This is a genomic window from Adlercreutzia sp. ZJ154, assembly GCF_011039055.1.
Taxonomy (GTDB): domain Bacteria; phylum Actinomycetota; class Coriobacteriia; order Coriobacteriales; family Eggerthellaceae; genus Adlercreutzia_A.
Window position 1 is genome coordinate 1 of the sequence record NZ_JAAKEF010000006.1, and the last position, 56673, is coordinate 56673.

The window sequence follows — 56673 nt, forward strand, 5'->3', positions numbered from 1 at the left end:
CATCAACCCGACCGTGATCCATGTGACCGTTCCGAAAAAAAGGCGCGTTCAGAAGCAAGGGTGCAGGAACGTGGTTCTCCATAGAGACGATGTTTCTGCGGGCGATCTCAAATGGTGGGACGGGATGAGGGTAGCCTCTCCTTCCCTTGCCGTCCGACAATCAATCGAAAGGGGTGTCTCCTCCCACATCATCGTGCAGGCAATCGAACAAGGACGTGTGCGCGGACTGATAGATAAGGATCATGCAGCTGAACTCGAAACGGAATTGGAGGCGCGTAGAGATGTCGGAAAATGATTTTTCAAAGAGACTTGATAGCCTCAAGCCAAAGGATAAAGAGCCAAGAAGCCGTAGCGTTCTCGAATCGTGGATAGCAAAAGCGGAACAAGAGATAGATCCAGCGAGATCGGGCAGGCTCACCTGGCTGATTTCCACCACCATATGCTCCGCCAAGCTGCAAAGCGTGCTAGACGCACAGGGCAAGAGCCGCTTCGCCCTGAAGGGTGGAACGCTCATGCAGCACAGGCTCGGCCTCGCCGCTCGCGCCACCAAGGACCTTGACGGAATGATAAGAGGTGACATCGATGACTTCTTGGATGCCTTCGACTCCTCGCTCGGCGAGGACTGGGGCCCTATCAGCTTCCAGAGATCAGAGGTCGAGATCATCCGAACTCCCGCCAAGGCGGTGAAGCCGCGAAGGTTCGATCTGCACCTCGTCATCAGGGGCCAGACTTGGAGAAAGGTGCAGATCGAGATATCGCCATCGGAAGGTCGTGCCGGTGAGTCTTTCGATCTGTTGCCTGCGCCAAATCTCGATGCCTTCGGCATACCGACGCCGGACCATCTGGTCGGACTCGCCCTGAGCTATCAGATCGCCCAGAAGGTGCACGGCGCGACGGACCCCCACGACCCGCCGATGTTCGTGAACAGACGTGCGAGAGACGTTGTTGACTTGCTCCTTCTCAAAGAGCTTGCCGAGAGCGCTGGCGATCCCGGCAGCGATGAAATCAGAGCTGCCATAGTGGACGTCTTCGAGTCGCGCGCCGAGGAGGCGAAGCTGCTCGGGCGGTCTGTGAGGACGCTTCCCGCGAAGGTCGTTGCCTACCCTCATTGGGGAGCTGACTATGCCGAGGCTGCAAACGGCGCCTCCGTCGAGATGCCGATGGAGGAGGCGATCGGCAAGATCAACGGCTGGCTACGTGAGCTGGGCGTCGGCGAGGACTGATGGTGCTTTTCGAGAGTGGCGGATTCGCTGAGGGTGTCTTACAATTGGGGATGCTGGTTGTCCTTGCTATCAAAGAAGCCATGTGCGTCGAGGCGATATGCATTGCAAGCCACCTTGTTTCTGGGGACTGACGCGCACTTGCAAACCCCCTGCTACTATTGGTGCTGGGGAAACAGGGAGTAAATCAAGGGAGTAGTCGTGCTTTTCGGGTTAAAATGGCTTGCAAAGCGGATTTGTAATCACCCTAGTGATTACAAAGTGATTCGGATTCGACGGTAAGGAACGTACCACGATGAACTACACAACACTCAATGGCACGTATTTGAAAAACTCCACCATCGAGTGGGAATAATCGCGCACATTATCGTGAGGTTTGGATTGGGTGTGTTTTTGGGCGTTTTGATGTGCTGATGGCACTCGCAGTTGCCTCCAAGCCAGTTGAATAACAAATTACGAAAATGCTCTTTTGACGGTTGTTGAGGGAGCATTTCTTATGATTGAACTGCATAGCGATCTCCGTCAAGACCCGACTCCAAGAATTCAGCATCACGATAATGTGAGCCTACGCTTGCATTTTGAGTCTATTGTCAAGACTGTACTCACGTGCATAAAAGTAAATAAAGGATTCCGTCGAATTTGCACTCATCTTACACTCAAGATTTTTAGATAGAAAGCGTCCTATTTTGTTAACTGCTTCTGTGGTGTGTGTGATAAAAGTATTTTTCCGAATAACATCCTTTCTCTAAATCGAGACTCAATATAAAATATTGAAATTATGTCTACATGGAGTGATTTATGAATTCTTATCTCGAGACACTTAATAATATGCAGCTTGAAGAAAACCCCTCCAATCCTACCGTTGTGTCTTTTTTCTCAGGAGGCGGCGGGCTCGACCTTGGACTGGCTTTGGCAGGATTCAACACCGTTTTTGCTTCAGATTTAGAGAGGCAGCATTGCGAGACGCTAAGTAATAATTTTCCAAATGCTGTAGTTGAGGTCGAAGATATTAACAATTCTACTGGGCGCCATATTCGCGAAGTAACAGATATCCAAGAATTCGATCTAATGGCGGGTGGCCCTCCCTGCCAGGCCTTTAGTATTCTTGGTCAAAGAAAGTCGTACACTGACCCACGTGGGAAACTAGTCTATGAATACGTAAGGATGCTCAATGAGCTAAGTCCCAAAGCGTTTGTCTTTGAAAACGTACCCGGGTTATTAACTGTTCATGGAGGAACAGACTGGGAAGAATTCTTGAGCTATCTTAAGGAAAACACTGATTATCATTTCTTTTATCAAGTATTAAATGCTGCAGATTATGGAGCTCCTCAAATTCGAAAGAGGGTAATCATTGTAGGCTTTAAAGATGATGTTGGTTTCGTCTTTCCTGAGCCTACTCATTTTGAGCATCCGGCAGATACTCAGGTCTCCTGGGTAAAATCAAAGTATGCTTTTGAGAATTTAGAAGATGCACCCAATCATGTTATTCGCGAACACTGCGAAAGGGTGCGCACACGATACAGTAATGTTTTGCCTGGCGAAAGGGATAAAACTGACCACACCGATCGTATTGATCCAGAAAGACCTTCAGGAACGGTTCTTGTAGGTTCTAGAGGGGGAGGCGGTCGACCGTTTATTCATCCATATGAACCAAGACATATTTCGGTTCGAGAGGCTGCAAGATTGCAATCATTTCCAGATTGGTATGAGTTTGCAAATACAACCACATGGCAATATCGAGCCGTTGGAAACGCGGTTCCTGTTTTGATGGCGAAGGCCATTGGAGAAGCCATTTTAAATACGCTTGGATATTCCAATGACTAATCTTGAAGTCCCTTATCCAGGTTACAACTGGAACATTACTCAGCATATGGGGATGGCTAACCAAGAAAGTATCACTGAATTATTACGTGCGGCTGACTTATTTAAAGGTCAAACCAATTTCTCCGAATTAGTTTCATCTTACATGCTAAATCTAGGTATATTTACCGAAAATGTTCGGTCGGATACGGGACAATCCGACACTTGGAGAGATTATCAACAAGTCCTTTCTGAGCTAGGTCTTATAGTTTCAACGTCCTTAACAAGGTCATCAAACCTAAGTATTACGCCTATCGGTCTTCTGTTTTTGGATAAAGAATTGAGTTATCAGGAAATGATGGCAACTCAAGCCATGCGATACCAATATCCGAATGGCTACAAAGGGTTGGCGAATATATCGCGCGCTTATGCTTCTGATAGAGGAATACCGAATAGATGGATGCTTGATACCCTCCACGGCGTGAAGGTTAAGCCAGCAATACTGATTTTACGCGCACTAATTGATTTATATCTTGATAGTCCCGAGAAAGCGAGACTGACAGCTAGCGAGTGTGCAACTGGCCTAATTCCCATCATTACGCATGATAATCCCAAACAAGCATATGAAAATATTATCTATGTGCGAAAGAACAACGTTTCAACCAGAGATTCTGTTTTGAAAAGGAATGCCGCTGAATGGTTCTCTCTTTTGCTGCAAACAGAATTGGTGGTTGGAAATAGAAGAGAAATACACCTTAGTCCTTATGCCATTGAGAACCTTCAAGATCTTCAGAGGCTATGTGAAATGCATGAAACATTTCAATCTGAGTTCTGGATTCCAACTGGAAGCGATTCTGATGCCTTTGACTGGTTCTCATATTATGGTCTACCTAGCACGGAAACAATGAGTCAACGATTTGAAGGGTTTGATCCATTCGATGCAGCTGGTTTCAGAATTGATGACATGGACCAAATAACAGGAAATACGAATTTAACCCTCGAATTAGTTGATTTTGTAAATCCACCTGAATATTCATCTAGTTCGGATTCATATACTGAAAGATCTTACAGTGAAGAAGCAATAAGAGAAGGAATAAAGAAGAGGACAGAAGCTGGTAGAAGGCATGAAGACCTGGTTGGTATCGCTAGACAAAGAATGCTAGATGCCGGATTTAGTGTTTACAGGTCAGCTGCCGTTGATTTGCTTGGAACCCGAGACGACCAGTGTTTAATTGTAGAAGTTAAGACGATTACAAGAAAGAACCTGATTTCGCAAACTCGCAAAGGCCTCATGCAGCTTGGAGAATATCGCTACCGCTATCAAGACGAATATCGTAGTTCTAATAAGCCGGAGACCTTACTTCTTTTAAGCTCAAAAGCTCAATATGAGCAATGGCGTATTGGCTTTATGGATAGTCTCGATATCGGTTGCGCAAACATTAATGCAGATTCATCTTTTAGTTCTTGCGTGAAGCGGAGTATTGCTAATTCAGTATTTTCGTATGCGAGTTAGGCGCGCGGGGTATCCCCCGCAAACTGGTTGGCGGATGATGCGGTCATCATCGCCGATCAGTTTCCCGAGTTCTGGTAAGTTGCTATGGCGGGTGGAGGAATACGTAATACGCCAATAGGCTACTTGCTAGAATTCGCCATAGCGACCCGCATAGGTAATACGCTATGGGCTACTTGCAAATAAAGACTTCTAAGGTCTTAGAACAGCTCTGAATGAGTCAGTCTCCGATTGAAGATCAAACGAGCCTTCTGAAAGCCTCTGAGAGGCTTCACCGATGAAAGCCGTGAAAGCAGTGAAAGCTGGATGCTATATCTCGGCATAACCTTTATCGCCTTCACTCCCTTCACGCTCAATCCTTTCTAGGGTGACAACTTGTCCGGCGCTTGTATGTTTCTTGCTGTAAGCGACTCCTCGCAAGCGCATGAAGACGCTATGTTGCGCGAGAAACTTGCCGTAGTCAGCCGCATAGATGCTGTCGCCCGATGGGCTTCGAACCTTCTGGAACGTATCGATGAAGACGAGCTTCAGGTTGGGATACGTTATGACGAAGTACTCGATCTGCTCTGCCAGACTATCCTTTATAGTCGCTGCAGAGTTGGCAAGATAGAAGCTGTTGTTGGTTACGTCTGCGAGCTTCCAGAGTCTCTTCTTCACACGCGCATAGGTGTCTTCCAGGCAAAGGTAGAGAACCGCACCCTGACACACAGCACAGTCCCAGAAGGGCTGTCCCATGCTCACGGCAAGCCCCATCGCAAGCACCATCCACGACTTGCCAATCTTGGGAGCGCCAGCAAGTATGTGCGCTCCCACAGGCAACAAGTCCTCTATCACCCAATCGGCTTCGGTGATGGGTCCTTCCAAAAGCTCTTGCGCTGTCCTGGCGGAAAGAGTGCGCATCAGAGGTCTCTTTCCAGGTCGATGATGACGCTCTCGTCGCTCGGGAGCCTCTCTGCCATTTCCTCTTCGGTGAGATCAGCGAAGATGCATCCGATCTTTTCTGTCAGTACTGCAAGCTCAGGGCTGACGTTATCCGCGTCGGTGATGCGGAGCAGCTCACGGTAAATCAGCAGCATCGCATCCTTCATGCCTTTTTGCATGCGGCTTGAGGGGACTACCTTCACGGTCGTATCGGACAGCTTGCTGATGATGTAGTCCTGTTTGGTCATGCCGCTTATGGCGACAAGTTGGTCGAGCAGGTCCGCTTCTTCCGGTGACATACGAAACGCGATGGTCTTGCTGCGTAGTCTTCTGTGTTCGTCTAAATTCTTCTCGCTCATTTCATTCGCTCCTTGTCTTTGATCTAGTTCATGGGTTTGGTAGCGTCCAGCAAGGACATGCCTGTTCCTCGCTGGATCTCTAGGTATCCGCCATGTCTTCCTGCTTGTTGGGAAAGAGGTGTGCATAGCGCATGGTCACCTCAGTGCTCTCGTGACCGAGCCGGTCTGTGATGGCAAGGGGCGAGTATCCGAGCTCGATGAGAAGGGACACGTGGCTGTGGCGCAAATTGTGGATACGTATGCGCTTGACACCTGCGACCTTCTAGCCGCGGTCCATTTCGTGATGCAGGAACGACTTGGTTGCAGGAACGAGCCTGTCGAAGTCGCGCAGATCCGGGATGCATTTTATGAAGTCGATGACCTCATCGACAAGGAATCCAGGCATTACGATGGTTCTTACCGACCTTCGTCATGGGGTTCGATTCGGGTCCGTAGTAGCGAACGGCATGGTTTAGCATGGCGGAGAGCTGGTTGCAGATCGCATGCAGATAGGTCTGCGAGTATTCGAGCCCGTTGCTCGTGCGCATGGTCATGAGCTCGTTCTCCCAATTGAGGATGTCGAGCGCCGTGATCTCGTTTACACGCTTATGCCCCAGGAAGGGAAGGATCTTCGACTAGATAATGTTCGCCTTTGTCTCGCGGGTGGTACGACGAAGGCGCATCTTCGTGTCCTCGGTGTAGACCTCATAGAACTCGGAGAACAGCATGGTGGGGGCGCCTTCCATGCGTTTGAGGAATTCGTATTCCCACTGGCGCACTTCCTTCTCGGTCTTGAACCCGCGCTTGGTCTTCTTCTTGGGTTCGCCCGTCCAGTCCTTGTAGCGGCACTGCACGTAGAAAGTTCCTCGTTGTGAGTCCTTGCTAACTGACATTGCTACCACCTCGCGTTGCTGCTCTCATAGGCTCTCCGGCGAAGAAGCGCTCCTCGAAGTACGCGCGGCTCACCCTACCCTGCACGATGAGACATCCGCCCTTAGCAAGCTTCGCGTTCAACTTGCGGATGACTCTGTACGCATAGGCCTTGGACGTACCTAGTTGCTCTGCTACCTCGGTTGCGCTCATGAGTCTTGTTTCCATCTCTTGTTCCTTTTGTATTGATTAGCAACATCACGTTTTTGTGATGTCTTGATTTGACTATAACCTCACGTATTTGTGATGCAATGGATTTTGGAGAAATTTGCTCACATTTACGTGAGGTGGTACCCTGTACCTCTGACAACTTGTCAGAGGTCTATGCGATGAGAAGGGTCTTATCCATGAAGAAGAAGGAAGTTCCCAGCCTTGCGAAGAAGCTGAAGAAGCTCAGAGACGAGCTACACCTCACCCAGAAAGAGGTTGCTGACAAGGCTCATATAACTGAGTCCGCCTATCGCGCCTATGAGCTTGGCGACCGTAATCCTAAGCCAGAGATTCTGGATAGGATCGCTAAGGCGTTAGGGGTGAGACCTGAATATTTGAGCGCACCAACGTTTAGGAATCGCCGCGAGTTCGCTTACGCGATCTTGGAGAACGAGGATTCTTTCGGTTACACCGTGCGCGATATAGATGGGGTTCCTGCCATCGTGAAGGGCTATGGCTCTGCAATGGATTTCTTCGCCGAGTTCGTCCGCGACTGGGAAGAGATGCGCAAGAAGCTCGATAATCATGAGATCACTCAAGAGGAATATGAGAACTGGAAGCGCACCTGGGATAACGGCACATGGGTAAAAACCGATGACGGCAAGAGTCCTTTTACAGGGAAGTAGCTCAGCATCGAAATATGAAAGTTAATACCGAAGATATTAGTGATTGCATATTCGCATTTGTCCGAACCATGGATGCGTATGACTATATTGTTAAGGAATTGCCTCTTTGCGAAGAGCTGTGGGACTATTCTAAAGGGAACATTAATTCTTTGAACCTTTCAGAAGTGACAAAGGCAGATTCAGCCTATATTGATATAAGACTGATGCTTCAAAGAAAATACTTTAGCCATGGCGGAAATGTATATCTTCCAGATTTGTTGCGAGTTAGCAGAGAGAATCAAGGGTTTGATACAAAAGAGATAGATGATCTTTTAGATGAGCTCGATACTCTCAACAATAGACCAATGGAACTTGTCTCGCCTAATGGATGCGTTATTGAAAGTAATTACAAGATAGCGGAGACAATGATTTACGGTCATTGTCTACATGCCGATGCAGATAAGTTAAACGCGCTTCTCCATCTTCCAGCTCAAACATTAACAATGCTCATTGCGCCCTTTGTGCTGGGGCGAGAAAACATTTTGCGTAGAGCGCGAAATCTCTTTTCGACCCACAGCTTTGAAACTGCTATCACCAACGGTGAGGCTTCGGGCTTTATTTGTCTTGATAACGACAAGAATGAAGAACGAGATATTCTGACCTCACCATTCTGGAAGAACGCATATGGGCATGATGCTTCTTATGATGAAATATGTTCTTCTGCTGAATCTAATTCGCTTGATGACAATATTGCGGTTCTCCTTGCTGCAGTGTTTTTCGAAGAATTGTCGAAACCTGATTATGATATTGGTGTTTTGCGAGAGCTCGTTTGGGATGATTATTGGGAAGATTGGGGTGATTTTTCCGAGGATCATCAATTTGCGTCCTCGTTTGAACATCCTAGTTTCTCATCATCTGTATTACATGAAGGTGGAGAAAACTATGCTCAAGTTAAGTTTCTCCCGCATGTCGATAATCCTTGGATTACTAAAACCCAACAGTATCCTTTATGCGAAACCTGTTTAGTTCTTTTATCGAAGCGCAAGAACGAATGGAAGATTAATGGACTCATGAGGTCAACTTTGGATGAAAGCTAGAGCTGATATTACTGCGGCGGATGCAATCTGTCTTGAATTACTGATCGAAGAGGGTATTTTTGTCCAAAGAATTATGCATCAACATAATAATTACCCTGATTCTTCTAGCATACTCGTATTAACCGTGATGCCATTTTTGGCGCTCATCGAACACGACTCTATTCCTTATCTTGAGAGAAGGTTCGGATTTCAACTACCGAGAGAAAGTCAAGATCTAGCTAGGATCCGACATAAAACAAAGTCAATCGACTCACGCTATCTTAATTATCGGAAATACTCAAAAGAAGCTGCAGGAATAATCAAAGCGAACAGAGAGAACTTCCGAAAAAAGGGTATTGCGCGGCTGATGCCCTCCTTTTAGTCAAGGATATAGGTATATCGTACTTTGATGGTGAGCCAATTTATAGCACATTTTCTGTTGCCAATTACCTTAACGACCAGCGCGAATCATTGTGGAACAACAGTAAGGAGTATTGCGGATCAGTTGGTTATAGCGCGGGGTCAATTTGCGCATTTCATTACTGTCTTGCGGAACAGCTAATTAATGATGAACGCGTTTTCGAGTCACCTGAGTTTATTGTCACCGCTAATGACCATACTTATACCTCTTTGATTGACAATGGAATGAAAGGGCAGACCAACGACGAGATTGCTTTCTTCTTTTTGTCTGATCAGCTATTTCGCTTGTCATCGATAGAAGCACTTCAAAAGGGAGGATTCCTTGAGAAAACTCTATTGTTAAAACTAGCAACTGTTTATTTATTTCATGCCTATAGAGCTATCGAGAGCTTTGTAGGATTCGCACATCAACCCTCTTCTATTCAAGCGATTTCTTAGCTCGTTGCTGCAGCATCTTTTCGCGTGCTGAAAAAAAGAAGCTAAAGAAGATGAAAAAGCTACGCAACGCTTTTGTTCACTATGACTTTGAAGGTCTTATCGATACTTCCATATTGGATTCCCGAGATTACACTTTTCTTCTGAATGCATTACTAGAGTCGAGAATAGAAATGTCGCTTATTCAATACGAATCATTTCTTTCAACTTTAATTAGCAAGGCGATCAGTGCCTTAAAGAAAATTACAGGATTTCCACCCTACAATCCAAGTCGCAATGTATTTAAGAGTTGATGCTGGTGCTGAGTCAAGTGAGTACAGTATGAGTGGCGGGGATTCGGTAATGTAGAGAATAAGGTGAACAAGAGGATAACAGAACATGCGTTAGTATTTATAAAGTCGAATTAATTCAGTCGAGTAGGAATAGGCGAAATTTGGGAATGGAATTCCCAAATTTGACCATCGACTAAGTACCTGCGATAATGGTCCCTATAGAAAGGGGTCATTTCCATGTACATAGCCAGAGAGATCGAGAAAACCATCGACCGCATGCTCACCCAGGGAAAGGTCGTACTGGTCACAGGAGCAAGGCAGGTCGGAAAAACCACCGTGCTTAAAGAGCATCTGGGCGACAGGTTCGACTATGTGACCATGGACGACCCCCTCCTTCGCATGCAAGCGGAGGAAGATGCCGCATTGTTCTTCGACATGCGATCCATGCCCCTCATCATCGACGAGGTCCAGCGTGTGCCCGGGCTGTTTCTCTCGGTCAAATTAATCGTGGACCAATCCGATCAGAAGGGGCTCATCGTCCTCACGGGCTCGCAGACCTACCAGCTTATGAACGGCGTAAGCGAGTCGCTTGCGGGCCGCATCAGAATCCTCGAGATGTCCGCCCTCTCTCTGCGCGAGCTGGTCGGCTGCGTCGATGCGCCACACAGGTACCTTCCTAAGAAGGTTTGCGCGGGCGATATCGACGCGCCCGACGCCTTCGACCTATGGACTCACATTCACAGAGGATCGATGCCCGAACTGCAGGACCCCTCGATCGAGTGGGACGGCTTCTGGACCGACTACGTGAGGTCATACCTCGAAAGAGACGTCCGCGAGCTAATCAACGTCAAGGACGAGACTAAGTTCTACAGCTTCATGGTGGCATGCGCGGCGCGCACCGCCCAGCTGTTCAACGCGTCGGATATAGCGAACGCTCTCGACATCGACCACAAGACCGCCAAAGCATGGCTCTCCGTTCTCCAAGCTTCTGGAATCGTTCGCGTCATAGAGCCCTTCTTTCCCAATGTCGATAAACGGCTGACCAAGACCCCGAAGATGTTCTTCATGGACACCGGCCTTGTTTGCCATCTCACCCGCTGGACCACCCCTGACCAGCTGCGCAACGGCGCTGTGGCCGGTCACGTCTTCGAGACCTTCGTTGTGTCGGAAGTCCTGAAAAGCCATATGAATGCAGGCGCAAACATGCGCGACGTCTGGTTCTACCGCGATGCCAAGAAGAGGGAGATCGATCTGGTCATCCAGGACGGTCGCGTGCTTCACCCCGTAGAGATCAAGATGGGCGCGCTGGTAAAGAAGGATGCAGCCAAGAACTTCTCCTGCCTCGAGGGTATGGCAGATTACGAGATAGGGTTCGGACACGTTGTCTGCCAAGCGCAAGAGCCCTATCTGCTCACTCCGAATGTTGAGGCAGTTCCCGTTTGGGCGATCTAGAGGCTACCATCGCCATTAGGCGGCTCGCGGGCGGCTATCGCGCGGGCGCAGCTGAGCATGCGGTAGTCGTGCTCACTCAGAGCTGTGAGCTCCGCCGCCTCAACCGCACGGCGACAGACCTGCAGGAAGGCGTCGGCGGACTTCTGAAAAAGTTTGCGGGCGTAGTCGCCGGTGCCGCTTGCGACCAGAGAGCCGTCGGCATAGAGCTGCCAAGCGGTGGGATTCCGCCAGTCCTCGCCTCGCCACTGGAGGTTGAGCTGGAGAACGTGTGGGTTGTTGTCCTTTGCGAGGTCGTCCTCGAGAACATCGATGCTGCACTGCATCTGATAGCCCAGATTGTCCATGGCGAGAGAGCTGACATATCCTGAGGGCTTGCGTAGAAGCTTGATTCGAACCTTGTCGGCTTGAAGGTCGAAGAAGCCCTCAGCAGTAGTGGCTTTTGCGTTCGTTGTTTCGATGGTTGTGTTCATGACGATTCCTTTCATCGATGTTGGCATTACCACCTTGCATGCCTGCAGGTTGGTGCCGGGATCTTCGAGCCAACTCTCTTCCCCGACTCTGGATAAAAGCAGCGCACGGTTCGTGCAGTGCATAATCCTAACATAGTCGCGACATCTTCGAAATACTGTTTCCACAGAACTACCAACCATATAACCACGGTTGGTTCCAGGGTTGGTTCCAGCTTGCTGGCTCCGTCATACGGGCATTGCCAACTTGCATAGTAAAATGCGAAGCAGTTAGCCCCGGGACGACCGCTGATTCAAGTCGCCGGGGCTCAATTCTTATTTCGGAAGGATTTGGTGACGGGGTCTCCAAAGATAGGTCGCGTGAGCATAGAGTCCTGGCTGTCAGCACCAAGGTGCAAGAGGTGTCTTGAAGCTGCGATTGTCATTATTCCATCATGGCTTTGCCCTTTAGTCATCAATGCGCTCATTGACGGCATGTTCGGGAGAAGAAACTAATGCCTTGTGCGAAAATAGGCGGGCATCAATTTCAGAGCGCTGATGTTTTAGGTTGGTTGGTTTGGCAGACATAAGGTGCAAGGCATTCTCGGATATTCTGAAGGCGAAGAAGGATCACTACCCCTATTCAGATAGGTATATCTCTCAAGTTCACGACTCTCTGGAGAAGACAGGAAGGACAGAGCGCGAGCATATGGTCGCATGGTTTCGTTCGAACGAGACCAAAGGTGGCGGTCACTATTCTCGGCTACAGCCTAACCGAAGCGCGATGCGTTGCTATAACAGCCTCATGAATGCAGACTCGCTCCTTTGGATTGCCGAAGCTGTAGGCATCGATGAGCCTACTGTTAAACAGGCGTACGAAGCTGCCATTGCTGCCGGCGATTATAGACGTGCATGCGGTGCCATCCGCAAGATTATCACCTGGGATATGATTTATGCGCTTACGTGAGATAACATCTAATGCGAAAGCCACCATCGACTCAGTTGCCAAGGAAGATAAATGTACTGACTTGGCAGTGAGGGATAAAGGTGTTGCTGCTCGCTCTCGTTTCAAAGAATTTGGCGAATGTGTTATCAAGGCATTAGTAGTAGTCGTGTTTCTATCGTTTGCTAGAAATTGTTCGCCCATTCTTCCAGCATGGGTTCTACCCGTCATTTTTCTGATTTATGCAGTTCCAGCTACCATGGGATCGATGTATGACGTCGTAACTACTCGGCTCCATAAGCAAGATTTATATAACGAATCTGGAAAGCTATCTCGTTACAACAGAAGATGGTTCATCTGGTCTGGCAGTTTCTTTACCGTTTATCTCGTTTCTTCTGTTTTGTTCGTTTTGCAGTCTCCCAGCTGGAATCCGAAAGAGTGGCTGCTCCTTTATGCGGCACCTTTAATTTTCTACGGTATCTTCTTGGTTCTGCAACGGTTCTTCAAAAAGGAATACTCAGCCAAATACTACAAAGCGCGAGCGATTCGATGGAGCGTGATCGTCTCTGCATTGTTGCTCACCGTAATCTACATGTTGATTGCTGCTCAACCTCCGACAAATATACAGATTGATTTGAATGAAATCATCCAAGAAAGGTATCTCCCATACAAGGATTCCCCAGCTGCTTTTCTCGGGGAGTTGGACAAGCTGACTACATATGCGAACTGTCTCACTGAATACGGAATCAACAAGATTGCAGGAGCCTCGTACGTTGTCTCGGCGATAGTGAACATCATCGTCGGGTTTCCCGTTTTCTTCGGTGTAGTTAGCCTTTTCAGTGCTTGTCTTCTAACGAAGCAAGAATTATGGAGCGAATTCAAGCTTCTACCGGCACATGAGGGCAAAGACGAAAACGTTCAGGTGCGCTATATCGTCATCCTGTTTGTCATATGGGTGGTTTTCTCTGGAGTATTCGTTTGGTTGAACAGTCTTGCCGAAGAGGCACGTGCTACTGACGAATACACAGCAATCGACCAGTGGGTCGCCGACATCTCGCAATGGATCATACTTGCTGTAAAAGAAGATAGTGATGTCGTAATAGACGACCATGAAGCAGAGGAAGCAGCGCGTGAGTTCGAGACCATCTTCGCTGCAAAGAAAAACGCCTTTGTAGATGCTCAGTTGCCTTCGGTACACGACCAGATCAACGCATACTATGACGAATGTATTTCCAAAATCGATGGATATGTGGAATGGTGCGAGAGCGTGCCGGCTAGCGCCATTCGCATCATTCCTATAATCGGAGAAAACTCGATGAGGGATGAATTCAAAAAGCAGGTTATAGATTCGGTTAGTAGTGATGGGATTGATAGTCAGTACGGCATTTTCCTCGATGGCTTGAAGGACCTCTATAACGAATACTGGAACTCAGAAGTAATATCCGCCAGGCATTTGCAGGGACAATCGCAAACTGCCCAAGACGTGGTTATTGCAAAGAATATACCTTGCGAACCAGTGCTCTGGCCATCTTGGGATGGCGAGGAAGGTAAGGAATTCGTGCAGAATGTCCTTTTAGGTAAAGCGTCTTCTGCTGACTCTCGTCCTACAAGGGATAGGATCATTGATTACGTTGAAAAGCAACGAATCAATGCATTGTCTTTGGCGGATAGTTTGCCAGGGAAGTTCTTCCGGTCAACCTCCTAGATTTTCTCTAAGATGCAGGAAGCTGCGGTGCCGAGCGCTTCAGCTATCTCAAGCAGAGTATCAATTGAGGTGTAAACCCTCCTGGTCTCAATACACCAGATGCGAGGTTTGCTCGAATCTATTAGGTGACCGAGCCTTTCTTGCGTAAGACCTAGTTCGGCAACACTACGGACGAGAAAGCAAGAGAAAAAGCCAAGTCAGACTATAAATCCTGTTTAGAAGGTATGTCTGGGAGGAGTGGAGGGTAAAACGCGGAACAAAACGATTTCCCGCATAATGCCTCCGAGGATTTCGTTCACACGCTTCTGCACAGCGATTTGCCCGCATCTCAGGCACCGCCGACCTCCTCGCCGACCACGCGGTAGATACAACGCGTGCTGTCGTATACGATCGGGCGCATCTTCCCGAAGTCAACGAGGCCCTCGTCGTCGAGCATCGACTCGTCGACGCGCGTGTTCACCACACGACCGACAATACGCGCACCGTGTTCGTTGCCTTGTTTTCACCTGCATGCGCTGATCGCGTCGATCTGTCCTATTACATTTCGCAAAATTGCAAATATGCTATGTTTGCGAAACGGAAAGCCATTCGGCGATGTCGATGATCCTGACGCCCTCGTGCTGGGACTCGGGATGCCTCGTCCGGGCGATCACCATCTTAGGGTATGCGTCTTTTATCGACAGAAGCGGGGACATCTCGCGCTTGAAGGTCTCGGGTCTCGAGATGTCGTCAGAAACCTGGATGTATGTTTTCGAGCCGTCCTTCATGGCGACGAAGTCGACCTCCTTATCCCTCATCTGGCCGACGTACACCTCGTATCCTCGCCGCATGAGCTCGATCGCGACGATGTTCTCGTAGAGGTGGCCGTAGTCGGCATGCCTGGTTCCCAGCTCCGCGAAGCGGAAGGACAGATCGCACAGGTAGTATTTGCGCTCGGTCTCAAGATAGCGCTTGCCCTTGATATCGTAGCGCGCAACCGGGTAGAACAAAAACGCCTTGCACAGGTATCCGAGGTAGGATCCCACGGTCTTGTCGTTTGTCTTGTAAGACGCGCTCGACAGCTTGTTTGCGATGTTTCTCACTGAGGTCCGCTCGCCAATTGTGTCCATGAGGTAGCTTCCCAAAAGAATCAAAAGGTCTTCGTTCTCGACGCCGTACTTGGTAACGATGTCCTTGGCGATGGCCGTACGGTAGACACCGCTGACGTATCCGCGTGCGTCCTGCTCGCTGCGGTACAGATATGCGCCGGACATGCCGCCTGCGCCCACATAGTCGTCGAAGGCCTGTTGGATGTCGCGTGTGGGGTAGTAGGCGAGGTACTCCTCAAACGAGAAGGGGTAAAGGCTTATCTCGCATACCCTGCCCCCGAAAAGCGTGGCAAGGTCGCTTGAGAGCAGAAACGCGTTCGAACCTGTGAGGTAGATGTCGAAGCGCTCCTCCTCGTAAAGGCTGTTCACGACCCGCTCGAAGCCTCGGCAAAACTGGACCTCGTCGATGAAGAGGTAGTTCTTGGCGCCCGGGTCGAACTTTTCGTTCACGTAGCTATACAGCGCGTCTGCGTCCAGCAGCGCCTCGTGCTGCTTCAGGTTTAGCTTGATGTGGATGACGTTTAGGTCGGGCTCTTCGCCGATGCGCTCGATAAACGCGTCCATGAGCTTGGACTTTCCGCTTCGGCGCACGCCTGTGATTACCTTGATGTCGGGTATGTCTCTGACGTCCTCGAGCCGCCTCAGGTAACGGCTGCGTTCTATGAGCTTCATGCGCGCACCTCCTTGTGACGATTCTAGCGTATTTCGCAAAAATAATAAAAGTGCGAATTTGCGAAACGGAATAATGGTCGCAAACACTCTTCTCGCACTTGTCGCGAATTCGGCAGCCAGGTCATGCTCCAATCGCCTGTTTCGTCAACTGCCGAGGCGGATGCCCTAGCCTATCTCGACTTCCCGAAGGAGCACCGAAGGCGGCTGCGCACCAACAACGTGCAGGAGAGGATGAACAGAGAGATGAAACGACGTTCCCGCGTGGTGCAAGTTCTCCCTTCTACAGCATCGCTCATCCGACTCGTTGGAGCGGTGCTCACGGAGCAGAATGAGGATCGGTCGATGAGAGGATACTTCAACGACTCATCGATGCTGAAAGCATTCGAGCAACATAAGTCCGAGTCTGAGCCATACGATATCGAAGAGATCGCTAGAAAAGCCGCAACCATCATCGAGATCGCAAAGGATGAGAATGTTGCCATCGAGAAGAGGGCGGCTTAATATATGTGATCGAGACGATCATCCTCTAGATGATGTTCCGTTCTCTCGGTCAGGCCTTACGGCCTGCCCTCCAAAACGGAATCGCCAAACACCAGAAACTATGACCGACCAATGTGTCGGTCGGACCTCCTTTGGTTTTGTTCTGGTTCCTGTCACCATTGGTCCTGCAAGCACAAAATCAGCAGCAAATCCGTAAAGGCAGGAGACCCTCATGCGTTATTGTACCTATGTCGGAATCGACACGCATTCGCAGAAGCATTGCATCTGCGCGATCATGTCGGAGACAGGATCCCCGCTAGAGCACACCATCATAGGCAGCGTCAACGATGTTGCTGATTGGATCATGGATAACGTTAACTCAGGCGCTCTCGAGCCGCCCCTCCGATGCGTGTACGAAGCAGGACCGACAGGCTGCATCATTCCAGAGGCGCATATTCAAAAGGCGGGACGACCTTCTAGGTAGAGGTCTTCCACCCAACAAGGTCAAAGGAGCATTGGCTCGGGAGCTTGCCAAGAAGATATATTTTCTGCTGCTCTTGGCCGAGGAATGCTGGGCAGAGATATCCTGAGTCCTTTGCTGCTAATATCCTGATTCTACCTTCTGCTCTCGGAGCGATGCAGCTGAATGGCACTCCGCGACGAACGTTTGCGCATTGCATGACCCGCGCGTACACCAGAATCTCGGCCATGAAGGCCTAGCTGTTGCGGCTCTACCTCAGACGATTTGGATTCCTGCAGCTCTGGCATGCTGCTACCTTGCGAATATGAGACTGATCACAGTGCATGACGATCAAAAGCGTCGGCTTCGATGGGTGGGGGTTAGGATGATGCTCCCGACCAAGTTTGTATCTTGGTCGGGAGCATTAATGCCTGTTGACACATTGGTCGGTCATATGAACATTCGAGACACTACCCTTGCAATAACCTTACTAAAGCTATGAGTATTGTATTCGTCAACTAAATAGTGGCCCGTTTTTAAGTTAACGAATACAAGCATTCAAGCGAATTGATAGTTTTTGGCAGATGGCTTCGAACCAATTCGCAAAAAGATGACAGACACCAGATAAATGTCACGCCTGCATGTTTTAAGTGAGCATTACTAACTGCGAACACACCAAGCATTGAGCCATTTCTCGTCAGACCTGCCAGGGCGCACATCGGAAGTGATATCTATTTCCGAAATCTCTAGGCCGACAATCTTGTCAATCAGCGCGCGAAAGGATTCCTCGGTGAGGTCGGTGAACCATCGACCGTTCCTCATGCCCTCGTAGTCCCCCAGCTTGAAGCTGAGGTAGAAGACGCCATGCGGCTTTAGCGCCTTCGAATACTTCTCAATAAGGCGAGGCAGATCGTCTGGCGCGACATGCAGCAGGCTGCTGCAAGCCCATATGCCATCGTATAAACCAGCAGGTTCATATTCATCGAAGAGAGCCTGCACCACATCCAACCCCGTGAGTTTTGTAGCCGCCTCCACCATTTGACCACTTCCGTCAACAGCATCGACATCAAAACCCGCCTTTAGAAAAGCCAGGGAATCCCTCCCGCTTCCGCAGCCAAGATCAAGAATGCGACCACCGACTGGAAGCATGGCTACGAATCGGCTCTGCAGCTCACCAAACTCGACGTTTGTAGTATCGGCCAAAAACTTTTTGGAGTTCTCGTTGTAGTATTCCAATGTTTGTTTTGTCGCGTCCATGATGATTCCTTCTAAAATACAGCTGCCTGGCGCTGCTCGATTGACCATTTCGCACCCGTCAAAAGCTCGGTTGCCCTCTCGTCCACTCTCTTCAAAAAGCGCCATCTCTCACGAGGGCTAGCACCAGTCTGCGAAATGAGCGTTTCGCGCAGCGGATGATGGCTAACAATCAGGTACTCGTTTCTACGGCACAATCGCTCGAGATACTTCTCTTCGGGTATGTGCGCAAATTTTCCACCAGCGCCGCGGTTGCAATCCTTGCACGCTAAGACGAGATTCCATACGCCATCGAGGTTGATGCCGCGCATTTCCCTTGAGAGCATGTGCGGACAGAAGTGATCCACATCACAAAGCTCGCTTTCCGGCTCCTCTTGATCAAGGGAGACAACTGCATATTCCACACGTGAAGGCTCATCGCTGAGAACGAGTTTCGGCTCTTCGTCCTCTTGCTGGACTGTAGCGGAAATCGAATCAAAGCAATAGAAGCAGTGCCCTTTCTGGTAGTCATTCAATGCACCGCGAACAGACGTCACGCTTTGCCTGCGAAGGTTGTCATTGAGCACTATCCGTTGCGTGTCCTCATCGTATGCAAGTAGATTCGCGCTGACCCCGGTTTCCCAGGCTGTCTCGACGAGGTTCCAGCGCGACTCTATCTCTTGGAGGATGTTGCTCGACTCATCCGAGTTGGCTAGTTCGAACACTTCATCGGTAAGAATGAGGCGCTTGGCACCGCCTCTGAAATCCTTCTCGAAGAACTTTATAGGGACATTCCCTCTGTTAACCATGTGGAAAGCATCAAGGACGTTGTTGAAGCCAAGTTTAACGGCTGTGGAGATAAGCTGGTCATACGACGTTGATCCCTTTGCAAAGCCTTCACATGTATCCAAGAATTTGTTCGATCTATTAGTGGACTGTTTGGGATGCTTTTTAATGTGTTCGACAAGGTGTCGTGTGTAGGGATTCGCGAGCTGCTCAAGCGTCACCGAATCCTTACCCAGTCGCGCCAAATCGAAAAGCGCCTTTGCAAGGGCAAATTTGTAGGATGCGGTGTTGCGACCAAAGAGGATTACGCTGCGGAAGTTGGATTCTTCGGCTGACCCAGTAGTCAGATATTCGTCTATAGGCTCTTTGCCCGCCACGTATCCTCCTTTCGAACAACGTCATTGCTTTTGTCTATTCGCCAGTAACAATTATCCTCCATTAGATTAAAGGATGCCACACACGTCAAATCGACTGTTATAGTTCGTCTACAAGCACCGCAGCCTCAATGCCGCGCTCATTGTCGTCCCTGAACGCAAGCGGCAAAACGTCGTCCGCATGAACGCCGAAATCCTGCTCGGGCTCGTTGAGCAGCTTTCCAAATACGGAATCGTCCTTCAGGTCGCACAAACGCAGCCATACGAATTCCGCAGACATCCCTTCCTTTAGCAGAAGAGCCCGCACGTCGTCAGGATACAGCGGACGCCTGATGGGATCGAGGAATTCCGCTTCCCTGAGCTTGAGCGTCGCATTATCGTCGGGCTCATACGTCTTGTCCATCTCGAACGTCAGTTTTTCGAAATCGTGGGGGTCGATACCCGTAGGGCACCAGATGGCATTTTCAAGCGAGCCCAATCGAAACGTTACGAGCACGCTCTGGTCTCACTTAAAGGCAACCCATCTATCTCCGTCTACAGCAGCCGGGCAGAGGTAGCGAAAGGACAAGCCGCATTCCTGGTCGATGTAGGGTCACGCAAAGACCCCGCCCGAATCTATGTTCTCAGGCACCGCATCGAGCCAACCTTCGTCGTTCGGTCCCTTGGCGAGGAACACGACATTGCCCATGAACCTACGAAAGCCCGTGTCGGCGACACGCCAGAGTGCCTCTGCCGGCATGGGGTCAGGGGTGTAGAGCCCGCCAGAAGGGTTCAGCCCTACGGGATAGGAGCAGCGATCGAGCCATTCCTCTGTCGCAAGTTCCGGGATGGGCTCCTGCGAGCAGCGCATCTCGAAACGTGCGCGAATATCCCCAACGTCAAGACCCGGCATCCTGAACTCTGCGTTGGCAAAAATACGCCAGCGCTCGTCATCGAGCAGGTGCAGGAGCGCGATTTGGGTCTTGCCTTCGCATTCGTAGATGTCGATTACCTTGAAGCGGGATTCCGGTGTCGCGACGCACAGACCCCAGTTCGTGCCGTGCTCGTATTCGGAGAGGTCGACCATATGGTTTGAGAAGATAGCGAAACGGTGCGTCGTCGCCATCCCGCCCACACGCTCCGAAGCATCGACGAAAGCCTTGTCTCTGATGATCATACCTGGCTTGTACAGTGCCGCAATCGCAGGATCGAGATTCACATCCCTCGCATGGTTGGCAAGTCCCGGCAGCATGTCGTTAAGAGCATTCTCCAGCTCTTCTTTATCGATACCCAAGACCTCTTTGATGGGATCTTCTGCATTGTCTCCCATAGTCCCTCACCCCATAAAATCTACCTAAAAGCTATTATCCCCAAAAGGCAGCTATAAGACCATCGGAGCGGAAGGACCGAACAAATAACGATTGGATGTTCTGTTGAATCGCTTACAAACAGCATGCATTCCACCGCAGCAAGTAATGGTGCACAAAACAGGTTGATTCGCTTGAATCAACTCCTTTCCAAGCCACCTGCAATCATTCCCAAGTGCAGTTCGGGGAGTAGTAGCACGCGAAACCACTGAAAAAGAGCTGTTTTGCAACTATTCCCCGCCCTTCCGAATCAGCCTTTGATTCGGATTTGATTCGCACGGTTTAACACGAGGTGGTACGACATGGACGATATAGTACGAGGCACCGCCCTATGGACGGGTGCAACGATTGAGTGGGAATAATCGCCGGTGGTTTGCGCGAGATAGTTCGCCCAACTAAGGATGCTAGATATTGCGCGCGCATATTGCAGCCAAAAAGTCTCATCAAGGAGCTATCGTGATCATTATGGTTTAATGTTTTGGATAGGAAATAGAGTCAAAAGGCAGGTAGGGTTTCGCGCGTCCGCAGGTTGGCGGCACGGCACAATTGGCAATGACGCGTATGCCAAGCGAATATTCGTATCATGCCGAATCTGCGATGGGAAAGGCACCTTTCGTGAATGATGTAACACATCGAGGCGAAAACCGGCACGTGGGTCGCAAGGTGGCAAAGGGCATCGCAATTGCTCTTGGTGCTCTTCTCGCAGTGATGATACTTTATGTGGTCTATGTGGTGCTGAGCTACCATCGCCTCGACGATCATCTCGTGCTCACAGTTGATCCGCCATCGACCGATATTGCCCAGACGCTCGATACACAAGATGACCGGGAGCTGAGCATCGTCACAGCCAACCTTGGATTTGGTGCCTATGACCAGTCATTCGACTTCTTCATGGATGGCGGCAAAGGATCTGTTGCACGCAGTACCGAGATCGTTAAGACTAACGTTGGGGGCTCTGCCCAAGCTATAGCTGCGCTCGATCCTGATTTCATGCTGTTTCAAGAAGTTGATGTCGATGGCACGCGCAGCCATCATATCGACGAATATGCCCTGCTTCGCGATGCTTTTCCGGAATACACCTCGGTTTTCAGCCAGAATTACGACTCCGCTTTCCTCGCATGGCCGCCCTACGCACCACATGGTGCCAACAAATCGGGGATAGCAACGTTTTCGCGGTTTGCGCTCGAGAATCCCCTACGGCGCAGCCTACCCATCTCTGAGAGCTTCAGCAAGTTCCTCGACCTCGATCGCTGCTATTCCATTTGCGAGGTGCCGCTCGACAATGGAAGGAAACTCATACTGATGAACGTGCATCTTTCCGCCTACGGTGCCGACGAGGGCATCATGAAGGCGCAACGCGAGATGCTGTACCAAGACATGCAGGCGCAGCGTGACGCGGGCAACTATGTCATCGCGGGTGGCGATTTCAACCACGATATGATCGGCGCTTCGGGCGAGGTCTTCGACAATGAAACCGATGTGGTGGAGAGCTGGGCCAAGCCTTTCGACTTCGACGGCGTACCTACGGGATTTACCGTTGCGGTGAAAGCTGAATTCGATGAGCAGGGCAGCGCGTTCGACTCGGCCGCTACTTGCCGCGACGCCGGTCGATCATACGACGGAGCGAACGATCGCTGGATCATGGACACGTTCATATGCTCAGACAACATTGATCGGATTAGCTGTGAGACTCTCGACTTGGATTTCGCTTACTCCGATCACAACCCCGTCGTTCTTAAGTTCCGTTTGCGCTAGCGCTCTCCTTTATCGACAACTGTGCGTAATATTCTAGCGCGACTAGTCTTCCCAGACTGTCACGCCTTCATTAGGCATTCTTGAAGCGCATCGAGAAATGCCGTAGCCTGTTTGCTCAATAACCCCTTGCGCCAGATAATGCCCTGACGCGACGTCAGCTCTGGTTCGAGCGGAACAAACGTGAGCTCGGTGTCGCTTCCGGTTTCGAATAGCCCTTCGTAAGTGAGTAAAGTTCCAGCCCCAGCGCGTGCGAGTAGCATAGCATTCAACGGAAGGCTGTACATTATGCGAATATCAAGGTCGTTAGCGACTTTTCCTGCCCACTTGTTTAGCATTCCGGTCTTCATCGCCTGACGTGCCATCAAAAGCGTCTCGCCGACCAGATCGGTCGGGCGCACGCTCTCCAAGGTGCTAAGCCGCGAGCCCCTCAAGGTCATTACGCCCCATCTGTCGAGAACAGGCAGTGCTAGCACGTTCATGTCAACATGTTCTTTAAGCTCGCATTCGAGCAAGAAGTCATAGGTTCCGCGCGCCATCCCGTCCATGAGATCGACCGAGGTTCCGCTGAAGAGCTGAAAATCAACTTCAGGAAAGCGCTTGAGAGTCAGCTGTATCGCCTCGCTCACATAACGCATATTCACCGACTCGCCTGCTCCAATATAAACGGATCCCTTCACGGAGCCTTCGTTTGACGAAAGATCGTTTTCCGCCTTCTCCGTAAGTTCAATAATAGTCTCCGCATAGCGGAGCAGCCTCGCACCGTTATCATTGAGCTCCATTCCCTTATAAGTCCTTGTGAAGAGCGAGCACCCCATCTCGTCTTCAAGGGCGGATAACTGACGCGAAAGAGTGGGCTGCGTCATATGCAGCGATGCAGCTGCATTGGATATACTGCCCTCTTGGGCAACAGCCATGAGATAACGAAGCGTTCTGATCTCCATATACTCTCTGCACTCTCCTTGATATGCCTTATAAGCATAATGCTATTTACATTATAGGCATTAGAAATCATCGATTGAGGAATGCATACTTGGAAGGTGCAATCCTAACGAAAGGAATACCATGGAACTTGAAGACTACCTTGACCATTTGAACAGCGGAAAGACGGTCGAAGGTGGTTCGGAAATGCATCAGTTCATGCATCTGGTAAGTCAGGAGGCTATCTGTATCTGCGCCGACATTAATGCAGCGTGCCACACTCCTGATGAGCTTGTGGCACTCTTTGCGGAACTAACGGGACGACCTGTTCCGGAGGGCTTCGCGCTCTTTCCGCCATTCAATGCTGATTGCGGCAAGAACATTCACTTGGGCGAGAGCGTATTTGTCAACAGCGGGTGTAAATTCCAAGATCAGGGTGGCATCTATATAGGTGATAGAGCGCTAATCGGGCATAATGTGGTATTGGCAACCCTCAATCATCCACTCGATCCAGCGAAGCGCTCGAGCCTAGAGCCTGCGCCGATTCACATAGAAGATGATGTCTGGATAGGCTCTGGTGCCATCGTGCTTCCCGGCGTGCATATTGGGCGAGGCTCGGTTGTGGCTGCAGGCGCTGTGGTGTCCAAGGATGTGCCTCCCATGACCGTCGTGGGTGGTGTTCCCGCAAAGCCCATCAAGAAAATCGAAGTATAGATACGAGAGGAAATACATATGCCAAAACTAGAGATGACGCCTGTATGGGATAAAGTTTTTCCGCAAAGCGATAAGGTCAAGCACGAGAAAGTTACCTTCCATAATCGCTATGGGATAGAACTTGCTGCCGATCTGTACAAGCCAAAAGGGGCAATCGGAAAGCTTGCCGCGATTGCGGTATCCGGTCCGTTCGGTGCTGTGAAGGAGCAGTCAAGCGGACTTTATGCGCAGGCGATGGCAGAGCGCGGTTTCCTTACGATTGCCTTCGACCCGTCCTTCACTGGTGAGAGCGGCGGTGCTCCCCGCTACATGGCCTCCCCAGATATCAATACCGAAGACTTTCTTGCGGCTGTCGACTGCCTAAGCTGCCGTGATGACGTGGACTCCGAGCGTATCGGCATTATCGGCATCTGCGGCTGGGGCGGCATGGCGGTGAACGCAGCTTCATGGGATCCGCGCATCAAGGCCACCGTGGCATCCACTATGTACAACATGAGCCGCGTGAATGCTAATGGCTACTTCGATGCTAATGACAGTGTGGAGGCACGCAACGCAGCCCGTAAGAGCCTGACTGCGGAGCGCACCAAAGCCTATAAGAGCGGCGAGTACAACCGGGCTGGTGGTGTCGTGGACCCTCTGCCCGACGATGCGCCGCAGTTCGTAAAGGACTACCACGCCTACTACAAGACCCCGCGTGGCTACCATGCCCGCTCGCTCAACTCCAACGATGGTTGGACCATCGTTGGCTGCGAGTCCTTCATTAACACTCCGACGGCTACCTATGCGGACGAGATTGAGAATGCCGTCATGCTGGTGCACGGTGACAAAGCGCATTCGTTCTACTTCAGCGAGGATACCTACAAGGTGCTTAAGAGTGGCATCAATCCCGCTAACAAGGAATTCGCCGTGGTGCCGGGCGCGAGTCACACCGATCTCTATGATCAGGTGGACATTATTCCGTTCGACACCATACAGGAGTTCTTCGAGAAGAACCTATTCGCCATGCGCTCTTGATGAGTAACTCGGTCTTAAATGGTGCATGATATAATGCCTGTTCAGAGTACAAATTTGCAGCACCTACCATTCGAATGCCATCGAAGATTCCACTTTGATAGAATGATTATTCAATGAGGCACCATGGACATAAATACCATGGACATAAATACAGGTGTAGATACAGGTAGGGTTTTAGGAGGTTCAATAATGGAAAAGGTGACTGCAGGAAGGGATCAGTTAGGTTTCTTCGCTCCTGAGTTCGCCGCATTCAATGACGACGTGCTTTTCGGGCAGGTGTGGTCGAGGACAGAGGAACTCAGCGCGCGCGATCGCTCGATGATCACGATCACCGCGCTTATTGCCACAGGTTCATTTGACCAGCTGAAATTTCATATGGCAAAGGGAAAGGCGAATGGCATCACCAAGGATGAAATTGTGGAGATTATCACGCAGTTGGCATTCTATAGCGGATGGCCGAAGGCGTGGAGTGCATTTTCAGTTGCTAAAGAGATCTACGGAGAAGAGGAATAGAAGATGACGAAGATAAAAGACCGCGAGACATTCGAGCAGGTTGACATGTTCGGAATCGGCGCACCCAACGATGCTTATGCCCAGTACTTTACCGGCAACTCCTACCTGAAACCGCTCGTGGATCCCGAAAAGACAGACCTTTTCCTCGCAAATGTAACCTTTGAGCCGGGATGTCGCAACAATTGGCATATCCATCATGCGAAGAGCGGCGGAGGTCAGCAGCTCATCTGTCATGCTGGTGAAGGCTGGTATCAGGAAGAGGGCAAAGAGGCTGTAAGCCTGACCCCTGGCACCGTCATCGTTATCCCGCCCAACGTTAAGCATTGGCACGGCGCCAAGAAGGACAGCTGGTTTTCGCATATTGCGATTGAGGTTCCCGGAGAGGATTTGAACAACGAGTGGCTGGAGCCTGTGAGTGATAAGGAATACGAGGGTTTGAGCGAGTGATTGGCGTTTTTCTAGGGCATCCTTCCCAAGAAGTGAAAAGCGGATTGTAGCGGACCGTTTGAATAGTGTCAGCGGCAATGGCTCTGGTGCTGGTGGTACTTTTCTAAGACAATTATATTCTCGTATTCTACGGTACTCTCATAGGTATTGTTCGGTTTACCCAATTCGAACAGGCAACTTGGGGTTTTAATTGACATCCCTACTTGTATTCTCAAAAAGTCAATGTTGTAACTTTGAATTTACCACCAAAGGAGACATCGATGAGTGATACACATCTTGAGAAGCGCTATTTTCAAACCCCTTCCGGAGCCATAGCTTATTGGATCTCGGATAACGTGTGCCCTGAGCAGCCATGGATCGTGTTTCTTCCCGGGCTTACTGCCGACCATCGTTTATTCGGTCGGCAGGTATCCAATTTCGCAAAATCGATGAATCTGCTTGTCTGGGACGCGCCATCCCATGGTCAGTCGCGTCCGTTCGCACTCAATTGGTCGCTTGATGACAAAGCACTCTGGCTCAAAGAAATTTTGGATAATGAAAGAGTATCCAATCCGGTGCTTGTGGGTCAGTCTATGGGAGGTTACGTTTCTCAGGCGTTCATGGATTTGTTCCCGTGTGTGGCGAAGGGGTTCGTCTCTATCGATTCATGCCCTTTACAGCGCAGCTATTATCAAGGTTGGGAGCTTTGGTCCCTCAAGCATACTAAGGCTATGTTCATGGCATTTCCGTGGAAGATGTTGGTGGATCTAGGTTCGAAAGGAAATGCAACCTCATCGTACGGGCAAGAACTCATGCGCGAGATGATGCAGGACTATGACAAGTGCGAGTACTGTGAGTTGTCAGCTCACGGCTTTAAGGTACTAGCCCAAGCGGTCGAAACGAATCGCGCCTATGAGCCTGACTGTCCTGTGCTTCTTATCTGCGGCGAGGAAGATGGTGCTGGATCGGCTAAGCGATACAACCGTGAATGGTCAAAGCGAAAAGGCATTCCCATCCATTGGATAGAAGGAGCGGGTCACAATTCGAATACGGATAAGCCGAATGCGGTAAATAGTTTGCTGGATGAATTCGTTAAATCGCTGTCCTAGAGATATGCGGGCTTATAAGGCTAGTCTCTAAGCATCTCGCACTAAGAACTGTACTTCTCACATATTGCAGATAAGTAGCGAACTACGTCGAAAAAGCAGACATTTTTTATTAACATATGTTTTTACGCAATTGGCTAAGCCCGAAAGAAGAAAAACCATGAGACAAATACGCATAAGCGACGAGACAATGAAACGCTCAGGCGCTACAAAAGAGCTTGCACTTACCTTCAAGGAAAAACTTGAACTGGCGAAGCTTCTTGACGGGCTTGGAGTTGACATCATCGAGATCGAGGGAATTGAAAAGTCCAAGGCCGATGCGCTAAGAATTAAATCGATAGCATCGATTGTGAAAAACTGCACGCTTGCAGTCCCTGTTGCAATAGACGGAAGCGATGTGCAGTCTGTCTGGGATGCGTTAGCAGAGGCACATAACGCTAGACTTCAGGTGCAGGTGGCGGCAAGTCCCGCTCGTATGGAATACGTGCACAAGATGAAGGCTCCGGCGCTGCTTGACGCTGTTGAAAACACGGTGCGCGAATGCGCGAAACTTACGCAGAATGTTGAATTTATTGCTGAGGATGCCACACGCACGGACGGCGAGTTTTTATCTGAAGTTATCACCAAGGCAATAGACTCGGGTGCCAGCACAATTACTATCTGTGACGATGCAGGAACGATGCTGCCTACTGAATTTTCCGACTTCATCGGTGAGCTTTTCGAGACTATTCCAAAACTTAAGGACGTTACTTTAGGGATATCGTGCTCCAATGAGCTTTACATGGTCAATTCAACTGCTTTTGCTGGAATAGTAAAGGGAGTTGGCGAAGTAAAGGCGACATCTTTTCCGCTAGATGTTATATCCTTGCCGAAAATCGCGAAAATTATCGCAGATAAGGGCGAGGCTTACAATGCGACATGCTCAGTAAAGATGACATCTCTTGGACGTACTATCGCGCATATTGAACGCATTTGCAGCAAGAGCGCTCCTAAGCCGTCTCTGTTTCCAGCAGCTGCGTCGGCGGATGACAATAGTGGCATCATACTTGATATGCACGACACAAAAGAATCAATTGCCGAATGTGTTGCAAAGCTTGGATACGACCTTTCAGATGAAGACATCGAACTTGTCTATGAAGCTTTCCAGCGCATCGCATCCAAAAAGCAGAGCATTGATGGGCGCGAACTTGATGCCATTGTTGCATCCGCGGCGCTGCAGGTGCCTCCCACCTACAAGATTGAGCGGTACACAATCAATTCTGGAAACTGCATAAAAGCTACTGCATATGTTCAGATATCAATCAGAGGCGAGATGATCGAGAAGACGTGTATGGGTGACGGTCCTATCGATGCCGCTTTTGCCGCCATCGACGAGATTGTCGGCAAAAGCTATGAGTTGGATGACTGGCAAATGCAGTCTGTTACTGAGGGTCAGGAGGCCATGGGCGAGGCTGTTATCAAGCTGATGTCTGATGGCAAAATCTATTCAGGTCGCGGTATCTCGACCGACATTATTGGTTCTAGCATCCGCGCCTACATCAATGCGCTCAATAAGGTTGTTTATGAGGAGGAAAACGAATGAAACTTTCCTTCTCAACTCGCGGATGGGATGAATACAGCTGGGAGAGACTTGTCGATGCTGCCGAGGACATGGGTTTTTCGGGCATCGAGGTCTATGATTTGCTTAAGTATGAAAGGCTTATCGATAAGGGCGGTCCGTTCGACAAGTATAATGCGCGCGCAACGACGCGCGAGTTGCGCAATCGCGGACTTCAGATACCTGTATTCGATTCTTCTATTGACATTTCTGAGCGCAAAGACAACGAGGAAGAGCCACTCTGTGTAGCTGACACCCAAAAGTTGATCGATATTGCCGCTGAAATGAAGGTGCCTTATGTGTGCGTAAAGGCACAAAGCGACAACGAGGAAACAGTTCGCTATGTGCTTAATAAGTTGGTGCCTTATGCGCGCGATAAAGACGTTTGCATCGTTATTGAGACAAGTGGCATATATGCTGATACACAGCGGCTTACATCGCTTCTTGATGTTTACGCAAGCGATAGTCTGGCAGCGCTTTGGGATATACATCATCCATATCGCGATTTTGGCGAGATGCCTTCTGAGACGATACGAAATCTTGGCGCATACGTGCGCCATGTCCATATGCGCGACTCTGACGACGATGGTACGTACAACCTTGTCGGCGAGGGGACAGCGCCTATCGATGAGGTTATGCGTGCGCTTTCGTCCATCAACTACGGTGGTTTCGTTTCGATGGAATGGAAACCTGCGTGGATGGAAGAGCTTACCGAAATGGAGATTTTGCTTCCCTATTTCGTGAACTACATGCGACGCTATCGCTACACCAGACGTCAAAGGGGGTCTTATTATCCAAACCACGACGGTACAGGACAATACTTCTGGAAAAAAGACGAGCTTATCGACCTTACTTTCCCAGAAGTACTCGACCATATCGTTGATGCTTTTCCCGATCAATATGCCTTCAAATACACGACGCTAGACTACACGCGCACGTATGAGGAGTTTCGCAAGGATGTTGATGACTTTGCGCGAGCGCTCGTTTCGCTTGGGGTTCGTTCTGGCAGCAAGGTTGCCATCTGGGCTACCAATGTTCCCGCATGGTATATAACGTTTTGGGCGACTACCAAGATTGGTGCTGTGCTTGTTACAGTAAACACGGCGTATAAAATACATGAAGCTGAATATCTGTTGCGACAGTCCGACACGCATACGCTTGTCATGATCGAAGGCGCGCTTGACTCGGACTATGCAAGAATTGTAAACGAGCTGTGCCCTGAAATCGCCAGCTCGAAGCCCGGCGATCCGCTTCATTGCGAACGTCTTCCGTTTTTACGTAATGTCATCACGGTTGGTTTCGAGATGCCCGGCTGCCTCACCTTTGACGACGCATTCAAGCGAGCAGACTCCGTATCACTAGATACGATTAACCGCATGGCTAAAGATGTGCGTCCCGATGACGTTTGCAACATGCAATACACCTCCGGCACAACGGGTTTCCCTAAAGGCGTTATGCTTACGCATCGCAATGTTGTCAATGATGGTAAATGCATCGGGGACAGAATGGATCTTTCGACAGCCGACCGCATGATGATTCAAGTGCCGATGTTCCACTGCTTTGGCATGGTGTTATCAATGACTGCGTCGATGACTCATGGCACGACGATGTGCCCGATTCCCTACTTCAACGCCAAGGTTTCACTTTCATGCATCACGCAAGAGCGTATCACGTGTTTTAATGGCGTACCAACTATGTTTATTGCCATGTTTAATCACCCTGACTACAAAAAGACTGACTTTTCACACATGCGCACGGGAATCATGGCGGGGTCAGGATGCCCTCCCGAGCTGATGCGTCGCGCAGCAGATCCAAATGAGATGAACATGACGGGCATCGTTAGCGTTTACGGACAAACCGAGTCGGCACCCGGTTCCACTATGTCAGCTTGGACCGATTCGCTTGAGCTTCGAACTGAAACGGTAGGCTATGCTTTTCCTCACATCGAGTGCAAGGTAGTCGATCCCGAAACGGGTCTTGATGTGCCGGATGGCGTAAACGGTGAATTCTGCTCACGCGGGTACAACACCATGAAGGGCTACTACAAAATGCCCGACGAGACGCTTGAGGCGATCGACTCCGACAGATGGCTGCATTCGGGCGACCTTGCCATGCGCAATTCAGACGGAACGTATGTAATCACTGGGCGCCTTAAGGACATGATTATCCGTGGCGGCGAAAATCTTTATCCAAAAGAGATAGAAGAGTTTGTTCTGACCCATCCCAAAGTGCAAGACTGTCAGGTAGTCGGCGTGCCTGATGCCAAGTACGGTGAAGAGGCGATGGCTTGGATCATTATGAAGGCAGGTGAAGAGGCTGATGAGGTTGAAATGCGTTCATACATGGAAGAGCGCTTGGCGCATCACAAAGTACCTCGATACATCAAATATGTGGATGCCTTCCCGATGAATGCTGCAGGCAAGGTGCTCAAATACAAGATGCGCGAACAGGCAATTGAAGAGCTTGGGTTTTAGGACAGATTTCATTGCGGAATTTCCCATGATGAGCTGCTTAGTGAAATCAAGCGCCTAACCCTGTTTATGAAGGCGACAATGGATGCGACAAGAGCGCACTTTATTTCCATGCCTCTGCATATTTTGCCAAAGGTTCAAGCTGTGTCTTGTCGAAATGGTCGAACGATGTTCCTAGCACTTCAACCATGAAATTCTCCTGACGGGTGCGGTTGCTCTTTTTGATGGTGGACTTTTTCACCGCTTTCAAGATCATTTTTTGGGGTAGTCCTAGTTTGTCGAAGCGGAAGCCACCCTCCAGATAAAAAAGCGGAGTATCCGTCAGATTGTTTTGCTCTTGAACATTAGCGACAACCTCATCAAAGGGGGGAGTGCATCCAACAGCGAACACGGCATCAGGTGCTGCGATGTTGCGCATTTTATCCAGCCCCGTAATCATACTTCCCATGACCCAACCGCCGAAAATAATTCGATCGTATGCGTGAAGCTCGGCTTTGTCTAGATTTTTCAGCGGTACGCAAGGGCAACTTAAACGTTCGGATAGCTCGCGTGCATACTGCTCGGTGAACCCGGTATTGGAGTTATAGATTACGATTGCTCTCATGTTCTTCTCCTTTTAACCTCTCAGTGTTTTCAATGAGCTGCATAAATATTTGAGTCGTGCTGCTGATCGCATCATCGGGAATATTCGCGAAAATCTGCTGCATTGCCTGTTTGCTTGCCAGCTCGTACTGATTTCTGAAATGCATAGCTTTCTCGGTCAGGGCTATTCTTTGCTTGCGTTTGTCTGCCGTGTCCTGCTGAACTTGCAGATATCCGGCTGATTCCAGCTTGGATAAAACCTGCTTCGCGTTTTGATGCGAACAGCCTAGTAGGTCGGCCATGTCCTTAATAGTTGGCGGTTCTGGGAATAGAGCGACGCAGTTCATGAAGAAGACTTGTTTCCAACTTAACTCTTCAAGCAAAGCGTCTGCTGCCGCCTGAAAGCTGTTGTTGAAGCGGTTGATTAGACCTATTAAAAAATAGCTTTCTCCTATCTGTTTCGAATTGATTCTCGCAAAGACGTTGTCCATATTCATTCATCTCTCAAAATATAGAAGATATTACCTATATCGGCATTATACAAGATATTACCTTTATTGTTAAGGTGTTTTTTTGTAGACCATTCGTGCGAAGAATTCAAACAGGGGAGATGCTGTGACTTACGACGAGGTGATCCCTTTCAGAACATAGCCATGGTTATCCGACATTTTCCGAACGGTCTTCTCTATGCCCTCAGCATGTGCACGCTCTGTGCGAGGATTTACAATGGTTAAGCCTTCAGAATCACCAGTGTTAGAAGAAGGTGTGGCGTACGGAATGGATTGATGACCTCAATCGCGCCATGGGATACATTGAGGAAAACCTTCGAGGCGGGATTGATATCGGCGAAGTTGCGCTGCAACACCGCATACTTACCGAATGGCTGCCGAGTTCGGGATATGAGTGGGCATCGAAGTCGGATGTGGAACTATGTTTCGGTCCGAATATGACGGCTGAGGATTACAAGAGCCAAGTTTGGTTGCCTATTGAGAAGCGACATGGGTAATTAGAGGAAAGCATGCTACCATGAAGACCGCCTGTTGAAATAGGCGGTCTTCCGTGTTGGGCATATAGGCAGAAAAGTGTGTAGGATTCTCACTTAACATCCTTGTTCAAACAAGCTTTTTCTAAGAAAAAGTCAGTTATGAACAGGGGTGAGCGGTGTCTATCTCAAAATGCAGCATTTGCGGCAGCAAAATGTCAAAGAACGGATTCACTAAAGCAGGAAAGCAAAGGTGGAGATGTAGCTTATGCGGAGGCTCTAGTGTTAGGAGAAACGATACCTCCGCAAGATAGCTTAAAGTGTTTGTTGAATGGCTTTTGGGTAAGCTCTCAACACCTTGACGCTAGATTACGATTCAACTCATCCGCATACTAGTTCAAAAAAGTTAGAAAAATGGTCAAAACTTCCGGCTTTCCATGGTCATAGCGCCACATAGTTAACTTGAATTGTGGAGAACACTGGGCAAACAGGGTTCTCCAATTCCATTTTGATTCGTAATTGGCGTAATTTGGCATTATAGACTGTGGAAAGTCGGAAGTTTTGACCACTTTTCGCCTAAAAAGTGACGAAGGCAACACACGGTCTGGTTTGGTCAGAGTTTCGCAATAGCACTCCTTACCCCTTTGCGATGGACTGAGCCTTACACGCTTTTCTGCCTATATGCTCCGTGTTTTATTTGTCAGATTCTGCATATTCATTGCTTCTAGGCAAGCGCATGCGGGAATTGTCTGCTTAGCTCTTCTCGCGATAAAAGGCTTCTTTATCTCTTAGAGGAAGTAAGTTGGCGGGAGTGCAGATGTTTTTCCGCGCCTCTGTACCTTTATCTTCTAACAAATGATAGTCTATTCGGTTATATAAAACAAAATTGTGAGTAGTTTCGGGATGTTGTATGGAAGACAAAGCAGTTAAAGCATGCGGCAGGCATGCGAAGATTAGCGATGCTGAAACAGCCAATGAAAAAAAGTTGCCTCTATGGCAACATATCCTGATTCTATTTGCGATCTTTGTTGGTTTGCAAGCCCTGTTTTTTGTGAGTAGTGTATGTGCCGCCGCTCTTCCCAAAGAGCCTATTTTGAATAATATTGAGGCCTCTCAAGAGAGCTCTTTGGTGCAATATTTCGACTATAGCCACGAGGTTTTTGGGAGTAGCGTTTCTTTCGACAATAACCGATTCATCGAATCTTTTGCCAAGCAAGATGATTACGAGGGCGATCCAGTCAAAGCTTCAGCTCTAAATATGATCGAATATACAATGCCGGGTACTACGACCACGATTGAGTATTTCCGCTATTGGCATGGATGGCAACTGCCAATCTTCCTGCTTCTTATGATCGGTAATCTTGATTTCGTTTCAATTGTATTAGGGATATTTGCTTTTGGAAGCGCCGTATTCTTTCTTTTGCAGCTTCGGCATTATTTAGGGTGGATTCCTGCTACGGTGTTTTCGCTGGTTGCATTTTTGTCAACGAATATCATCGGTAACTTCATGGGAGATATTCTTCTATCGTTTTCAATCTCCATAGTGATCCTTTTCTGCGCAATCAGCTTGAAGGTTGGGAGAAACCCTAATCGTGGGGTACGCTGGCAGGATTGTATCTGTTTTACATCGGCATGTCTTTTCTGTTTCTTTGATTTCTTCACCATTCCCTCCTACGCGATTGCTATGGCGGTGTTTAGTGGGATGCTTGCATCGGGATGCTTAAAGAGCAACTTCAAACAGGGCGTTTTGCTATTTATCCGATTTGCTATCATTTTCTTGCTTGGTTTCATACTGACGTGGGTTTCCAAATGGGCGTTCGCGGCGTGTTATTTGGGCATTCCTTTCGTCGTCGAGAATGTGTTTGGAGAGATCGGACTTTGGTCGGGCTCTGGGACGGATGAAGCGTCCGGCGCCTTACGAGATCGCTTCCCAAGGTTGTTTGCGATTGCGAAGTCTGTTCTGTATGTTTTGGATAGCAGGAATGCAGATAGGGCTATGCATTGGAATATTGCGGGTATTATCGTATTCGCTGTATTCCTTGTAGGAGTTGTGCTTATCGTGTTGTCTATGGTTAAGATGAGGAAGAGAGAAACCATCAACGGGGGAGTGTGGAGCATTCTATTGCCGGCTCTCTTTATCCCCGCGGCAATATTCTTCATGTATCACCATGTCATTTTCCATATGGGGATATTCGGCTATAAGCCATGGGCATTCTTCTTTGCTGATGTTGCCTGTTTGGGCTGTTATTTGTTCTTGCGGATAAGAAGCTCCACAAAGTATACGAACAAAAGCCTAACCGATTAGATTGCTATACTGTTCGCATGATTACTCCAGAAGAAAAGCGATGGAATCGCATGCAGCAATTGCTGCTAGCAGAATCTAGTGGAAACATGCAACCACGTATATCTTCAACACGCACGCTCTTTGGCATAAAGAGCCATGTGGAAGAGGTCATAGAAGGCGTGGTGCAGGAAGAGAACGCGCGCTGCATGCGAGTAAAACACACCATAGATCCTGTATTTGACCGCCACTCGCACGTGCTGGTGCTTGGAACCATGCCTTCGCCAGCATCCAGAAAAGTTGGCTTTTACTATGGTCATCCGCAAAATAGATTCTGGAAGGTGATGGCTGCCATTTTTGGCGAAGCCGAACTCGAAAACACCGAAGAGCGTAAAGCGTTTGCATTGCGGCATGGGATAGCGCTTTGGGACGTGCTACGCGCATGCGACATAGAAGGCGCATCTGACGCAAGCATTCGTAACTGTGAACCAAACGATCTTTCGCTAATCATTGGTGCTGCTCCCATAAGAGCCATATTTACAACAGGTGCCAAGGCAACGCAGCTTCTCGAAAAATACAACGCTGGAAAATGGTCCGATATTGAGCGTATAGCGCTACCTTCTACTAGCGCTGCCAACGCTCAAATGAGTCTCGCTCAGCTTCAAGAAGAGTACAGAAAGATGCTTCCATACTGCTGCTAGCCTTCGATTTTTCCTGCCTACTACTGCCAATGCTTCAGATTAGGAACCAAAACTCCCATGAATGAGACAGCCTCATCTTGCGACATTCCAGTAGCCTCCATCAGGAAGGGGGCGGTTTTTTCGATCAACTCTTCTTCGCTGCTGTACATAAATTCGCCGCCATCGTAGCACCACTTGCAATATTCTATGTTCTCTTCGCCATCAGCATCGGTGCCATGGGGCATATTAGGAACAGTAAAAGGCGTGCCGCAGCACTGACATAGCTCCGAAACGTCGATATCGAGAAGCTGAATCACAGGAACGTCTAAAACGTTGGCAATCAATTTACGCATATCCACAGACGGCTCGGTTTCACCGTTTTCCCAGCGTGACACCGCTTGTCTAGTAACGTAGAGCTTATCGGAGAGCTCTTGCTGAGTCATCCCGCGCTGTTCTCTTGCTTTTGAAAGCGTTTCTTTAAAAGACATATTCATCTCCCTTCATACTTGCACCATTGTGCGCGGTCAAACACTCTCTTTCAAGCAACATTTTGTTGCGCTGTGATTAGCCTACTGCTCTAGCAGCCAGTCGATCAGGTTCACTTGCTTGATGCCATCATGGTCGCCATTGCCGATGTGGTCCAACGTCAGCACCAACTTTGCATGATTGTCCATAATGGCGCGCAATGGCGCATATTTCCGCTCACGCACTTCATCGCTTATTAAACTCTGCGCAACTTGGATATATGTGGGCACACCGTCTTTTACTGCCACGAAATCGATCTCTGCCTGACCCATCTTTCCCACACTCACGTACGTGAATCGCCGCAGTAATTCGACGTACACCACGTTCTCTATGCGATGACCCATATCCCCCTGACGCTTGCCTAGTAGCCAAAATCGGAATCCCAGATCGTTCAGGTAATATTTCTCTAGTGTTTCGAGATATTCGCGTCCTTTGATATTGAATCGGGGCGCTTTGTTCAGCAGGTAGTTCTCCATCAGTGCGCCCACGTATTCATTCACTGAGCCGACTGAAACCGCGGCACCCGATCTTTTGAGCCCCGACGAGATGCGGTTTAACGACGTGATATTACCCACATTGTCTGCCAGAAACGATGCCGTGCGCTGGAATGCTTGCATGTTCATGCGTGGATGTCGGCGCGCCACATCGCCCATTACGATGGTGTTGAATACGCCGCCCAGATAATCCGCGATGCTTTGATCATCAGTCAAGTTCACCGTATATGGCATGCCTCCATAGGTTATATACCGGTCGAACAGCGCTTCTTTATTCATCTCTGTGAAAGCCATTCGGTATTCTGCGAACGAGAACGGATACATCTGAAACTCCACATAACGTCCCGTTATTAGCGTAGCCAGCTCGCCTGATAGCATGTCGGCATTCGATCCAGTTATATATATGTCCACATCGTCGCGCAGCGCTAGACTGTCAACTGCGCGCTCGAAATCGCGTACGTGCTGCACCTCATCTAGGAAGATGTAGTTCATGCCCGAGCTCAACCGTTCGACCACATAGTCGTATAGTGCTTGCGATTCAGTTGGATATATCTCATCAAGGCTTTCGAAATTGATAGAGAGGATGTTCTGTGCTGGAACACCGCTTTTATGAAGCTGGTCGCGGAAAAGCGCAAGTGCGCTCGATTTGCCGCAGCGCCGCAAGCCGGTTATCACCTTAATGGGCTCTTTATCGCGCCATCGCTCAAGCCACTCCATCGCATGCGGTCGGGGTATCAGGATGTTCTTCATATCCGCTGCCTTTTGCTTTCATCGTAAGTGCAAGGTTTGTGCATGAATCTGATTATATTTCGTATTTATCCAATATATTGGTTAGTTTTTAAGTATTTGTAAATTCTGGTCAATTAGTTGGATACTTTACCTCAATTCTTGAAGGCATGGGAACGCGCCCCTGTATATTGAACATCAACGAAGAAAGCCCGCTCTTCCGGACCTTACGACCGACAGCCGCCTTTTCGAGAAGCAGCTCTCATACTTTACGGGGAAGATGAACTGCCTTGTGCGGGATCCGCCTTCGCATGGAGAATCGTCCCTTGCCGTTGAGACCCTTAGAGAGTCGGTGGTTTTGACGCTCTTACTTTAGAAGCGGCTTCTTTCCAGTTGCTTCGACAATGGTAGGTTTTGCGGGAAGCTTTTCGTAAATAATGAAGCCGCGAATTGCCATAAACAAGCACACCACGCCGGTTATGTAGTACCACGGGTTTACATGCAAACCGAAGAAATCGGGCGCGATAGCCATCCACATATTGCACCATGGGTTGAACGACACTAAAACTACACATATGAATACGATATTAAGTATGCGACAGTTGCCCATGCGATATCCGCGCTGTTCCAGCACAAGACCCGGCACGGTGGTAACTAGCACCTGTGTGAATATCCAGAACTTCCACATGGTAGGGTCATGTAATTCCACACGCAGCAGATTTAGAGACACATAAAACACCAAGATCATAAGGACAATGTTCATTAAACGCTTCTTGAACGACCAATCTGCCTTCCAGTTCAGTGTGCGCTCGTAGGTCATGGCGCGTTGTAGACAATAGGTTTCCATGCCCACCCATATGGCCTCACCTAAGGCAAGAAGTCCGAACATATAGAAAAAGTCGTATTTCAAGAAAGCATCCAAAAACACCCAGATGCCCATGAAGTCGGCGGCGAAGTAGAAGCAGTGTAGCCAGAGGGGATAAGGTTGAATATGTTCGGTTTCCGTGAGAATAATTGGAATAATATACACCAGCAGACCGAATACTACGGCAAGTATGACCGCCACTAAGGTGAAGCCAAAATCGGGCGCGCCCGGTGTAAGATGTTGAATGAAATTCTCCGGAAGGCAGTCACCTGAAGGATAGCCTGCCACCAACATTGCAAGGATGAAGCCCATGGTTTTCCTTTCGATGGTGAAAATTGGCATTTATTGTTTTAATTTACAAGTGATTATTAGACTGAACAATAATCAGTATTGGCGGTTGTGATGATTAGTGACAGCAGGAGCCATGTTTGTGGGCGGCTCTCGCTAGGGTAGGGGCAACATGTATAGACAGTCTAGCGATTTACGCTTCGTTAGAAGTCGTAATTCGCTTCAGCGCGCATTTATTGATATTACGCTTGAAAAGCGCAGTACAAACATCGCCGTTAAAGAGCTAACGGATCGCGCGGGTGTGAATCGTATGACGTTTTACTCGCACTATGACGAAGTTTCGGATATTTTGCGGGAGTTTGTCGATGATGTCGCGGCGCGCATCATGAGCGCTATGCAAGTTGATGGCGGTGTCAACGAAGGCGGCAGTGAAGTGAGAACGTTGCTTATTGCAGCAACTTCTGCCATGCAGGACGAGATGGAATTCTACCGGTTGGTGGCTTCAGATGGCAAGTTTGAACTCTATCGGACACAGTTCCGTAAAACGTTCGCTATTTTATTTCGCAACCAGCTAGTGCGAAGTGAGAGGCATGAAGGCGCGGAATTAGAACTGACTGCGGGCATGATTGCATCAGCCGTAACCTATGCTTATCTTGATTGGCTTTCCGGCAAATACGGTGACTTATCTATCAATGATCTGGTTTTCTTATGCGAGAAATTTGTCTCCGCTCAGATACAGGCAGTCGAATGAGTCGATCGGGTGACAAGAAACAGGGATAACAACACTCACTGTTAGCTGCTGTCTGTGTTATGAAATGCTTGCACCTAAATTGTAAGCTTGCTGCAGACCAGCATTGCCAGCGATGGCACCCTTTTCGTACACACCGTTCACAATTACCTCACCGATACTTTCTTGCTTGCAATAGTCTGCGCACACCTTATAGCTGTTTACTAGCGGCTCACACGTGGAAGCATCCTTGTCTTCAAAGCATAAAAGAAGTCCGATTTGCGGGATGCCGAACGGCTTGGCAATACCGCAGAACATGCGGTCCTGAAAAGCGCGTAGTTGCGAGGGGAAGTTGTAGTAGTACATGGGCGTGGCGAATACGAGTACGTCGGCTTCGCGTAGCAATGGATAGAACTGCTGCATTTCGTCTTGCTGTACGCAGGCACCATCGTGGCTGAAGCAATATTCGCACGCCATGCAGCCACCGATTTTTGCATGTCCAACATCGATGCGTGTCACGTTGTTGCCGGCCGCTTCGGCACCCTTGATGAATTCATCTGCGAGCATGCTTGAGTTTCCACCTTTGCGCGGACTGGCATGTACTACCAAGATGTTCTTTGCCATAGAAAACACTCCTTGATTTGGCTACTCTGTTTATGTCGTTATTCCCGTCTTTTGGTACTTTAGATGGCATTATAGATTTGGATCCTGCTGGAAACAATGCGTTGCGACGAACATAGTAATCAGCCAGTGGAATATTACTTCAAGATGCCCGAAGGGCGGAGAACTCTATTGTTATTGTGTCCGGATTGGGCGGTGTTAATGATCGCATTTTCGACACGATATGGTGTAAGCAATCTGTTGCTCTATGCGGATTTCGATAATCAGTTGACGTTGTCATTACGTTATGCAATGATTGTTATGCAACAATTATTACTCTTACTTTTGCGTTTCAATCTTGGTCAATGGAGGCGGCATTATGCTGAGAATTGAACATCTAACAAAGATCTTCGGCGAAAAAGTCGCTGTAGACAATTTGAATCTGCACATCAAGCCGGGAGAAATCTACGGGTTCATCGGTCATAACGGTGCGGGGAAGACGACGACTCTGCGTTCGGTGGTTGGCATCCAACAGTTCGACAGCGGCGAGATTTATATCGATGGCATATCTATCAAAGCTGATCCAATCGCCTGCAAGCAAATGCTTGCCTACATTCCCGACAACCCCGATCTCTACGAATTTATGACGGGAATCAAATATCTGAATTTCATTGCTGACATCTTTGAGGTAAGTGCGACGCAGCGGCAGGCGCGCATACGCGACTATGCGGATCGGTTTGAACTAACCGCCGACTTGGCTTCGCCCATAGCTTCTTACTCTCATGGCATGAGACAGAAGCTTGCTATCGTATCGGCATGGCTACACAATCCAAGGCTCATCGTGATGGATGAGCCTTTTGTGGGACTCGACCCGAAAGCGTCTCGTCATCTCAAGGACATGATGCGCGAGGTATGCGCCAGCGGCGGCGCGATATTTTTCTCCACTCATGTGCTGGAAGTGGCTGAGAGGCTCTGTGACAAGGTAGCCGTCATCAAACAGGGGAGGCTTGTACGCTTTGGCACCGTGGAAGAGGTCAAGGGCGACGACTCTTTAGAGGATGCCTTCCTAGAGCTGGAGGGGCAGCAATGATTGGCATATTGCTCAAGAAACAAACGGCTGAGGTGTGGCGCGGGTACTTTTACGATGCGAAAGAAAACAAAGCACGCTCTCGGCTTTCTACAGCTGTAAGGTTTCTGCTGTTCGCCCTGCTGATGATTGGTCTTCTCGGGGGCATCTTTACAGCGCTAGCTCTCTTCCTCTGCCAGCCGTTCGCAGATGCCGGCATGGGATGGATGTACTTCGTCGTTATGGGGATGGTTGCCATTCTTCTGGGGGCGTTTGGCAGCATATTCAACGGCTACGCCGGTCTTTACCTTGCGAAGGACAACGACTTGCTGTTCTCTATGCCCGTGCCGCTTAACTCCATCCTTGCGGCGCGCTTGCTAAACGTCTATCTACTCGGGCTGATGTATGTGGCTATTGTGTGTGCGCCTGCGCTGATAGTGTACTGGGTGACGGTCCCATGCGGCGTTTCCGTCGTGTGTGCCGGTCTGCTCTGGACCTTCCTCGTGTCGGCTATTGTGCTGGTGCTGTCCTGCGCGTTGGGCTGGGTGGTAGCGCGCATCAGTCTAAAGCTGAAGGACAAGGGTCTTGTGGCTGCGATCGCCGCGATACTCCTTCTTGCTGCGTATTGGGTGTTCTGCAGCCAGATCTATGCGGCGATAAACGACTTGGCTGTCAACGCCGCCTTATACGGCGCGCAAGTGCAGGAGTCGGCGGCGGTGCTGTACAACTTTGGTCGGGCTGCGGAAGGTGACTGGTTTTCGCTGCTTATTATGACGGCGGTCGTCGGAGCCGTTTTCGCTGTGGTATGGCTCGTTCTGTCGCGCACGTTTTTGCATACGGCTACGGCAAGCGGCGCGCAGGACAAGGCGACATATCGCGAAAAGACCATACGACAGAAGAGCCCCGCGCACGCCCTTCTGAAAAAAGAGCTGCAACGTTTTACTTCTAGTGTCAACTACATGCTCAACTGCGGTCTAGGAACGGTGTTGCTTCCTCTTTTTGGAGTGCTTCTGCTTTGGAAAGGGGAAGAGTACGTAGAATTGTTTGGCGAGATATTTGCAGGAATGCCCGGCACCGCATCTATTTTGCTTTGCGCGGTTGCCTGCATGCTCGTGGTTATGAACGATGCAGCTTCTCCCTCGGTGTCTCTTGAGGGCAGAAATCTATGGCTTGTACGTTCTCTGCCGGTTTCGACATGGCAAATCTTACAGTCGAAGCTTCATCTTCAGATAGTCCTTACGGCACTGCCGCTATTCTTTTGCAGCCTGTGCGCGATTTTGGTGCTGCGCGTTTCGTTGGTAGAGTCGCTGCTGGTGTTGCTTGTTCCGCAGCTGTTCATGCTACTTCTCGCACATTTAGGGCTTACTCTGGGACTTCTTTGGCCTAATCTCAAGTGGACAGACGAGACAGCACCTGTCAAGCGGAGCATGGCTGTTATTCTAACCATAATTGCAGGCTGGGTTTGCGGATTCGCTTTCGCTGTGATTTGGCTTTGGCAGGGGTGGCACATTGGGGTTGTGCTTTATCTCGTTATTGCAGCTGTGCTGGCTATCTTGGCATGCTTAGGTATTCGCCTCTGGCTCAGGTCGGGCGGCTGCAAGCGGTTCGAGGCACTCTAACTCTGCCTATAATAAGCGTAGCGCAACATGCAAGCATTTGTTGGAAGGAGGCTCGCATGCCACCGAAGGCGAAGTTCACGAAAGAGCAGATAGTTGAAACCGCCCTCGATATTATCCGCGACGAAGGCGTTGAGGCTATTACTGCGCAAGCTATGGCTAAGCAGCTAGGCACGTCCACGCGCCCGATATTCACCTATTTCGACACGGTAGAGGACCTTCGAACTGCGGCAACGGATGCGGCATGGCAGATATACGACGAACGGGTTGCGCAAGGGCTTGCGCTTACGCCGGCGTTCAAGGGGTTTGGGATGGCATGCGTTCGCTTCGCCGTAGAGGAGCCGAGCCTTTTCCGCTTGCTTTTAATGCGCAAATCGGAGCAGGCAAGCATCAATGAATTTCTAGAGCATGCAGGACATCTTGAGGACGTTCTCGGTGCTGTGATGAACACCTTCCATATCGATCGCGATCAAGCTATGTGGCTTTACGAGAATATGTTGATTTACGTGCACGGAATCGCCGCGATGTGTGCGAGTGAGGTAGTTAAATTCACCGACGAAGAGGTTGCCGAGAGACTTGGTGTGTTATGTCGCGGTTTGCTTATGGTGCTGCACGCGCCCGCAGACGAGCGGACTTCCGTGATACCCGGCACCGACGTAGTTTTCGACGGTAATTTTGAAGATTACTTTTAAAGATTACTTATCCTGTTGACGCGCTGTTTCGCGCATGCTGCTTGACCTTTACGCTGCGTTAAGGTTCACAATTGCCTCAAGGAGGCGATCAGAATGGCAAGCGAAGACCAAGGTAGAAGTTGGAGCATCGGGGAGATGGCAAACATGTCCGGAGTGAGTGCACGCGCTCTGCGTCATTACGAAAGCCAAGGGCTTCTGCAACCAACAAGGACGGAATCCGGTTATCGGCAGTATTTCGAAAAAGATGCCAAACGCCTTACACAGGTTTTGGCTATGAAAGCCTGCGGAATGCAACTTGGCACCATACGTCGGATTCTTTGCGACCCAAACTGTAATCTTCGCGCTGCTTTATATGGTCATCTTGGAAGCTTACGCAAGCAAACAGTGGCAATGGAAGAAGCTGTTTCTCGAACAGAATCGGCACTCTTTCTCTTGGAAAGGATAGAAGGCATGGAACCGAAAGACGCATTTGAAGAATTGAAGAAGCAGGGGCTTGAGGATTTTGAGGCAACCTATGGTAAAGAGGCGCGCCAGCTCTATGGTGATGCGGCAATTGATGCTACTAACGAACGTATGATGAATCTGACAAAGGATGAATGGGATGCAAAAGAACTACTTGAAGAGGCAATCAAAGTGCAGCTTAGAATAGCGAAGACTATCGGCAATCCCACTGGCGAAGAAGCGCAAGAACTCGCCCGCATGCACGAGAGGTGGATTAGCATCCACTGGGGCAAGGGGTATGAGAAAGATGCATATTTAGGACTCGTTCGCAGTTATGCGAATGACCCACGCTTTGTTGAATATTACGACAACGCCGCCGGCGAAGGGGCAACAGCTTTTCTTATTGAAGCAGTTGAGAATTATCAGATCGGGCAAGCGTCTTAGTTGCATACGCATCGGGCGCTAGTCGTTCGTTTCGTCGCCGCTGCCTGTAAGTGGGATGCTGCTGCCTTGGAAAGTAGGTGCAGGACGCACAATAGCGGTGACGAAATCCTTGTTTCGGGCGAGCACTTCACGGACATCGCGCATCATCTGACCCGCATAAGGGCGCAAATCGGATGCCACGCCATACGCATCGAGCCCTAGCTTCTCTGCAACATACAACGCACGGAAAAGATGGTAGCTTTGCGATACCACAATTATGCGCTTCGCTTGGAAAATATCGCGCGCTCTATACATGCTCTCGTAAGTGGAAAAGCCTGCATGATCCATAAAAACATCCTTGGAGGGAATGCCTGCATTAATGGCAATTGCTTTCATGGTGCCCACTTCGTTGTAGTCTTGGCTTCCGTGGTCGCCGCTCATCAGTATTTTTGGCGCTACATTGTGTCCATAAAGGGAAATTCCCTGTTTCAGCCGATCGGCGAGCATATCGCTGGGAGAACCGTCAGCATTGACACCACAGCCGAGCACCAATACGCAATCGATATTGTCCATACGTGCGGCCTCGTTAGATGAGATGATGCGACTTTCTGTGGAAGTGCGCACGTGAGCATCGATAGCGAGTGCCGCCACAGCCACAACAATTACGACCGCTGTACATGCGATTCCCAACACCTTCAGCCATTTTCTCTTTGCCCGCATGTAGCCTCTTCTCGCGTCGCCCACCTTTCTATCCCTTGTGTAAAAGTATGACATAAAGACAACCACATATACGCTATGTGGCATTTTTGTTTACAGAAATCGGGGTCATCGTGGAATTGATGGGTTGTCGGGCGATGTGTTGGCAATACGCGCTTGTTGCGCTGTTGAATGTCGTTTACTATTATTTTGCGCACAAAAAGACGGGGAAAGCGCATAACCCCCAACCATCCCGACATATGACATATAAGGTACGTGTAGAGGTAGGCTCAAGTGGCGCTTTTCGAGGCAAGAGGGCTAACGGTATCCTATAGGCGAAACGGCATTTCATTTAAGCCTTTTGACGATATTAGTTTCGAACTTTTAGAGGGGCAGATTGTAGATCTTGTGGGTCCTTCGGGATCTGGTAAGTCGAGTCTGCTCTGTGCTTGCGCGCGTCTTCTTCCCGAAGCTAGCGGCACCCTTGCGCTAAAAGGGGTCGATTCGAGTTCGTTTTCGGCAGAAGAATGGCGAAGGCACATCTGCTACGTGCCGCAGAAACCCACTGTCATTGCTGGCACTGTGCGCGACAACCTCTTGTTGCCATGGAGTTTTCGAGTCCGCCGAAACGATAATCCACCAAACGACAAGACTCTCTGTTTGCTTATGGATGAAGCATCCCTTGGCGATGTCAGTCTTGACCGAGATGCTGCTCAGCTATCAGGCGGCGAGCTTGCTAGGGTCGCACTTCTTCGCGCTTTTGCAACCAAGCCGGATGTCTTTTTGCTTGACGAAGTGGAAGCCGCGCTTGATAACGATTCGGCAAGATCGGTTTCCAATCTTACGCGCAAGCTTATTGGTAACAATACGGCTTGCTTGCGTATTCGCCATAGACCTCCTGATGGTGTGGCAGACAAAATGTTTAGGCTGGAAAATGGCAAGATCTTTCAGCTCGAATGCGCGGAAGCAAGGATATAGAATGGACGCAGGCGTTATTGATATAGGATATCCGGAACTTTTTGGAGCTGCGGCATTTATGCTTGTGGCAGCTGTTGTTGCGTGGGCACTCAGGCTTAGGCAGACTAAGGCTATCGTTATAGCGACTGTTCGCTGTTTCTTGCAACTGTTGGCAATGGGGCTGCTTCTTGTCTACCTGTTTAAATACCAGTCGTGGTGGCTCGTCTGCCTTGTGCTTATAGGAATGTCACTTGCTGCTACGCAGATTGCCTTGGGGCGCATAAAGGGTAAGGCGCTTAATATTTGGCCCGAAGTGTTCGGCTCTATCTTCTTATCATCAATGATTGTGGCATTCATAGTTGTTGAGGCTATTGTTCATGCTTCGCCTTGGTATGATGCGCGCGTGCTTGTGCCGATATCAGGCATGGTGCTCGGCAACACTTTGAGCGCGACTGCTGTGGCGATTGACAGGCTCTTCTCGGATATGGACGCGCGATCTGACGAGATTATGGCGTATCTGGCGCTCGGTTCCACACGAAGGGAGGCGGCGTTCCCTTCGATTCGGGCGGCGATAGCGTCTGGTCTTACTCCTGCTCTTGCTACCATGTCGGCTTCAGGCATTGTTCAAATTCCCGGCATGATGTCCGGGCAGGTGCTTGCTGGTGCCGATCCTATGATTGCAGCAAAGTATCAAATAGTCGTTTTGCTGATGGTTTCTGCTGCCACAACTTTGGCTATCGTTGCAATTTGCTTTACTGCCTATCGCAAACGCTTCACATCGGATGGGTGTTTTCTTTCTCCTGCATTGCGCAACGAATAACCATTGCTGCTGGGCTGGGGTGCTTAACGGCTTTGCGCAAATTAACGTATTGGCTAGAAATATGCTGTGTTAGGTGAAGACGACAGCTGGCGACAGGTGCGCCAGCTGCCTGATTTCTTCTATAGCTTTCTTAATACGATACCGATGCTGTTCAGCAGCTTTCCAGCTCCAGCTTCCATTGAGGCGCGGTCGCCGGCGGCATACTCGTTTTCGCAAGTAAGCCAGTCTGCCCATGCCTCGTCATGGCAGCTCAGAGAACTTATGCTTTCGATATGTACGCCACAAGTGGGCTCGATCATGGTGCGCCACCAATCCATGTCGTGCATGTACTCTAGTTGTTCAGGTGTCCAACTAAGTAGCAGCTCGCAAGGCAGGTTGTCGTGGCAATCTTTCACCATGCCGGGAATGGCGAAGTACAGCAGCCCGTCGTGCTTAACGTGCGGGAGCAGCTTCTCGCCAAGGTACGCGGAATCGCGTCCAAAGTAGTTGTAAGAGTCTATGCTTATAACTGCGTCAAAAAACTCTGTGGCGAAGGGTAGTCCCTGTGTGGCATCGGCTTTGATGGGGCAGATTTGCCGGTTGGATAACCCCATTTCTTCGAAGAAGCGCATGTTTTCACCGGGGTCGCTCCACAGGTCTACGGCGTAGGTGATAAACCCATATTCGCGGGCTAACATGCATGAGGTAATGCCGGTTCCTGACCCTAAATCTAACACCACGGCATCTTTCGGAATTTCATGTTCTTGGAGAAGTTCCTCGCAAAGCTTCAGAGGATTGGGACCCATAATCTTAGATTGGACAGTATTTAAAGGGAAAGTTTCTGATTTAGGAAATTGGTTCATTGTTGTCTCTTTCTGTAGTGTAGGACGGATGAAGTCGAATTGTGCGAACACCAACCACAAAGCCTGACGGCTCTCGTTTGAAACACCTATTCGGTTAAGCGTTCTCTACAGAACAATGACCAAAAAGACAACCCCTTAAAGGATTTGGTTTTACAGTGGCTACATTCTAGGACAGAGCGCAGCAGTATTCAATGATTCCGCGAATGTCAATTCTATGATGCCATTTCTTGCAGAAGGCAAGCATTGATGGTGCGGATATCGTCTTCGCTGAGAAGATGCAGGGCGTGGCGTGCCATGAAGTCGTCCTCGTTGAATCCAAGCAGGTGGATAAACGATCCGATAGTGCGTTCTAAAAGCAGCGGGATATCGACATTTTTGCCCAAGTCAAGTTGGTAAGCGATGTACTCGTATGCTCCACCGACGGTCATAAAAATAGCGGCGGTTATGTCTTCTGTATCTTTGCATGCCAGCTCCTCGTAGTGATTCATCCAATCCACCATTAGAGACAGTGCGGTTTGGGAATGGGTGCGACGATCGATAATATCGCTCGTTAGGGGAAGCATTGTGTCATTTTCAAGCAGGAAGAAAAAATGCATGTAGCCCGTTATGTAGAAGTCAATGAAACATGAGTCGGTTTTAAGACCCCGATTCACCAAATGCTTATCTGACAAAATGAGCAGGCGCGCCATGAAGTCGTTTAGTAGCTCTTCTTTTTTCGGGAAGTAATACTGCACAAGCGCACGCGTACAGCCGCTTGTCTCGGCGATGTCTGAATAGCTAGTCTTACTAAATCCCTTATTCATCAGTAGCTTAAAAGCCGCTCGTCTGATGATGTCTTTTTTGTCAACTCCTTGTATATCGGCGATAGTAAGATCGGCGTCCTTTTTCGTCATTGTGTCTCACCGTATCCTTCCTTCGCGCTTATTATCGCATATCGTATTCGTCGCGTACTCGATCTAGCCTACATATAGCCAAAACAAAAACCGCACCCACGATTCAGCTAATGCTATGGGTGCGGTTGGTTCTTGGAGACACACTTCGGAAAGTGTCTTCCAAAAAGTTGTGTGTTTGCAAATTCTTATAGAACAGTCTTTTTACCATCTAGATATTTGGGTTTAGCGGGAAGCTTCTTGAAGACAATCCACACATTTTTAATGGCGAAGCAAACGCTAACGGCGCCCATCAGATAGAACAGCGGTGTGTCGAATGTGCTGGGGCAAATGCTGGTCCACCAACCAAGACCTGTGGGCAGGAAAGTGTTGATGGTGCCTATTAGAATAACGATAGCCAAGATCTTTGAAGCGCCACGGCAAGTCTTGTTTTTTGTCCAGTAGTAACCAGTGCATACTGCGATTAGTATGTTCGTAATCATGAACCACTTTAGGAATACCGGGTCATCCATAAGGACAATCATCAATAGAATGAATACACCAAATGCAAGTGTCTCGCAAACGAGTTCTATGATGCATTTCTTGGTTGTGAGTTCTCCGAAAAACATGCCTCTGAAAGTTTCTTCGCGGTTGTTCTTCACATAGTCGTACATGTCGTAGATTTCGGTAAAGTTCCAGATGAACATGCCGATTCCTAACACCATAAAGATCCAGAACCAGCTGTTGATGAAACCTAGATATAAAAAGATGACGCCTGTAAGGAAGTCGTGGGCAAGGTAGAAAGTATTAAGCGGCATAGGGAAAGAGCCGTGCTTTTCCTGTTTAATCATAATGATGGATAGGAATTGCTCGACATATCCGATAAGAAATGCGATAAGCGCAGCGGTCAAAATACCTACGAACTGGGGGTTTTCTGGTGTAAAGCCCCACATGTATTGCTGCACCATTTCTGAGGTATGCAGCGTTTCGAACAATGTTGTTCCTTGCATGACGCTCTCCTGTCGTCGTTGGTATGCTATATGCGTATAGAAACTATATGCATATAATATGTTGAGCAGGACAAAACCGCAAGAGATATTCCATAAATAAAGATTTGTTATTCTATTCATCCCAGAACTTTCCAGACGCAAGAACATAGTAAAATGCCATCTTAGAGAAACTAGTGTCAATGTTTTTGGCACTTAAATTAAGCCCCACAACGATTTAGTAGGAATAGACAACGTGTCGGAATCTGAGATATATATTCTGAAGCATTTTGATACGCCTTTGGTAAAATTCTCTGCTAGCCGTGAATCCAAAGACGCTGACTATCGGGTGATTTGGATAGATGAGAGTCGCCGTCAGCTTTTCCCGTTTGGATTTGAAGCCACTTCTGAAGGAATCGAGTCTTGGGTCAAGCGGCGCAACATTCCAAAAAACAGGGCGTTCGCTAATACGTTTCTAGCGCGAAATGGGTTGAGCGCTAATCGGCCTCTTGGCATATTGTCACTCAGTAAGGGCCTTTCTCTAAATGACTGCTATTGGGTGGTTGAAGATAAGGACAATTCTGTGTTTGAGAAGGTGAATCTTTACGACAATAGGATTAGTAGGCTTCTTGCTCAGATTGCTTTTACGGGATATGGAAGTTCGCAACGTACCGGTTTTTTGTCATCTCCGGAATTCACCACGGACGGGATGCTTCCGAAGTGTTGGAGACGCATAGATGGGAAGATTCATCTTTACAAGGGCGGGACTACGGGATTTGCTAATTCAGGATTTGAGCCTTACTCGGAGTATTATGCGGCGGATGTTGCCAAGACGCTTGGGATTGACTCGGTAGATTATGGGATCCATAGATGGAAAGGTATTCTTTGCTCTGCATGTGAATTGTTCACCAGTAAGGAACGCTCATTTGTGTCTATCGGCGACATCGTGAAGAACAACGGATGGTGGGCAGTGGTATCGGAGTACGAGTTGATGGGTGAGGAATTTCGGGAAGCTTTATCCGATATGCTGGCGTTCGATGCGCTGATCTGCAATACCGATAGGCATTTGAACAACTTCGGGGTTTTGGTGGAGAGTTTCTCAAACGAGATATGTGCCCCTGCTCCGCTTTTCGATCATGGTAATTCGCTTTTTTATCAAGCGTACGGAGATGATTGGAGGAGCGACAATTCTTTGTCGGTTTATGCCGAATCGCAGAAGCCGTGCTTGTATGATGACTTTTTCGACGTTGCCAGAAGTATCATGACAAGAAAGACTCGCTCTAAGGTCCGAAAGGCACTCGACTTCAGTTTTACTCGCAAGCCGGTGAAAGGTTTTCCGAAGATGCGGTTGGCTATGATTGAGAAGCAAATCAGGACGCGGGCCAGATTACTCTTAGAGTAGAGTCTGGTTTTGATGATTTATCGGTTACTTGTTGTTGCACCGTTGTTGTTGATTTAGGTGAGCTGGAACTGACGGTGAACCTGTCGCGTGGATAACCTGAGCAAACAGTTTGACAACATTCTGGAGATGATAGTTTCACAGTTTTTGCCCACCATGCGCAAGCACAGATGGAGTTGCTACGATTTGCGCCAAGTAATGTGATTCTATTCAGTCTAGGATGATTGGAAGGCTGATTATCATGGGTTGGCAAGAGTCTCGCGGGCAAAAACCTGCATTAAAGAACGTTTATTTTGCATTGCTGCTTTCTCTGGCAGCGACTGTTGTTGTGTTTGTCTTTTTGTTAATGACCGCAGAACCTAGATCTGCTTCGGCAGAAGATATACAGAATCCGCAAGCAGAACAAGAAGCCACTACGAGTGCAACTATAAATTATTTAGAAAATGCAACATATGAAGACCCAGATGCAATTTTGGATGAAAACGGTAGGCGAATACTTGGGAAGTATGTTGTAGAAAATCTTAAAGTGGGAGACGTTTTGCATGCATGGGATTATGTGGTTGATATACCGGGACATTTCTTCTTTGATGGGTGGCCGCTGAATTTGACAATAACTTCTAATCCCGAAGAAAACGTTATGGACCTTATCTATGTAAAACTATGGAATAGCGAATACACAGTTAACTACTATTTGATGACGGGGGCAGACCTTAGCGCGGACACTTGGGCAGGTGCGCTGGCATCTGGAAATGTCAAGTTTTACAAAATAGGTTCTGAAACATTTACTGGGCAGCGTTTTGACGCGCTTATTGATGGTGATGCTTATGAATATATGATAGACGGTGCCTATGTTATAGACACGTACCCGGCGCAAATTAGACTGGGAACAGATCCTGACAATAACGTGATAAACGTGCTTTATACTCCAGAATCTGAATATCTTCCCGATAATGTAGAAATTCCAGACAATGTAGTTGTTCCTGATGATTCACCGAATCCGCCTTCTCCGGGTCTTCCAGATCAGGAATTTAATAAAGACGAGATAGAAAACTTGCTTCCCGGCGACGACTTCATCGGATCGGATATTGACCGAGGAGAATTGGAAATAACTGATGAAATGCTTGCTCATCCGGTAAATAAAGACCAAGCGCAAGGTATGATTGATGCCTACAAAACCGGTTTAGTTGAAGCGCAAACCTTGTCGCAGACAGGAGATGGACTACCTGTTACTGTTTTAATTGTTTCTGCTATTGCTGTTATAGCTGCTGTGGTGTGCGTTATTGCTTTTCAGATGATCCATCGCAGCCAGCATCAAAAATAACCCTGCAAAAATCAAGCAGACCAAAGCAAATGCTTCAGCCTGCTTGATTGTTATGCGTTGCAATATGGTTCTATACAGGTAATATAGCGCCTCCGATGAAGTAAACAAGAGGAACAATAATTACTACGAAAAGAATAGCGGGGATTATTCCTGCGCGTGCTGTATCGCCAAATGTGAAGTAGCCTTCTGCATATGCAACAGTAATTGTTGGGTTAAGCGGCAAGATGAAGTTGCCGGATACAATTGCTACTACAATAAGCATCGGAATAGCTGGGGAAATTCCAGCCGCTGTGGCAAATGCGAACAGTGGCGGTAGGAATATCGTCAAAATAGCAGGTGCCACTGGAAGGAAAGTGTGAAGCAGGTAAACCACAACTGCAATGATGTAAAGCGCAACCAGCGGATCCATGGCAAGAACGCCACTCGACAAGAAGAGATCAGCGATAAACTTCGCGCCACCGGTGGCTCCAAGAATGTTGCCCAAGCATAAAATTCCACCAAGCATAAGCACTATATTCCACGGAACGCCTTTCTGAACATCTTCCCAGGTAAGTAGGTTTACGCCCGGAAGGAACATAACAGCAAGACCGATTACAGCAACAGTGGTGGTGTCTAGCACGGGAATCCAATTACCAAGAATCCAAAGCACAGGAATGCCGATAAGCATAACTAATGCTTTTTTGTCCATTGTACTAAATTTGCCCAAATCGCTCGTGCTTGCCAATACTGCTTCAATATCGCTATCGGTCATCTGCTCAGGTTTAAGAATCCGTGTAAGGAAGAACCAGCAGATAGGGATAAGGATAATCGCGAATGGAATACCGATAGCCATCCACTGCAAAAAGCCTATGCTCATTCCGTTATATGCTTGCAGCATGCCCATTGATAAAACATTCATAGAGTGCCCAGCTGGAGTGCAAAAGCCGCCCATAATGGCTGCGAAAGCCACACCTAGCATAAGGCATTTTCCGAGATTAGATTTTCCGGGCTCATGTCCAAGCGCCTTAAGAAGCGGAAGGGCAAGACCCATAGTTATAACAACAGCGCCTGTATCGGTCATTACTGTTGAGATAACAGCTGATCCAATCATAAAAGCTAAAACAAGTTTGTTAGAGTTAGAGCCAGCCCACTCAATTAGTTTTCTGGTGAGGTGCTGTCCTAGACTTGTCTTCATCATTAGGATAGTCAGACTAAAAACACCAATAACGAAGAAGATGGTTGTCATTCCGAATCCGGAAAATACTTCTTTTAAGGGGACTACACCAAGAAGTGAAGCCAATACGAGCACCAATATACCCGTAACGCCGGCGGGGAATGTTTCGCAAATCCACAATATAACGGCTGTCGCCATAATGCCCAGCCCTAGTGCGCCTTGGTGTGAAAGTGCCTCGGTAGGGGGAACAAAACCTGCAATAAGCAGCACAATAATTGATAAAACTATACCAACCACGCCTTTAACAGAGAACGTTTTTTGTAATGTCTCTGAACTCATCTCTCCTCCTTAGATGTGAGATTTGGTATGAACTGTCACTTCGAGAAAACTTAAGAAGTGACAGTTCAAAATTGGGTTTGTTAATTACTGAGCTAGGTCAGACTTGTATAGAAATACAGGTCCAACATTCCTGTCTTCTTCAACAGTGCTGGCTTCTATTACGCGCGTAAGATAACCTTCGCTTTCTACATAAACGCGCCAGTTCGATTTCTCAACTTGCGTAAACCAGAAATCGCCAAAGTCGTCTGTCTTTTGAACAAAGACTTCGTTGGTGTCTACGTTTTCTGCTGTCACCTTTGCGCCGATAATTACTTCATCGGCTTCTGGGTCAACAACAACACCGGCAAGGAAGCGCTTGGGAAGGTTGAGATAGTAAACCCTTGGTTTGTCGTCTTCTCTTTCTGGATACAACAATGTACTAGCAAGAATTTCGTCAGCGAAATCTTCTTCATCGCCAAAACGAATTGCCTCATGCGGGCATACATCCACACAGTGTGGAATTTCGCCAGCATCTACAAGATGTGCGCATCCGCTACATTTCTGAGGAATATCAAGCTCTTCATTCCAGAAGATAGCGCCGTAAGGACAGCTGTCTACAATTTCTGCCTTACCCTTTGACTTTTCTGGATCAATAATCACTAGACCATCTTCGCGCTTATATACGGCATCTGGTGCAGCCGCAATGCAAGGGGCGTTGTCGCAATGCATGCATGTCTCTAGCGTGTAAGACACCTTAACTTTAGGAACCTGACCACAGACAGTCTCGTTAATTCTTGTCCAAAACTGACCCGTATCAGGTTGTGGCTTTGCATAAGGCGACCAGTCGTTGTCTACATGCTCGTCTTTGCAGGCAATCTGGCAATTTCTGCAACCATTGCATTTAGCATGGTCGAATATAAATATCTTTCCCATGCTTATTCTCCTTTCACGATACGGGCATCGGCTACCAGACCGCAGTCGGGGTCGTATTTCCTGTTGAATGCTTCTGGATATTCTTCAGCCAGTTTGAATACATCAACCTTTTCAACATTAACCAAAAAGCCGCTCGTAACTTCTCCGTGTGCATGTTCGGAAGTGGTTGGTGTGGGGGCGATAAGGTTATTTGCGCCGCCGCGATCAAGGCCGCCTCGACCAAGAACAGCCGAGTCAACACGCGATCCGTGATCTTGGTAAACAACGCCGGGACGAATACGCTCGGTTACGCGCACGCCACCCATAACGGCTCCACGCTCGTTGTATATCTTTACAATGTCGCCAGTTTCTAGCCCCAACATGCCTGCATCCTGAGGATGAACCCATACAGGTTCGTACTTATAGCCGTCAGGTCCTGTTACTTTTACGTATTCTTCCATTTCGCGGAACCACGTAACATCGTCAAGATTTGCATGTACGCGCCACCTTGGATGGTTCGATACCAGCAAGAATGGGTATTTGCGACCGCGGGCAAGGTATTGTCTTTCCTGATGACCTGCGCCCTCGTCAATCCATTTCGGAATTGGACCGCGCTCTTTGTCATCTGGGAATTGCTCAGCAAGGCTGGTGGAGTAGTATTCAAGTTTGCCCGACGGAGTAGATAGAGGATATCTTTCGGGGTCGTTGTAGAATTGGCTAAGACCCACCGGCAGCTCTTCCCAATTTTCCTTGGTTGGGAATGCGTAGTACTGCTTCTCTTTGAATTCCTCAAAAGACATTTTCTCTGCAGCACCTGTGTTCAAAAAGCCAGCTTCGATATACTCTTCGCAGGTCTTGCCGCCCATATAGCGCTCGTAAAGGTTCTCGTAAATGCCGCCGTATTTTTCAAGCTTTTTGGCAACTTCGCCAACTGCTTCCATGTCAGACTTGGAATCTAGTCGGGGCTGAATTGCTTGTTGCTCGAAATAAACAACATTCCATTGCCCGTTATCTGAGTCGGTTCCTATGTCTTCTGTCTCGAATTTTGTATTGGTAGGAAGAATAACGTCAGCAAAGAAGCAGTCATTTTCCATCCACGGATGCTGGACAATTATGAACTCGATAGATTCATGGCGAAGAGCTTCTTGCATTTCGTTTCCGCCATTCCAGCAAGTTTCCCAGCATGGGGTGTCAGACCAGATCATGTGCAGACGTTCGTTGCCCTCCAAGGGGAAGGTGTAAGGGCCCTCAAACTGGTCTTCTCTTGGGAATCCGGCACCAATATGACCATACCATGTAACCGGTGGATTCATAATTGCCTGCGGGATCATGGTCTTAGGAATGAAACTTTCGGGGAAGCTGCGGAACCAGCCGCGATATGCTGGGCTACAGTTTGGAATCTCTGAGGAAGGCGGCAAGGGGGTTACCGTATCCATTCCGTACAGCGTCCATTCGATGAACTTGAACTGGTTTGCGCCGGGTTTACCAACCGCCTGCATGCCCAGAAGAGCTACTTCCAAGCGCGCGGGTTCGTGTGCATAGCAAGAGCGAATGAAAGAGCCACCGTTGCAATGCGCTATGGAGACGGCGTGCTTTGCCCAGTATCTTGCAAATGCCTTGATGACATACGACGGAACACCGCATATCGCCTCTGCCCATTTCGGTGTCTTCGGAATGCCGTCTTCGCCGCCAAGAACGTAATACTTGAAGTTTTCAAAACCTATTGCATGGGTATCAAGATATTCTTGGTCGTAAGTGCCTTCGATAATCCATGTATAAGCTATGGCTAGCTGCAATGCTGCGTCCGTGTTTGGTTTTACGGGAATCCAATAGTCACCATGGACGGCGTTTGTATAGTTAACATCCGGAGATATATGAATCTGTTTGATGCCAAGCTCTGTAAACCAGAAGCAAATGCGGCTTGCCAGATAACCGCCCCAACCCAAAGGAGTTGTTTCTACATCGCATCCCCAGAACAGCACAGCATCGCCATTTCTTGCGATATCCTGAATTACGTTGTTCTGAAGCGAATTTTGACCAAGCGGATCCATGCCCCATATATGCTTTGCGCCCCAATACCAACCTTCCCAGCTATCGGGTTGTCTAGTTTGAAGCGTATAGCGACCAATTAGATCAAACATGCGACTTTGGCATCCGTGCGGCGCATGAACAAATT

56 protein-coding genes, 1 pseudogene and 1 riboswitch (1 of these 58 only partly in view) are annotated in these 56673 nt (G+C 48.8%); of the genes and pseudogenes, 33 read left to right on the forward strand and 24 right to left on the reverse strand.

What is annotated here, in order from left to right:
- The 4 genes from G7Y37_RS09115 to G7Y37_RS03790 form a co-directional block, all read left to right on the forward strand.
- A partial coding sequence (locus tag G7Y37_RS09115; protein WP_206214085.1) for a hypothetical protein occupies positions 1 to 295 on the forward strand: 295 nt, incomplete at its 5' end.
- Positions 282 to 1223: a nucleotidyl transferase AbiEii/AbiGii toxin family protein gene (locus G7Y37_RS03780; RefSeq protein ID WP_165062043.1), complete on the forward strand. Its 942-nt coding sequence runs from the start codon at positions 282 to 284 to the stop codon at positions 1221 to 1223. The genes G7Y37_RS09115 and G7Y37_RS03780, both read left to right, overlap by 14 nt.
- Before the next feature lie 795 nt (positions 1224 to 2018).
- On the forward strand, positions 2019 to 3044 hold the full coding sequence (locus tag G7Y37_RS03785; RefSeq protein ID WP_165062045.1) for a DNA cytosine methyltransferase: 1026 nt from the start codon (positions 2019 to 2021) through the stop codon (positions 3042 to 3044).
- Entirely contained in the window at positions 3037 to 4533 is a 1497-nt protein-coding gene (locus G7Y37_RS03790; RefSeq protein WP_165062047.1) for a hypothetical protein, read from the forward strand. The genes G7Y37_RS03785 and G7Y37_RS03790 overlap by 8 nt, the downstream gene beginning before the upstream one ends.
- 306 nt (positions 4534 to 4839) lie before the next feature.
- Here G7Y37_RS03790 and G7Y37_RS03795 read toward each other — a convergent pair whose 3' ends face one another.
- From G7Y37_RS03795 to G7Y37_RS09290, 4 genes and pseudogenes are all read right to left on the reverse strand, one after another.
- Positions 4840 to 5430, reverse strand: coding sequence for an AAA family ATPase (locus G7Y37_RS03795; RefSeq protein WP_165062049.1), 591 nt, complete (start codon positions 5428 to 5430; stop codon positions 4840 to 4842).
- Positions 5430 to 5810, reverse strand: coding sequence for a mobilization protein (locus tag G7Y37_RS03800; RefSeq protein ID WP_165062051.1), 381 nt, complete (start codon positions 5808 to 5810; stop codon positions 5430 to 5432). Before G7Y37_RS03800 ends, G7Y37_RS03795 begins: the two co-directional genes overlap by 1 nt.
- A gap of 79 nt (positions 5811 to 5889) precedes the next feature.
- Positions 5890 to 6021 (reverse strand): hypothetical protein, encoded by a 132-nt coding sequence (locus G7Y37_RS09205; RefSeq protein WP_241155994.1) that lies wholly within the window; start codon positions 6019 to 6021, stop codon positions 5890 to 5892.
- Positions 6022 to 6172: 151 nt separating this feature from the next.
- A pseudogene (locus tag G7Y37_RS09290) lies at positions 6173 to 6682 on the reverse strand (Arm DNA-binding domain-containing protein).
- A gap of 384 nt (positions 6683 to 7066) precedes the next feature.
- On the opposite strand from G7Y37_RS09290, the gene G7Y37_RS03815 reads away from it, so the two are divergent.
- The 5 genes from G7Y37_RS03815 (at position 7067) to G7Y37_RS03835 (ending at position 11189) form a co-directional block, all read left to right on the forward strand.
- The gene (locus G7Y37_RS03815) at positions 7067 to 7555 is read left to right on the forward strand and encodes a helix-turn-helix domain-containing protein (protein WP_165062055.1); all 489 of its coding nucleotides are present in this window, start codon (positions 7067 to 7069) and stop codon (positions 7553 to 7555) included.
- Positions 7556 to 7569: 14 nt separating this feature from the next.
- On the forward strand, positions 7570 to 8631 hold the full coding sequence (locus G7Y37_RS03820) for a hypothetical protein (protein WP_165062057.1): 1062 nt from the start codon (positions 7570 to 7572) through the stop codon (positions 8629 to 8631).
- The gene (locus G7Y37_RS03825; protein WP_165062059.1) at positions 8621 to 8992 is read left to right on the forward strand and encodes a hypothetical protein; all 372 of its coding nucleotides are present in this window, start codon (positions 8621 to 8623) and stop codon (positions 8990 to 8992) included. The genes G7Y37_RS03820 and G7Y37_RS03825 overlap by 11 nt, the downstream gene beginning before the upstream one ends.
- A gap of 89 nt (positions 8993 to 9081) precedes the next feature.
- The gene (locus G7Y37_RS03830) at positions 9082 to 9468 is read left to right on the forward strand and encodes a hypothetical protein (protein WP_165062060.1); all 387 of its coding nucleotides are present in this window, start codon (positions 9082 to 9084) and stop codon (positions 9466 to 9468) included.
- Positions 9469 to 9974: 506 nt separating this feature from the next.
- Complete coding sequence (locus tag G7Y37_RS03835; protein WP_165062062.1) at positions 9975 to 11189, forward strand: ATP-binding protein; 1215 nt, start codon at positions 9975 to 9977, stop codon at positions 11187 to 11189.
- Here the strand turns inward: G7Y37_RS03835 and G7Y37_RS03840 are convergent.
- Positions 11186 to 11659 (reverse strand): hypothetical protein, encoded by a 474-nt coding sequence (locus G7Y37_RS03840; RefSeq protein WP_165062064.1) that lies wholly within the window; start codon positions 11657 to 11659, stop codon positions 11186 to 11188. The genes G7Y37_RS03835 and G7Y37_RS03840 overlap by 4 nt on opposite strands.
- Positions 11660 to 11667: 8 nt before the next feature.
- Positions 11668 to 11758: riboswitch (SAM riboswitch) on the reverse strand.
- Between the two features lie 682 nt (positions 11759 to 12440).
- On the opposite strand from G7Y37_RS03840, the gene G7Y37_RS03845 reads away from it, so the two are divergent.
- Both G7Y37_RS03845 and G7Y37_RS03850 read left to right on the forward strand, forming a co-directional pair.
- On the forward strand, positions 12441 to 12602 hold the full coding sequence (locus G7Y37_RS03845; RefSeq protein ID WP_165062066.1) for a hypothetical protein: 162 nt from the start codon (positions 12441 to 12443) through the stop codon (positions 12600 to 12602).
- On the forward strand, positions 12589 to 14283 hold the full coding sequence (locus G7Y37_RS03850; protein WP_165062068.1) for a hypothetical protein: 1695 nt from the start codon (positions 12589 to 12591) through the stop codon (positions 14281 to 14283). The genes G7Y37_RS03845 and G7Y37_RS03850 overlap by 14 nt, the downstream gene beginning before the upstream one ends.
- Before the next feature lie 563 nt (positions 14284 to 14846).
- Here G7Y37_RS03850 and G7Y37_RS03855 read toward each other — a convergent pair.
- Positions 14847 to 16043 (reverse strand): ATP-binding protein, encoded by a 1197-nt coding sequence (locus G7Y37_RS03855; RefSeq protein ID WP_165062070.1) that lies wholly within the window; start codon positions 16041 to 16043, stop codon positions 14847 to 14849.
- Positions 16044 to 16166: 123 nt separating this feature from the next.
- On the opposite strand from G7Y37_RS03855, the gene G7Y37_RS09120 reads away from it, so the two are divergent.
- Positions 16167 to 16544: a transposase gene (locus G7Y37_RS09120; protein WP_206214086.1), complete on the forward strand. Its 378-nt coding sequence runs from the start codon at positions 16167 to 16169 to the stop codon at positions 16542 to 16544.
- 211 nt (positions 16545 to 16755) lie between these two features.
- Complete coding sequence (locus G7Y37_RS03865) at positions 16756 to 17007, forward strand: hypothetical protein (protein WP_206214087.1); 252 nt, start codon at positions 16756 to 16758, stop codon at positions 17005 to 17007.
- Between the two features lie 636 nt (positions 17008 to 17643).
- Here the strand turns inward: G7Y37_RS03865 and G7Y37_RS03870 are convergent.
- The 4 genes from G7Y37_RS03870 to G7Y37_RS03885 all read right to left on the reverse strand — a co-directional run bounded on the left by G7Y37_RS03870 (position 17644) and on the right by G7Y37_RS03885 (position 20685).
- Complete coding sequence (locus tag G7Y37_RS03870; protein WP_165062074.1) at positions 17644 to 18240, reverse strand: bifunctional 2-polyprenyl-6-hydroxyphenol methylase/3-demethylubiquinol 3-O-methyltransferase UbiG; 597 nt, start codon at positions 18238 to 18240, stop codon at positions 17644 to 17646.
- A gap of 11 nt (positions 18241 to 18251) precedes the next feature.
- Positions 18252 to 19379 carry an HNH endonuclease domain-containing protein gene (locus G7Y37_RS03875; RefSeq protein WP_165062076.1) on the reverse strand — a complete coding sequence of 376 codons (1128 nt, stop codon included), beginning with the start codon at positions 19377 to 19379 and terminating at the stop codon, positions 18252 to 18254.
- A gap of 97 nt (positions 19380 to 19476) precedes the next feature.
- The gene (locus G7Y37_RS03880) at positions 19477 to 19872 is read right to left on the reverse strand and encodes a hypothetical protein (protein ID WP_165062078.1); all 396 of its coding nucleotides are present in this window, start codon (positions 19870 to 19872) and stop codon (positions 19477 to 19479) included.
- Between the two features lie 96 nt (positions 19873 to 19968).
- Positions 19969 to 20685: a hypothetical protein gene (locus G7Y37_RS03885; protein ID WP_165062080.1), complete on the reverse strand. Its 717-nt coding sequence runs from the start codon at positions 20683 to 20685 to the stop codon at positions 19969 to 19971.
- A gap of 652 nt (positions 20686 to 21337) precedes the next feature.
- Between G7Y37_RS03885 and G7Y37_RS03890 the strand changes: the two genes are divergently transcribed.
- Positions 21338 to 22477: an endonuclease/exonuclease/phosphatase family protein gene (locus tag G7Y37_RS03890; RefSeq protein WP_165062082.1), complete on the forward strand. Its 1140-nt coding sequence runs from the start codon at positions 21338 to 21340 to the stop codon at positions 22475 to 22477.
- A 59-nt stretch (positions 22478 to 22536) separates the two neighbouring features.
- Here G7Y37_RS03890 and G7Y37_RS03895 read toward each other — a convergent pair whose 3' ends face one another.
- A complete protein-coding gene (locus G7Y37_RS03895; protein ID WP_165062084.1) occupies positions 22537 to 23418 on the reverse strand; it encodes a LysR family transcriptional regulator in 882 nt (293 codons plus the stop codon).
- Between the two features lie 121 nt (positions 23419 to 23539).
- Between G7Y37_RS03895 and G7Y37_RS03900 the strand changes: the two genes are divergently transcribed.
- From G7Y37_RS03900 to G7Y37_RS03930, 7 genes are all read left to right on the forward strand, one after another.
- A complete protein-coding gene (locus tag G7Y37_RS03900; RefSeq protein ID WP_165062086.1) occupies positions 23540 to 24109 on the forward strand; it encodes a sugar O-acetyltransferase in 570 nt (189 codons plus the stop codon).
- Positions 24110 to 24127: 18 nt separating this feature from the next.
- Complete coding sequence (locus G7Y37_RS03905; protein ID WP_206214088.1) at positions 24128 to 25123, forward strand: alpha/beta hydrolase; 996 nt, start codon at positions 24128 to 24130, stop codon at positions 25121 to 25123.
- 189 nt (positions 25124 to 25312) lie between these two features.
- The gene (locus G7Y37_RS03910; protein ID WP_165062088.1) at positions 25313 to 25636 is read left to right on the forward strand and encodes a carboxymuconolactone decarboxylase family protein; all 324 of its coding nucleotides are present in this window, start codon (positions 25313 to 25315) and stop codon (positions 25634 to 25636) included.
- Between the two features lie 3 nt (positions 25637 to 25639).
- Positions 25640 to 26083 (forward strand): cupin domain-containing protein, encoded by a 444-nt coding sequence (locus G7Y37_RS03915; protein WP_165062090.1) that lies wholly within the window; start codon positions 25640 to 25642, stop codon positions 26081 to 26083.
- Between the two features lie 260 nt (positions 26084 to 26343).
- Positions 26344 to 27171: an alpha/beta fold hydrolase gene (locus tag G7Y37_RS03920; protein WP_165062092.1), complete on the forward strand. Its 828-nt coding sequence runs from the start codon at positions 26344 to 26346 to the stop codon at positions 27169 to 27171.
- Between the two features lie 157 nt (positions 27172 to 27328).
- A complete protein-coding gene (locus G7Y37_RS03925) occupies positions 27329 to 28750 on the forward strand; it encodes an alpha-isopropylmalate synthase regulatory domain-containing protein (protein WP_165062094.1) in 1422 nt (473 codons plus the stop codon).
- Positions 28747 to 31239, forward strand: a complete 2493-nt coding sequence (locus tag G7Y37_RS03930) for an AMP-binding protein (RefSeq protein ID WP_165062095.1) — start codon at positions 28747 to 28749, stop codon at positions 31237 to 31239. Before G7Y37_RS03925 ends, G7Y37_RS03930 begins: the two co-directional genes overlap by 4 nt.
- Positions 31240 to 31339: 100 nt before the next feature.
- Here the strand turns inward: G7Y37_RS03930 and G7Y37_RS03935 are convergent, their stop codons facing one another.
- Positions 31340 to 31840, reverse strand: coding sequence for a flavodoxin domain-containing protein (locus G7Y37_RS03935; protein ID WP_165062097.1), 501 nt, complete (start codon positions 31838 to 31840; stop codon positions 31340 to 31342).
- Positions 31818 to 32309, reverse strand: a complete 492-nt coding sequence (locus G7Y37_RS03940; protein ID WP_165062099.1) for a MarR family winged helix-turn-helix transcriptional regulator — start codon at positions 32307 to 32309, stop codon at positions 31818 to 31820. The genes G7Y37_RS03935 and G7Y37_RS03940 overlap by 23 nt, the downstream gene beginning before the upstream one ends.
- Before the next feature lie 272 nt (positions 32310 to 32581).
- Between G7Y37_RS03940 and G7Y37_RS03945 the strand changes: the two genes are divergently transcribed.
- The 3 genes from G7Y37_RS03945 (at position 32582) to G7Y37_RS03955 (ending at position 35782) form a co-directional block, all read left to right on the forward strand.
- The gene (locus G7Y37_RS03945; RefSeq protein ID WP_165062101.1) at positions 32582 to 32824 is read left to right on the forward strand and encodes a hypothetical protein; all 243 of its coding nucleotides are present in this window, start codon (positions 32582 to 32584) and stop codon (positions 32822 to 32824) included.
- Positions 32825 to 33710: 886 nt separating this feature from the next.
- Positions 33711 to 35105 carry a hypothetical protein gene (locus G7Y37_RS03950; protein ID WP_165062103.1) on the forward strand — a complete coding sequence of 465 codons (1395 nt, stop codon included), beginning with the start codon at positions 33711 to 33713 and terminating at the stop codon, positions 35103 to 35105.
- A gap of 50 nt (positions 35106 to 35155) precedes the next feature.
- Complete coding sequence (locus G7Y37_RS03955) at positions 35156 to 35782, forward strand: DNA-deoxyinosine glycosylase (RefSeq protein ID WP_241155996.1); 627 nt, start codon at positions 35156 to 35158, stop codon at positions 35780 to 35782.
- Positions 35783 to 35802: 20 nt separating this feature from the next.
- Here G7Y37_RS03955 and G7Y37_RS03960 read toward each other — a convergent pair whose 3' ends face one another.
- The 3 genes from G7Y37_RS03960 to G7Y37_RS03970 form a co-directional block, all read right to left on the reverse strand.
- Positions 35803 to 36249, reverse strand: coding sequence for a zinc ribbon domain-containing protein (locus tag G7Y37_RS03960; protein WP_165062105.1), 447 nt, complete (start codon positions 36247 to 36249; stop codon positions 35803 to 35805).
- Between the two features lie 81 nt (positions 36250 to 36330).
- Positions 36331 to 37530: an ATP-binding protein gene (locus G7Y37_RS03965; protein WP_165062107.1), complete on the reverse strand. Its 1200-nt coding sequence runs from the start codon at positions 37528 to 37530 to the stop codon at positions 36331 to 36333.
- Positions 37531 to 37873: 343 nt separating this feature from the next.
- Positions 37874 to 38683, reverse strand: coding sequence for an ABC transporter permease (locus G7Y37_RS03970; protein ID WP_165062109.1), 810 nt, complete (start codon positions 38681 to 38683; stop codon positions 37874 to 37876).
- 148 nt (positions 38684 to 38831) lie between these two features.
- Between G7Y37_RS03970 and G7Y37_RS03975 the strand changes: the two genes are divergently transcribed.
- On the forward strand, positions 38832 to 39410 hold the full coding sequence (locus tag G7Y37_RS03975; protein WP_165062111.1) for a TetR/AcrR family transcriptional regulator: 579 nt from the start codon (positions 38832 to 38834) through the stop codon (positions 39408 to 39410).
- A 57-nt stretch (positions 39411 to 39467) separates the two neighbouring features.
- Here G7Y37_RS03975 and G7Y37_RS03980 read toward each other — a convergent pair whose 3' ends face one another.
- Positions 39468 to 40010: a flavodoxin family protein gene (locus tag G7Y37_RS03980; protein ID WP_165062113.1), complete on the reverse strand. Its 543-nt coding sequence runs from the start codon at positions 40008 to 40010 to the stop codon at positions 39468 to 39470.
- Positions 40011 to 40365: 355 nt separating this feature from the next.
- Here G7Y37_RS03980 and G7Y37_RS03985 point away from each other — a divergent pair, with 355 nt between their 5' ends.
- The 4 genes from G7Y37_RS03985 to G7Y37_RS04000 all read left to right on the forward strand — a co-directional run bounded on the left by G7Y37_RS03985 (position 40366) and on the right by G7Y37_RS04000 (position 44245).
- Entirely contained in the window at positions 40366 to 41076 is a 711-nt protein-coding gene (locus tag G7Y37_RS03985; protein WP_165062115.1) for an ABC transporter ATP-binding protein, read from the forward strand.
- Positions 41073 to 42671 (forward strand): hypothetical protein, encoded by a 1599-nt coding sequence (locus tag G7Y37_RS03990; protein ID WP_165062116.1) that lies wholly within the window; start codon positions 41073 to 41075, stop codon positions 42669 to 42671. The genes G7Y37_RS03985 and G7Y37_RS03990 overlap by 4 nt, the downstream gene beginning before the upstream one ends.
- Positions 42672 to 42727: 56 nt before the next feature.
- Positions 42728 to 43360, forward strand: a complete 633-nt coding sequence (locus G7Y37_RS03995; protein ID WP_165062117.1) for a TetR/AcrR family transcriptional regulator — start codon at positions 42728 to 42730, stop codon at positions 43358 to 43360.
- A gap of 93 nt (positions 43361 to 43453) precedes the next feature.
- Positions 43454 to 44245 (forward strand): MerR family transcriptional regulator, encoded by a 792-nt coding sequence (locus tag G7Y37_RS04000; protein WP_165062118.1) that lies wholly within the window; start codon positions 43454 to 43456, stop codon positions 44243 to 44245.
- 18 nt (positions 44246 to 44263) lie between these two features.
- Here G7Y37_RS04000 and G7Y37_RS04005 read toward each other — a convergent pair whose 3' ends face one another.
- A complete protein-coding gene (locus G7Y37_RS04005; protein WP_206214089.1) occupies positions 44264 to 44968 on the reverse strand; it encodes a vancomycin high temperature exclusion protein in 705 nt (234 codons plus the stop codon).
- Positions 44969 to 45214: 246 nt separating this feature from the next.
- Between G7Y37_RS04005 and G7Y37_RS04010 the strand changes: the two genes are divergently transcribed.
- On the forward strand, positions 45215 to 45898 hold the full coding sequence (locus G7Y37_RS04010; RefSeq protein ID WP_165062119.1) for an ATP-binding cassette domain-containing protein: 684 nt from the start codon (positions 45215 to 45217) through the stop codon (positions 45896 to 45898).
- A 1-nt stretch (position 45899) separates the two neighbouring features.
- Positions 45900 to 46697, forward strand: a complete 798-nt coding sequence (gene fetB / locus G7Y37_RS04015; RefSeq protein WP_165062120.1) for an iron export ABC transporter permease subunit FetB — start codon at positions 45900 to 45902, stop codon at positions 46695 to 46697.
- Between the two features lie 119 nt (positions 46698 to 46816).
- Here fetB and G7Y37_RS04020 read toward each other — a convergent pair whose 3' ends face one another.
- The 3 genes from G7Y37_RS04020 to G7Y37_RS04030 all read right to left on the reverse strand — a co-directional run bounded on the left by G7Y37_RS04020 (position 46817) and on the right by G7Y37_RS04030 (position 49418).
- A complete protein-coding gene (locus tag G7Y37_RS04020) occupies positions 46817 to 47539 on the reverse strand; it encodes a cyclopropane-fatty-acyl-phospholipid synthase family protein (RefSeq protein WP_165062121.1) in 723 nt (240 codons plus the stop codon).
- 212 nt (positions 47540 to 47751) lie between these two features.
- Entirely contained in the window at positions 47752 to 48432 is a 681-nt protein-coding gene (locus G7Y37_RS04025) for a TetR/AcrR family transcriptional regulator (protein ID WP_165062122.1), read from the reverse strand.
- Between the two features lie 185 nt (positions 48433 to 48617).
- Positions 48618 to 49418, reverse strand: a complete 801-nt coding sequence (locus tag G7Y37_RS04030) for a hypothetical protein (protein ID WP_165062123.1) — start codon at positions 49416 to 49418, stop codon at positions 48618 to 48620.
- Positions 49419 to 49650: 232 nt separating this feature from the next.
- Between G7Y37_RS04030 and G7Y37_RS04035 the strand changes: the two genes are divergently transcribed.
- Together G7Y37_RS04035 and G7Y37_RS04040 are read left to right on the forward strand one after the other, a co-directional pair.
- The gene (locus tag G7Y37_RS04035; RefSeq protein ID WP_165062124.1) at positions 49651 to 50796 is read left to right on the forward strand and encodes an XRE family transcriptional regulator; all 1146 of its coding nucleotides are present in this window, start codon (positions 49651 to 49653) and stop codon (positions 50794 to 50796) included.
- 238 nt (positions 50797 to 51034) lie between these two features.
- Positions 51035 to 52114 carry a hypothetical protein gene (locus G7Y37_RS04040; protein ID WP_165062125.1) on the forward strand — a complete coding sequence of 360 codons (1080 nt, stop codon included), beginning with the start codon at positions 51035 to 51037 and terminating at the stop codon, positions 52112 to 52114.
- A 70-nt stretch (positions 52115 to 52184) separates the two neighbouring features.
- On the opposite strand, the gene G7Y37_RS04045 is transcribed toward G7Y37_RS04040, so the two are convergent.
- From G7Y37_RS04045 to G7Y37_RS04055, 3 genes are all read right to left on the reverse strand, one after another.
- Positions 52185 to 53606: a DASS family sodium-coupled anion symporter gene (locus tag G7Y37_RS04045; protein ID WP_165062127.1), complete on the reverse strand. Its 1422-nt coding sequence runs from the start codon at positions 53604 to 53606 to the stop codon at positions 52185 to 52187.
- An 84-nt stretch (positions 53607 to 53690) separates the two neighbouring features.
- On the reverse strand, positions 53691 to 54518 hold the full coding sequence (locus G7Y37_RS04050; RefSeq protein ID WP_165062129.1) for a 4Fe-4S dicluster domain-containing protein: 828 nt from the start codon (positions 54516 to 54518) through the stop codon (positions 53691 to 53693).
- Positions 54519 to 54520: 2 nt separating this feature from the next.
- Positions 54521 to 56673: the 3' portion of a molybdopterin-dependent oxidoreductase gene (locus G7Y37_RS04055; protein ID WP_165062131.1), read on the reverse strand. 463 nt of this gene lie beyond the right edge of the window; 2153 of the gene's 2616 nt are visible here — the last part of the coding sequence; its start codon lies beyond the right edge, outside the window; the stop codon is at positions 54521 to 54523.

What these genes read in the sequence shown, in the direction of transcription:
- G7Y37_RS04000 (WP_165062118.1), top strand. Translation starts at nt 43,454, where the DNA reads ATGGCAAGCGAAGACCAAGGTAGAAGTTGGAGCATCGGGGAGATGGCA.
- G7Y37_RS04050 (WP_165062129.1), bottom strand. Translation starts at nt 54,518, where the DNA reads ATGGGAAAGATATTTATATTCGACCATGCTAAATGCAATGGTTGCAGA.
- G7Y37_RS03955 (WP_241155996.1), top strand. Translation starts at nt 35,156, where the DNA reads ATGCAGCAATTGCTGCTAGCAGAATCTAGTGGAAACATGCAACCACGT.
- G7Y37_RS03990 (WP_165062116.1), top strand. Translation starts at nt 41,073, where the DNA reads ATGATTGGCATATTGCTCAAGAAACAAACGGCTGAGGTGTGGCGCGGG.
- G7Y37_RS03965 (WP_165062107.1), bottom strand. Translation starts at nt 37,530, where the DNA reads ATGAAGAACATCCTGATACCCCGACCGCATGCGATGGAGTGGCTTGAG.
- G7Y37_RS03790 (WP_165062047.1), top strand. Translation starts at nt 3,037, where the DNA reads ATGACTAATCTTGAAGTCCCTTATCCAGGTTACAACTGGAACATTACT.
- G7Y37_RS03905 (WP_206214088.1), top strand. Translation starts at nt 24,128, where the DNA reads ATGCCAAAACTAGAGATGACGCCTGTATGGGATAAAGTTTTTCCGCAA.
- G7Y37_RS03885 (WP_165062080.1), bottom strand. Translation starts at nt 20,685, where the DNA reads ATGGGAGACAATGCAGAAGATCCCATCAAAGAGGTCTTGGGTATCGAT.
- G7Y37_RS04030 (WP_165062123.1), bottom strand. Translation starts at nt 49,418, where the DNA reads ATGCAAGGAACAACATTGTTCGAAACGCTGCATACCTCAGAAATGGTG.
- G7Y37_RS03785 (WP_165062045.1), top strand. Translation starts at nt 2,019, where the DNA reads ATGAATTCTTATCTCGAGACACTTAATAATATGCAGCTTGAAGAAAAC.
- G7Y37_RS03950 (WP_165062103.1), top strand. Translation starts at nt 33,711, where the DNA reads ATGGAAGACAAAGCAGTTAAAGCATGCGGCAGGCATGCGAAGATTAGC.
- G7Y37_RS03970 (WP_165062109.1), bottom strand. Translation starts at nt 38,683, where the DNA reads ATGGGCTTCATCCTTGCAATGTTGGTGGCAGGCTATCCTTCAGGTGAC.
- G7Y37_RS03900 (WP_165062086.1), top strand. Translation starts at nt 23,540, where the DNA reads ATGGAACTTGAAGACTACCTTGACCATTTGAACAGCGGAAAGACGGTC.
- G7Y37_RS03835 (WP_165062062.1), top strand. Translation starts at nt 9,975, where the DNA reads ATGTACATAGCCAGAGAGATCGAGAAAACCATCGACCGCATGCTCACC.
- G7Y37_RS03935 (WP_165062097.1), bottom strand. Translation starts at nt 31,840, where the DNA reads ATGAGAGCAATCGTAATCTATAACTCCAATACCGGGTTCACCGAGCAG.
- G7Y37_RS04020 (WP_165062121.1), bottom strand. Translation starts at nt 47,539, where the DNA reads ATGAACCAATTTCCTAAATCAGAAACTTTCCCTTTAAATACTGTCCAA.
- G7Y37_RS03930 (WP_165062095.1), top strand. Translation starts at nt 28,747, where the DNA reads ATGAAACTTTCCTTCTCAACTCGCGGATGGGATGAATACAGCTGGGAG.
- G7Y37_RS03920 (WP_165062092.1), top strand. Translation starts at nt 26,344, where the DNA reads ATGAGTGATACACATCTTGAGAAGCGCTATTTTCAAACCCCTTCCGGA.
- G7Y37_RS03870 (WP_165062074.1), bottom strand. Translation starts at nt 18,240, where the DNA reads ATGGACGCGACAAAACAAACATTGGAATACTACAACGAGAACTCCAAA.
- G7Y37_RS03980 (WP_165062113.1), bottom strand. Translation starts at nt 40,010, where the DNA reads ATGGCAAAGAACATCTTGGTAGTACATGCCAGTCCGCGCAAAGGTGGA.
- G7Y37_RS04040 (WP_165062125.1), top strand. Translation starts at nt 51,035, where the DNA reads ATGGGTTGGCAAGAGTCTCGCGGGCAAAAACCTGCATTAAAGAACGTT.
- G7Y37_RS03910 (WP_165062088.1), top strand. Translation starts at nt 25,313, where the DNA reads ATGGAAAAGGTGACTGCAGGAAGGGATCAGTTAGGTTTCTTCGCTCCT.
- G7Y37_RS09120 (WP_206214086.1), top strand. Translation starts at nt 16,167, where the DNA reads ATGCTCCAATCGCCTGTTTCGTCAACTGCCGAGGCGGATGCCCTAGCC.
- G7Y37_RS03975 (WP_165062111.1), top strand. Translation starts at nt 38,832, where the DNA reads ATGTATAGACAGTCTAGCGATTTACGCTTCGTTAGAAGTCGTAATTCG.
- G7Y37_RS03795 (WP_165062049.1), bottom strand. Translation starts at nt 5,430, where the DNA reads ATGCGCACTCTTTCCGCCAGGACAGCGCAAGAGCTTTTGGAAGGACCC.
- G7Y37_RS03915 (WP_165062090.1), top strand. Translation starts at nt 25,640, where the DNA reads ATGACGAAGATAAAAGACCGCGAGACATTCGAGCAGGTTGACATGTTC.
- G7Y37_RS03820 (WP_165062057.1), top strand. Translation starts at nt 7,570, where the DNA reads ATGAAAGTTAATACCGAAGATATTAGTGATTGCATATTCGCATTTGTC.
- G7Y37_RS03925 (WP_165062094.1), top strand. Translation starts at nt 27,329, where the DNA reads ATGAGACAAATACGCATAAGCGACGAGACAATGAAACGCTCAGGCGCT.
- G7Y37_RS03825 (WP_165062059.1), top strand. Translation starts at nt 8,621, where the DNA reads ATGAAAGCTAGAGCTGATATTACTGCGGCGGATGCAATCTGTCTTGAA.
- G7Y37_RS03840 (WP_165062064.1), bottom strand. Translation starts at nt 11,659, where the DNA reads ATGAACACAACCATCGAAACAACGAACGCAAAAGCCACTACTGCTGAG.
- G7Y37_RS03780 (WP_165062043.1), top strand. Translation starts at nt 282, where the DNA reads ATGTCGGAAAATGATTTTTCAAAGAGACTTGATAGCCTCAAGCCAAAG.
- G7Y37_RS03845 (WP_165062066.1), top strand. Translation starts at nt 12,441, where the DNA reads ATGAATGCAGACTCGCTCCTTTGGATTGCCGAAGCTGTAGGCATCGAT.
- G7Y37_RS04045 (WP_165062127.1), bottom strand. Translation starts at nt 53,606, where the DNA reads ATGAGTTCAGAGACATTACAAAAAACGTTCTCTGTTAAAGGCGTGGTT.
- G7Y37_RS03985 (WP_165062115.1), top strand. Translation starts at nt 40,366, where the DNA reads ATGCTGAGAATTGAACATCTAACAAAGATCTTCGGCGAAAAAGTCGCT.
- G7Y37_RS03815 (WP_165062055.1), top strand. Translation starts at nt 7,067, where the DNA reads ATGAAGAAGAAGGAAGTTCCCAGCCTTGCGAAGAAGCTGAAGAAGCTC.
- G7Y37_RS03855 (WP_165062070.1), bottom strand. Translation starts at nt 16,043, where the DNA reads ATGAAGCTCATAGAACGCAGCCGTTACCTGAGGCGGCTCGAGGACGTC.
- G7Y37_RS03995 (WP_165062117.1), top strand. Translation starts at nt 42,728, where the DNA reads ATGCCACCGAAGGCGAAGTTCACGAAAGAGCAGATAGTTGAAACCGCC.
- G7Y37_RS04025 (WP_165062122.1), bottom strand. Translation starts at nt 48,432, where the DNA reads ATGACGAAAAAGGACGCCGATCTTACTATCGCCGATATACAAGGAGTT.
- G7Y37_RS03865 (WP_206214087.1), top strand. Translation starts at nt 16,756, where the DNA reads ATGCGTTATTGTACCTATGTCGGAATCGACACGCATTCGCAGAAGCAT.
- fetB (WP_165062120.1), top strand. Translation starts at nt 45,900, where the DNA reads ATGGACGCAGGCGTTATTGATATAGGATATCCGGAACTTTTTGGAGCT.
- G7Y37_RS03940 (WP_165062099.1), bottom strand. Translation starts at nt 32,309, where the DNA reads ATGGACAACGTCTTTGCGAGAATCAATTCGAAACAGATAGGAGAAAGC.
- G7Y37_RS03895 (WP_165062084.1), bottom strand. Translation starts at nt 23,418, where the DNA reads ATGGAGATCAGAACGCTTCGTTATCTCATGGCTGTTGCCCAAGAGGGC.
- G7Y37_RS03850 (WP_165062068.1), top strand. Translation starts at nt 12,589, where the DNA reads ATGCGCTTACGTGAGATAACATCTAATGCGAAAGCCACCATCGACTCA.
- G7Y37_RS03800 (WP_165062051.1), bottom strand. Translation starts at nt 5,810, where the DNA reads ATGAGCGAGAAGAATTTAGACGAACACAGAAGACTACGCAGCAAGACC.
- G7Y37_RS03960 (WP_165062105.1), bottom strand. Translation starts at nt 36,249, where the DNA reads ATGTCTTTTAAAGAAACGCTTTCAAAAGCAAGAGAACAGCGCGGGATG.